This is a genomic window from Leptospira tipperaryensis (assembly GCF_001729245.1).
GTDB classification, from domain to species: domain Bacteria; phylum Spirochaetota; class Leptospiria; order Leptospirales; family Leptospiraceae; genus Leptospira; species Leptospira tipperaryensis.
Window position 1 is genome coordinate 482,843 of sequence record NZ_CP015217.1, and the last position, 57,671, is coordinate 540,513.

The window sequence follows — 57,671 nt, forward strand, 5'->3', positions numbered from 1 at the left end:
ACAGAGGTTTGAGCGGAGCCTTTCCGGAAAACACGATGATCGCGTTTAGAAAGGCGATCGAAGCGAAAGCCGATCTGATCGAACTGGATGTAACTCTTTCCGAAGATCGGGAAGTTGTAGTGATCCACGACGACGATCTGGATCGAACCACAAAACTCGTCGGAAACGTTCGAAATTTCGAAGTGGAAATATTAAACGAATTGGATGCGGGTTCTTGGTTTTCTAAAAAATTTAAGAAGGAAAGAATCCCTCTCTTGAAGGACATCTTACGTTTGATTCGAAAATCGAAGACGGATTTGAACATCGAAATCAAATCTACGGGTTTGGATTTTCCTATGAGAGAAGATTCCATTGAAAAAAAAGTTTTGGATCTGGTTCTGGAAAATCGCATCGAAGAAAGAATCGTCATTTCTTCTTTTTCCTGGGAATGTTTGGAAAGAATTCGAAATCTAAATTCGAAGATCAAACTCGGGGTTTTGGTCGGCGATGAAAGCGGGAGCGTTGAAGAGGCGATCGTTTTTGCCGAGAAAGTGAATGCTTGGAGTATTCATCCGTCGAGAGAGGACGCGAAGGAAGAAAATATAAAACGGATTCAGGAGAATAATTTTTTGTCCGTTGTCTATACGGTAAACGAAGTCGAGGAGATGAAACGTTTTTTGGATCGGGGGGCCGACGGTCTTTTTACGAATTTTGCTAAAGATATGAGAAGGCTGGTAAGAAAATCATATTAGAATTTTATGTTAAGCTTGAATTCCTTTTTTTAAGAAGGACGAGTTTTGAGAGGGTTGGGACGGAGCCGGAGAGCCCTTGAGATCCTCCTTTGGGACGGCTCTATTTGCCAGATAAAGCTGTAGACCTTGTGGTGAGTGGGTTGTCCCACCCAAAATCTCCTCAGCGAATCGCCGACTCCGGCGGATTCAAGGAACAAAAGAAAATTTAAAAGATAACAACGGGAAACGCCGTGAGCTTCGGCCAGGGTCCCTAAGAGCAGCCAATCTCCGGTTTTCATCCGCACGTTGATTCTCTTTAGTTTCCCAACATCCCTCTGATATTTTCTCTTCCCTGCTTTCGAATTCAACCTTCTCAGTGAAGAAACGTATTTCGAATATTTTCCAGCGAGAGATTTTATTTTTTGAGGAAGTATTCTTCTCTCTTCCTTTGTCAATTTTTTCAGATAATCTTCCGGAATTAGAATCGTCTCCACAGCGGATTGAAATTCTCCGATCTGAGAAATAATTTTCGGTTCGTCATGAAATATGAATTTCCTCATACTCAAAACGGTTCCTCTTTTGTGATTCGCGTGTTCGCATTTTAATAAAAAAAATTACGTTTTTGCATCAAATGGACACAAAAATCCTTCTAAGTAAGTATTGTAAGAATGCGGAAAGGCTCGATTCTCCCTTCAAAGTTGAATTGTAATCTCTTCGTAATTCGGATCCAACAGAGATCTGTCAAATTTTCAACTTAGGACCAAATAGCATTTATGAATCATTTTTTCTCCGCGCTTCGTTTCGCGCTCAATACAAAAAGCAATTCCACAAAAGGAATTCTCGAAGAAGAATTTAGTCTTTCGATTGGAAACGAGAAGGTGGGAATTCTAAAATTCTTTCCTGAAAAAAACAAGACCTTCAAAGGAACGATTCTTGCGATCAACGGAATGGCTTATCTTGGAAATCAAGATCCTCGTTTCAAAGCCGTCTGTCGCGGAATGGCTTCTTGTGGTTTTTTGGTTTTCTCTCCACAGATGCAGGAAATCAGCGAGTTTAAAATTCGTCTGGAGAGTATCGAAAAAATCAAAGGTCTGATTCTCAACCTCTCATCCAATCCAGAATATTGTCCCGATGGTAGAATCTCTTTGTTTGCACCTTCGTTTTCTGCGAGCATGGGTTTGATCGCGGCGGCGACTCCTCTGATCGAAGAAAGGGTCAAGTCCATCTGCACAATCGGAGCTTATGGAAACGTTCAGACAACTCTCGACTATCTCATGTCAGCCGAAGGATCGGACGAATATGGAAGAATGATTCTTCTCTGGAATTTTGTTCACTTTGGAATTGGCGAGAATGAAGAAGTGCGAAAGGCGCTCCACACGAGTATATTGGATGGAAGTTTTCTTCGTGAAACTCCGGAACTTCCAAAAGTGTTGGATAGTATTCAACCGGAAAATCGCGAAATCTTTCTGAAGCTCAAAGAAGATCGACACTATCGATCGGAGATCTGGAATCGAATCGTACAAAATGCGGGACCGTTTCGGTCCTTTCTGCAAGACCTTCAAGTGTATAATAAACTGGAGGATTTGAGAGCGCACGTTTCTCTCATTCACGGAGTGGAGGATAACGTAGTCCCTGCGTCCGAATCTTCTCTGATCTTGGAAAGATTATTGGAGAGGGACCTTCCTGCAAATCGCTCGAAGTTGGTTCTGACTCCTTTGATCTCTCACGGAGACATCGGAATCACTTTAAAAACTCTTCCTTCGATCTTTCAGCTCTTAAACGGCTTTGCGTTTTTCTTTAAACACGCGGCCGCGAAGGCGTAGAAGTTAGTTTCTTTCGACTGGATCGATGTCTGTGTTGATCCAGTACTCGTCGCCGTAGTCGAAGAACAATTCTTCGCCGGCTTTTACTTTGCGTATCGCTTCAAATCGTGCTGTTTTCCAACGAACTGATACGACTAACTTTACGTTCGGTTTTGTGCTATGATTCATAAAGCGGGTATAATTGCTTTCTTTGCCTTCCCCGTAAATCCAATGATCTTTGCAGATCCACAGCAGATATTTTGATTCACAATATTTGGAAGAATTGGCAATTCGATCCGTCAGGACCTTGCCGGTGTAGTATCCGATGGTATCGCCTTTATTGACGTTCTCTTTTGGAAACAATCCCATGCCGATTCCAGGGATCGAAGACGCTCTGATTTCAAAATCCTTTTCCTTAAAGATACGGGAACGTGTAGACTTCTTACGTAATTGCATTTTCGAGACTCAACTCCTAAAAAGTAAAGGATACCTTATGAGTATCATTCCCAAGGGAGTATAAAATTTGCAACTGAATTCTTAGAACTCCTTTCAAAACCCATCTTCTTCTTTCTAAACCTTTGAATCCCAAAGAAGAACTCGGATGGATTCTATTCTTAAGCGTGATCGCGACATCCATGATAGAACGAATCTTAGAATTCAAATCCTTCTCCTTTTATAATAGAATTCAATCGAAGGAGTGAAACTTCCTTTGGGCCGATCGGTCCCCATTCTTACGTATATAGGATTTTGCGGATTGTTAAGAATTCTTTTCAAACGGGTTTTTTCTCGTTTTAGGAATCAAATAAGGAACCGATTCGATTTTTAATGGAGAATCGGAAAGAGAGATATTCATAAATTGTAAAGTATTAAGAATTTTATCTGGGACTAAAGTCATTCACGTTCTTGTTTTCCATCTAAGAATGAGAAGAATCATAGAAATCGAAGTATTCTTCCTAAAACTCGGGTTCACGAACTCGCTCTGAGTTTCTCTAAAACTTCTTGTCATTTGAATGGTAAGGTTGGACCTTATTCGTATGGAAAAACCTTATAGAAAGAATGTCGGGATGGTAGTCTTCAATTCCCGAGGCGAGGTTTTGGTCGGCGAAAGACTCAACTTTCTCGGGTCCTGGCAATTTCCCCAGGGTGGAATCGACGAAGATGAGGATTCTGAAACGGCCGCGCTTCGTGAGCTTCACGAAGAAGTCGGGATCGATTCGGGAAAGATCGTTTCCGAATACCCGGATTGGATTCCCTATGATTTTCCGGCGAATCTTCCACTCAATCGTCATCTTCAGAAATACAGAGGTCAGCTTCAAAAATGGTATCTCATTTTTTGGAACGGGGAAGCCGCCGATTGCAACTTGGATATCCACGAAAGAGAATTCGAATCCGTCCGATTGATTCCCATCGAAAGCACGTTGGAAACCGTAGTTCCGTTTAAAAAAGATGTATATTATAAAATCGTAAAGGACTTCGGTCCTAAGATCCGGTCTTATTTGGAGAATTCAAAAACGAAATCATGATGGAAGAAAGATCGATTTATATCCCGCCCGGAGGACCTCCCGGTCCTGTTCCGGGTCTTCAGCTCGTTTACAACGCAGTCGGCGAGGCTTCTCTCAGAAAGCTTGTTTCCGACTTTTACGATCAGATTCCGCAGAGCCCGATCGCTTTTATGTTTCCGGAGAATGTGGAAGAGAGTAAGATTAAGTCCGCCGATTTTCTCATTCAGGTCACGGGCGGTCCTCCTTTCTATTCTCAAAACTACGGCCCTCCTCGTATGAGAGCGCGGCATCTTCCTTTTCCAATCGACGAGAAGGCAAGAAGAGTCTGGCTTTCTTGTTATCGTAAGGCGTTAGACGGTTGGGATGCGGATTCTTCGCAAAAGGAAATCCTCTGGAGTTTTCTGAAAGACTTTTCGGGATGGATGGTGAACTTGGAGAGCAAGACGGAGGAATCAAATGGGATCTAAGAATAACGTAAGAGCAAAAATTCTAGTTCGAGGAAAAGTACAAGGAGTGGGTTTTCGCTATTACATTCTCCAGCGAGCGCAAGAATGTAGACTCAGCGGTTTCACTCAAAACCTTCCCGGAGGAGAAGTGGAAACCGTTGTCGAAGGGGATAAGATGTTTATCGAAGATCTCTACAAAGCGATTCAGAGAGGACCCACCGGTTCCGAAGTAAAAGAAGCAGTGATAACTTGGGACGTCGCAAAGGGAACTTATCGAACTTTCGAAATCAAAAAATAGATTTTATCTTCCTTTTCGCGCCGTCGTCGGAGATCGTTCCTCGCCCGACTTTGCGGCGTTTTCATTTTTGACTTCAGTCACCGAAGGATCGGTCTCGGCTTCGATGAGCCATTCCGCGCGAATTTTGTCCAATAGTTTCTTTCGATTTTCCTTATATTCAATTTCACGAGTGAGTTGTTCGAATTGTGTGATCGATTCTTCATGTTCTAAAGAAGATTCTAAAAAACCGAAGGCGCCCAAGAAGCTGAGAAGTTTTGAAAACCAAGAAAGATTTTCCTTGTAACAAACGTATTTGAGTTTTATAAAAGCTTCTTTAAAATCGTTCTTCATATAAAAGTTGGCGAGTTCGTTTCTTTCCTTTTTCAAAAGAAACAAAAACTTTCTGAGAAGGTCTTTTTTAAACGAATACTTTTCAGTCATAGATTGCATCAGGTTGAGGATTGTGTCTTCTTTTCTTTGACAGATACAGGCGATCTTTTTTCCTTTTTCATACCAATCGCAGGAAATACAATCCGGGTCTCTCTTTAGATTGTCTACGATGGAATAGGAAAATTCCTTATCCTCGTCTAAGTTGATCATTACAAACTGGGAAAGAGCGTCGTTTTTCATCGACATCATCGTTTTTAACATCTTGATCGACTTTAATTCTTCCGCAGATGCTTTGAGATTTTTTAAATGATCGTGTTTGCACGTTATATAATTGGCGAGAATCAAAAAATCCTTAAATGTTTCAGGGATATGACCGCCCAAACTTTCGCCGATGATTTTTAGTTCTTCCGAAACAAACTTCTCTTCCAAACTGGAAATCGAACCTGAGTAGTTTCCATCGATTACGATTTCCTTTCTGTGTTCCGTGATCATATCCCAAGCGGTTTTATATTTTTCTTTGAGGCGTTTTGAGAATTGATTGAGATAATAACTTTTGAGAATCTCGAACGCCTTTCCTGAAAGTTCGTCCGTTACGTGAAAAAGGCCCGTCGTATTTGTCACAGCGATATATTCGTTTTCGTGAATGGTTTCAAAAATGATCTGAATCGAGTCTTTGATAACCTCATCCTTAAGAAGTTCGTTGAACGTAAAGGTATGAATCCATTTTTTTATATCGAAAGAATCTCTTACGAAAGAGGAGGCGGTTCCCGAAATGAGATATTCAAAAATAGAAATCAATTCGCTGATCTGAAAAGGTTCACATCCTAGAATGTAATTTTGAATCGCAAAAGAGGATTTGCTGAGACTGTTGAGATAAATTTCTTTTAGATTTTCCCGATTGGAAGGTTTGAATTGTTTTTCTGAAATCAGACAAATACAAATCGTGAGTTGGCTCGTTTCCGGAAGAAACTTGAACTCGGGAAATGCAAAGATCAGATTCATTTCCGAAAGTTTTTTAAGAGTGTTTACATAGATCGGTTTAGAGCCCTCGTCTTTCCAGATCTTCAAAATTTTTCCGGAAAAGAATCCTTCCAAGGTGGTATGATTTCGGATTTGGTAGAGAAGGTCGATTTCTTTCGGGTTTAAAAAAACCGCCTCTTGATCCGTAGCATCGGCTTCGTTTCTGAGATACAGATAGGAAGGCATGAGACTTTCGTATTTCTCACGATCGTATAGGGACTCTTTATCCAAACGTTCTTACCTCTCTCTACGAATTTCAAATGGAAAGTGAAGAGATTCTACACTACATACAAATCGAGAATAGCAAAAAAAAAATTACTTAGGAGAATTTATGTTTCATTGGAAGTTTTTTAATGCGGCATTTTTTTCCGTAAATACATTTCAAAACTCTCCAGGGTCGGAGATAGGAAAGGATTGAATATTCCTTTAGAATTCGATAAGAGTTGCTTTGACTCTGAAAAAGCGAATTCTTGGTTTTGTATACGGGGAGAGAATACTTGAAAAAAAGAAGATTGGGCAAATCAGGAATGGTGGTTTCCGAAATCTGCATGGGAACCATGACCTTCGGTTCCAGTTGCGACGAAAAGGAAGCTTTTCGAATTTTGGATCGCGCATACGACGCGGGAATCGACTTTTATGATACCGCTGAAATTTATCCGGTTCCGCCTGACGCAAGTTATGTGCACGAGACCGAGAAGATTTTCGGAAAATGGCTCAAAACAAAATCAAGGGATTCGATTCTAATTGCCACCAAGGTTTGTGGTCCTGGACACGGCTGGTTTGTTCCTCCCGTTAGAGATGGAAAGACGGCTCTGGATCGAAGAAACATCCGAGTTGCGATCGAAGGAAGTCTCAAACGTCTGGGCACCGATTTTGTGGATCTCTACCAAACTCACTGGCCCGATCACGACTTTGGATACGAGGAAACACTCGAAGTTCTAACCGAACTCGTCCAGGAAGGAAAGGTTCGATATATCGGGAACAGCAACGAAACAGCTTGGGGAATGATGAAAAGTTTGGCCGTCTCCGAAAGATACGGATTTTCACGTTATGAGTCCATTCAAAATAATTTCAGCATTCTCAATCGAAGATTTGAAGACGCGTTATCCGACATTTGTCGCAGGGAAGGCGTAAGTCTTCTTCCCTATTCTCCGATAGCGGGAGGAGTTCTTTCGGGAAAATACAATTCTCCGAATCCTCCTCAGAATGCTCGATTCAGTCGTTATATCAATTCCGGCGAAAGACAGAGAAAGATGGCGAGTCGTTTTTTAAACGATGGGACGCTCGCGGCAACCGAGAAGTTATTAAAGGTCGCAGAGGCTGCGGGAATGTCTTTGACAGTTCTTGCGGTAGCTTGGTCGAAACAACACGACTACGTCGCTTCTACGATCGTAGGAGCCAATACCGTGGAACAATTGGATGAAATTCTAAAATCTCAAAACGTGATCTTAACTGAAGATATTCTGAAAAAGATAGACGAGGTTTCAAAAGAGATTCCTTATCCTATGGGATAGACTCTTGTAAATTTTTTTATACTTTCCGAGGTTCCAAATAAAATGAGAGTTTCTTTCTCCTGGAAAACGGTTCCGGATTCGGGGAGAAAGATCGTTCCTTCTTGTTGATCACCGTCGTCAGCGTCCGCTTTTCGAACCGCTACGAGATTCAGATTATACTTTTCCCTAAGGCCCAAGTCTTTTAGTTTTTTTCCAAAGAGATGAGGCGAAATTTCCACTTCAAAAAGACTGTATTCTTCGCTTAACAAAGTCGCCTTCTTTACGCCTTGATAGCTGAGTTGTTCCGCCATCGACGCGGCCGCCCTTTCTTCCGGGTTGAACAGGTTTTCGATTCCGATCATCTGAAGAATTTTGCGATTGATCTCGGAATGATATCGTATATGCAGAGATTCTAATTTCATTTCCTTGAGATGATAGGCGGTCGTGATTAAGGATTCGAAGTTTTCAGCTAAGGCTACGACGATCTCGTCCATATCTTCCAGATCCAATTCTTCTAACGATTGTTTGTTGCTTGTATCCACACAAACCGCCAGAGCGCACTGGTCTTTGATTTCTTCGATCGCCTTTATGTCCTTATCGATTGCGGTAACTTCGTGACCATTTTCATTCAAGTAGATCACGAGTGATTTTCCGAATTCTCCCAAACCGATGACTGCGATTCTTTTTTTGATCGTTTTGTTTTTTCTTTTTACGGCCATAGTATCCTGCCCTTATCCGACGATGATCGATTCTTCCGGAAATCTTAAACCGGATTTTTTTTCTTTTGGAACCAACGCGATGAGAATGGTTAACATCCCGACTCTTCCTCCGAACATCATCAGACAAATCATCAATTTGCCGGCCGATGTCAGACTCGGAGTGATTCCTCTGGAAAGCCCCGCCGTTCCAAACGCGGAGACTACTTCATAACATATATCTAAGAATTCAAATTTTTCCGTACACGTTAAAACAAAAATTCCGAAGAAGATTAAAAATAAGGAAACTAATATTCCGGCGGAAGCTCTGGAAACGGATCCGGACGAGATTCTTCTTCCAAAAATTTCCAATTCTTCTTTTCCTCGGATATGATTGAGGAGGTGAAGACCGGAAACCGCGAGCGTTGTCGTTTTGATCCCTCCTCCGGTGGAATTGGGAGAAGCTCCCACCCACATAAGAAAGAGTGAAACAAAAACCATGGGCATTCCCATTTTAGAAATACTTAATGTATTGAATCCGGCAGTTCGCGTGCTGATCGAATAAAACAAAGAGTGAAAGAGTTTATCGGTTTCGTGTAATCCGGCTAAAGTGATTTTATATTCTAAGATATAATAAGAAAACCAACCGAGTAGAATTAAGGCTGTCGATACGGTAAGAATGAGTTTGGCCCCAAGTTCCATTCTTTGCTGTTGTTTGTCCGTTTTAAAAACCCAGTGGATCAAATGATTGACTGTGGGAAATCCGAGACCGCCTAACACGATTAAGATCATCACAACGGATAAAAATTTTCTCTGATCGAGCATCCAACTCGTTTCAAAACCTTGGGGAAAGACGGAGAACCCCGCGTTACAAAACGAACTCACGGCGTGAAAAAGAGAATTGAAGATTCTATCTTTCAAAGCGGTTTGTGAGACATCGGGATACCAGAAGAAAATAAACAAGGCGCCGAGTCCTTCTATCAGAAACGTTTGAATCGCGACTTGTTTTAAAATAAACGAAACCCTTCCCACGGTTTCTTGACTGAATAGATCCTTGATGAGAAGTTTATTGGTAACGCTGACCTGACCCGCCAAGAAGATCGCAAAAAAAACGGTGAGGGTCATGAGTCCCAATCCTCCGATCTGAATCAGAACCATAAGAATCGTTTGTCCGGTTCCGGTGAGTTGACTCGCGACGTTGATCGTACTCAAACCCGTAACACAGACCGCGCTTACTACCGTAAAAAAAACATCGATCGTAGGAATCGAAGCCGTCTGCGCTCTTGGAAGAGAAAGCGCCAGGGTTCCCAGAAGAATGAGAATTCCAAAACTTCCTGTGATCACTAGAGAAGGGCTGATCTGTCTGTAATTGAGAAGATCGGTCTTACGGATCAAACGAGAGAAGTTACTGAACAACAAAAAAATCTGACTCAAAGAAAGAAACGTCAAACTCGCGTCTTCTCCGCTCAGAGAATTAAAAGTTAAGAGGACATAGATTTCTTTACTGATCAGTTCCTGAAAAACGAGAAGAGAAATTACGATTACTTCCGTTTTGTGCGCAACGAGATATTCCGTAAAATTACCGAGAACAAAAAGAAAAGAAAGGGCTTCGTAGATTACTAGGAAAATCACGATTCCGTTTACGAGCAATCGGATCCAGTGAGTCCATTCGTGAGGATAATAAAAACCGTAGATGAGAATCAGAAGTCCGAGCGAAACGACGCCGCAGATTGAATAATAAATTCTTAATATAGGTTGAACGGATTCGTGATAAAAAACGGCGGCTTTATGACGAAAAGCTAAGAAAACTTTGAAAGTTTCCCGAATAGGTTTCATTAGAAACTAACGTTGAAAAGTGTGATATCGATTTTGTATTCTTTTCCCGGCGCGACGGAAGCGGAGGAACCGGAGATGGGAATCGGGACCGAGTTTCCAAAGCCGAGAGAATCAGGCGAAGTAGGTTCGACCGGCGGAGATGCGGGTTCGTTTTCTTTTTTACTCGCTTCCACGTCTCGCATATCGTGCCAAGCGTTTGCAAGCGCGAGACTTGTTCCAAACGTAAAGATAAAGATAGAACCGCCGAACGTTTTTTGGAACTTATGAACTCCGGGAAACTTTGCGGAGGAAGCGATCGCATAACCAAGGCCGAGTGTGATCGGAAGAGTCATAAAGAAGATAATCGAAAATCTTCTCATCGTGGTTTCCGTATATTTTTCTTCTTCAAAAACTTGGTTTTGTCTTTTTTTTCTATCGGATTGTTGAGCTCGTCTTTGAAGAATCGCTTCCACATTGATTTCGCCTGTGAAGGGATTGATTAGATTTTCTTGTCCTCGTTCCACGTTCGGATTTGTGGTTCTTCTCAAACCGCCGGTGCCGGTCGTTGAGAAGGGAGGTTCATAAGGAGCCTGCACATTTTTTGGAGAAACGAGAGCCGGTTTTTTAAAGGTGGGAGGAATCGTGTATTCTTGATAACCGTCTCGGTTGGGAGAATCTTTATAATTTCGGAGGTTGAAGTCGTACGGATCCGCGAAGTCGCTCTGGCTCTGGGAATACAATCCGGCGACGTTTACGACGGAAAGAATCAGAAGAATGGCCGTTATCTTACGGATTTCCTGGAATCTGGGCATGGCCTTTCCTCTACAATCTTGCGTGTGCAGGTCGAGGCAAGAATTTTTAGGGCCGTTTTAAGAGACGGATTTCCTGCCGCTCAGAATTTCAGAAGTATAAAGAAAAGAATTCTGTCTCACGGATTCCAAGATCTCCGGACTCAAACCGATTTTCTCGGCCTTAGAATATTCTTCTTCAATCGTCGTACCGAAAATTCCGGGATCGTCAGTCGAGATCGTAAACTTCATATCATTCTTAGCAAATCTAAGAATCGGATGAGTTTTCGGATCTCTCAACATTCCGATGTATTCGTTCGAACTAGGACAAGACTCGATCACTGCGTTTGTTTTTTTAATTCGATCAAAACAAAAATTTTGAAAGCCGATACATTCTTGAATGAAGGAAGGATCCATTTCCAGTTCGATCTTTTCCTTGTGTTTGAGAGAATCGATTTCGTTTCCGATTCTTTCTCTGGAAGGAGTTTCAAAGTAAGAATCCAATTCTTCTTTTTTTTCATAATAGAATTGGAGTTGATCCAGACGTTCCGTTTTGGATTCTGAAACCGTACCCTTAAGTCCGGAAGGATCGAGACCCAGCGCGATCGCGTGTCCTAGACGGTGCGCTCCGTATTCCGCGGATTCTAAAACCCAACGAGAAGCGGAAAGGATGGACTTGTCTTGAAAACTTTCACCCACGTGATAGAGAATCGAAAGCGCCGTATTTTTTTCGGCGACGTTGTCTTTGTTTACTTCTTCTAAGAATTTTTTTTTGTCCTTGGGAGGGAACCCTTCCTCTATATAACAAAAATCTAATCCTACTAAATAATCCCGGATTAAAGAATTTTTTTCCATCAATCGTTTGAGAAGGGCGTAGTATTGAAAGACGTCTCCGTCTCTGTGTAAGGAAACGACAAGTTTTCCTTTTGCAAGGCCTTTGGTTTTTTCCTCCCCTTTTGCAAGGCCTTCGCAGGCGGCGATCGTCTTTTCGTAAATTTCTTCCTCCGTTTCAACGGGAGAATACATGATTCTATATTCTCCAAACGTAACACCTTGTTTGAATTGATCTTCCACGATACGAGAGGAGACTAACGTGATTTCTTCCGGATTGAATTTGGAAAGGGCTATGATGAGATTGAACTTTGTCTGAAACTCCGAAAAAGGTCCGTAGTGATTGAATTGATAGAGACTTCGAAACGATTCCGGATTCTTATAATCCTCGAAGAATGTTTCTGTGGAAATTTTTTTGCCGTAATTCTGTTGATAGGATTTTGTAAAAATTTCCCAACGGGGGGAAGGATTGGACTTACCGAGTTCGAATAAAAACTCGGAAGTGATGGAACCATAGAGATGATTGTGAAGATCCGCGTATTGTTTCATAGTATTTAGTTCTCTTAGATCGATTCAGCTTTCGTTTTTTGTTTTTGAAAAAAGACTTTTAAGTCGCGCTGATTCGTTCCTAATACTTACTTCAAAAAAAGAATCCGGAGCGTGAAAGAAATTTTTATGAAAAGAAGTAGTTTTCTACTTCATCCTTATAATCCTGGAGGAACTTTGAAAACTCTACGTCATTTAGTTCATACTTTTTATAGAAACATACGGCCTAGTCTTTTGAATACGATGATTCTAAAGTTAGCGGTTCCCGTCGTCTTTGGAATGCTAAGTCAAACCGTTGTTTGGGTGACGGATACGATGATGGTCGGAAGGCTCGGTAAAAATTCGATCGCGGCGATCGGGATCGGAGGAATCGCACACTTTACGGTGCTCGCTTTTTTAATGGGATTTTCGATGGGGATTCAGGTCATCGTTTCGAGAAGATTCGGAGAAAAGAACGATTCTGAAATCGGAAAGGTCGGACTGACTACGTTATACCTTGCTTTGATCTTCGGCGGTCTTCTTTCGATCGGAGGAGCCGGAGCGAGCGGATGGTTGATGGAACTTCTCAATAAGGATGAGATCGTAAAAGGACTTTCGAGCGATTATCTTTACTTTCGTTTTTTAGGAACGATCTTTTTCTTTTTACTTTTTACAACTCGCGCCTTTACTGACGGACTCGGAATCACGACCGCTGGTCTTGCTTCCATGATCATAACATGTTTTGCGAATATATTCTTAAATTGGATTTTGATCTACGGACATTTCGGTTTTGAAGCGATGGGAGTAAAAGGTGCGGCGATTGCGTCTTCGCTTGCCGGAGGTTCGGGGCTTCTTGCGTTTCCGTATTTCTTTTACAAAAAGGATCTCGGGAAGTATTTCAAAGGAATTTCTTGGAAATTTAGTTTTTCTCACCTGGAAGAAATCTTAAAGGCGAGCACAGCACCAGCGTTAGCCGAACTACTAAACAATATCTCTTTTATGATCTTTATCGAGTTTGCGACCATTGTTGGAACCACCGCGGTGGCGGTTACGAATATGTTGTTTAGCACGTTGAGTCTTTCCTTTTTGCCGGGATACGCGTTCGGTGTCGCCGCGACGACGATCTTAGGACAGGCCTTAGGAGCGGGAAAGGCGAAGCTCGCGTATCACGGAGCGTTTCGCTCCGCATTCTTCTCCGCTTGTGGAATGGGAACGATGGGATTGATCTTCATTCTTTTTGGAAAAGAGATGTTATCGGTTTATACAAACGATCCCGAGTTGATTGAAGAAGGTTATGGACCGCTCGTGATCTTGGGAATCATCCAGGTCGCGGATGCGTATCACATGGTGATCGGGTCGGCGCTTCGGGGAGCGGGGTTGCAAGGTTTTGTATTTAAGGCATATACTCTTGCTTCTTATTTTGTATTCTTACCCGTTGCGTATTTCTTAGGGATCTATCTAAAACTCGGGTCGGTGGGGCTTTGGTCCGGGATCGTGGCTTGGGTTTTCGTCTTGGCTCTGGTCTTTCTCATACGATTCCGAAAAAGGGATTGGGCCCACAATAAAGTCTAAAATCGATCGGAAAGGCTCTGAGACTCGGTTCTATGGTAAGAAGGGGAAGTTAATCTTTCTTGCCAGATCCGGTTTTTAGGTTTTTCTGGTCTGAAGATGAAAAAAGCGCTCATAACTGGGATCACCGGACAGGACGGATCCTATCTAACAGAATTTCTTCTCGGAAAAGGATATCAAGTGCATGGGATCGTAAGAAGAGCCAGCATGTTCAACCGGGGAAGAATCGAGCATCTTCGCGGGAACTCCAATCTGGTCCTGCACTACGGAGATCTAACGGATTCGAGTAACCTCAACCGAATCCTGGAAAAAGTATCTCCGGACGAAATTTATAACCTCGCTGCACAATCCCACGTGGGAGTTTCCTTTGAAGTTCCCGAATACACCGCGGAAGCCGACGCAGTCGGAACTCTGAGAATCTTAGACGCGATCAAACAAATCGGAGTGAAGAGCCGTTTTTATCAGGCTTCCACATCCGAGCTTTACGGAAAGGTACAAGCGATTCCGCAGACGGAAACCACTCCATTCTATCCAAGATCACCTTACGCGGTGGCAAAACTCTACGCGTATTGGGCCGTGGTAAACTACAGAGAAGCGTTTGGAATCCATGCGTCTAACGGAATTTTATTCAATCACGAATCTCCGAGAAGGGGAGAAGGATTTGTAACGAGAAAGATCACGATCGGCGTTGCGAATCTCCTCGCAAAAAAAGGCGGACCGATTCATCTCGGAAACATGGACGCGAAGAGAGACTGGGGATACGCGCCGGATTACGTAGAGATGATGTGGATGATGTTGCAACAACCCGATCCAGACGACTACGTGGTCGCGACCAACGAAACACATACCGTAAGAGAATTCGTAGAAAAATCTTTTCGATTTGCCGGCGTGGAAGTTCGCTGGGAAGGAAAGGGAGACACGGAAAAGGGTTTTGACGCAAAAGACGGTCATCTCTTGGTGGAAGTGAATCCAAAATTCTACCGCCCGACCGAAGTTGATATTCTCATCGGAGATCCCGCGAAAGCGAAGAAAAAACTAGGCTGGGAACCAAAGGTGAAATTCGAAGAACTCGTAAAGATAATGACCAAAGCAGATTGTGAATTGGTCGGAATCAAACTCTAAAAAAGTATATTCTACTTTGTTAATCTTTGGGCGATTCGCTCGCGAGCCGATTCTTAAAAAAAGCTCGCGACCGCGCTTTCCACTTCAATCTCTCGCTGCGATTTTTCCCCATTCCACTTTTCTAATATTCAGATTTTCTTTCTTTTTTCTAAATACAAATTCAAAAACGGCGCACGGTTTTATCGTTTAGGACGCTCGAGATTTCCGCTACAATCGCTATCGCAGGGAGCGTGGTGAATGAAAAGCCAGGGAAACGTCTGAAGTTTTGAATCCGATGATTCAATTTTATTTCCGATTCGAATCCAAATGTAAAGGATAGAAGTTCGAGGTTGTCGGAACAACGACGATTCTCTGTGAAAGTCGCGGCCCCCACCCAGATAGGGTGGAGGAGGAGGGCTCGTGGGAAATTTGCACGGGTTTTCCTATATCAGAAAAACTCGAATAAAGCAATTCAATTTCTTTTGTCGATTTTGTAGGAACTCCAACTAAGCGAGTTCTCTATGAAAGAGTTTTTCCGAAATTCCTAACCCCAACCCTCACCGCCGTCCACGTCGGCCCAGAGATACCAGGAAAGAATGGTTCGATAAGGAGAGAAGGACTTTAAGAATTCTTGAATCTCTTTTTTATTGTCTTTCGAAATCCCATAGTGTTTTTCCACGGACTTTCGAAGAATCAAATCGTTGATCGAAAAATGATCCCAGCGATCGAGCGCAAAGATCAAAACCATCTCCGCGGTCCAAGGCCCCACACCTTTCAGGGAACAAAGTAGTTCCAACACATTCAAATCTTCTAATTTATGAAGTTTAGAATCTGAGATCGTTCTATTTTGATAGGCTTCTGCGATTCTTTTGATCGTTTCGGTTTTCGCCTGAGAAACTCCGATATTTCTGAGATCGCCGTTCGGGATCCGGAGAATTTTTTCCGGAGGAGGAATCTTTTTTGTTTCCGCGAGAGCGATCAATCTTCTTTCAAAGGTAAGCGCGACCTTGGTCGAGAGTTGTTGTCCTAACACCGATTTGATGAGAACCTGATACGGAGAACCGATCGTCTGCAAATTGCACGGACCGACGGAATCGATCAGAGCTTTTGTGATGGAGTCTTGTTTACGAAGCCAGTTTGTCGCTTTTTTGATTCGAGAATCTCTGTCTTCTATGTTCTTGGAAAAGGTTTTTCCGGAACTCGAAGACTTTGATGATTTTTTTGGGGAAGCCATTCCAATCTAGGAAAGACGCGTTATGCTCTTTTCTTGAGTTTGTTTTCCATCTGAGATTTTTTTCTATAGATATGAACTAATTTTTCCAGTTCCACTAAATCGGTACAGCTGAGTTTTCCCTGATCCAGTTTGATCCACTTATTCTTAGTAAGAAGATCGAGAACCAAATTCTCATCTTTTGGATACGAAAGACCGACCATCTTGATTAAGTCTTTTGTACCGATTTCAAAGTTATACGAAACCTTAGGAGTGATTTTGATTCGATTCTTCTCAACCAAAGTTAGAAGAGTATCCGCGATTCTTCCCTGAGGATCGTTGATCATCAAGTTCGCCAACTGTTTATACGCGGTCCAAATTCTTTCCGAAAGAAGTGTGATCAGACGAGTTGCCAATTGAGGCTGAGCCTTCACCATTCCTTCGAAGTTCGCCTTGTTGATGGCGAGAAGTTGAACCTGACCCCATGCGATCGCGGAAGCGGATCTGGGTTTGTTATCCAAAAGAGCCATTTCCCCAAAGATATCTCCATTTTGAAGAACCGCGAGCAACACTTCGTTTTTATCTACGATCTTGGTGATCTTCACCTTACCGTTTTGAATGATATACAATTCTCTTCCCGGTTCGTGCTCGCAGAAAATCATCTCATTGTCCGCGTACATACGATTGAACTTTGTGAGATCGATCGGAGCCGATTGCATCGGCTGATTCATCGTCTGCAGTTTTAGTTTTGCCTGAGTGGCGAAAGGACCGTTTGGAAGGTATTGAAGATATTTCTGAAACGCGTAGGCAGCGTGTGGGTTGTTCTTCTGATTGAAGTAGTTTTCCCCAATGTTATAAAGCTCGTTCGGATCTTCTTCCACAGCGGAGCGAAAGGTCAGACGAGTGATCGTCTGGTCGAACTGGCGGAGTTTCATCGAAAAGTAGCGGATGATTTTCATCGCTACGGGAGTATTTCTTTGAATGAGGGTTCCGAACTGATCGTAGCTAACTTCGATCACGGAAACATCGGTGAGCGCCACTGCAGATTCGATCTGAGCGTGTTGGCTCATGGCCGCAACCACTCCGAAAAAGTCACCGGGACCTTGTACGGAATTCGGATCTTCTCCGACTACTGGGTTTTCACGTCCTATTTTTACCTTACCTTCACGGATAATAAAGAAGCTAGGGGAATCTTTCTTTCCCTCTACAATAATGTAGGAGCCCTTTTGGAAGTTTACGATTTGGAAGATGCCTGTGGACATGCTGTTCGGTTAGTATTTTTTTTGAAAATCAGAGTTCAACTGTTTTCATTATCGGATTTCAGGAAACCAATCTCCAAAAAAAGAACTACTTTTCTCCACATTCTGACATTTCCGCCTTGGAGCCGCTCAAAATCTCCCATTCTGAGAGTTCTAAAGAGGCTTTTTCAGCTAGTTCTCGGGAAAAAGACTGGGTGCAGATCGATTTGAAAACCTCTTTCGCCTTATTTTCTTCTCCGATCTCAAGATAGAGTTTTCCTGCTTCGAAAAAAGCATTCAGACCTTGAGCGGAAGTTGGTTCTTCCGAATATTGGTGGAGGTTGATCTCGAGGATCTTTTCGGGGCGTCCCAGTCGGGAATAGTTGTTTTTTAAGACTTGATAAGCCTTGGTTTTGAATTTGCTCGAAGGGTAAAGAATTAAGAAACTTTTAATTTCCTCGATCGATTTATGAAACTTACGATCCTTATACGCTTCTTCCGCGATTCTAAGAAGGTTTTGCGCCTGGGTTTCTTGGAGCGCGCTCGCCTCGGAACGAAGAGAGCTTGAAAGCGAAAACCAAGCGAAAATAAGAATGAGTATGAAAACGTAAGAACCTTTGGCCTGCAAGATAATCTCCGGAGGAAGAATTCCCCTATTAAAGATTATCTGCAGAATTGCCGAAAAGGTTGATTACTTTTTCTTGTCGATCGTCTTCCGGTGGTGTTCGCAGAGTCTATAAAGTTTGCCGGAAGAGGGGTTCTTCTTGGCAACTTTTGTTCCGCAAACAATACAAAGGCCGTTGTTTCTTCTTCTTTGATACAAGAGTTGGACTCTTTCCGCTCCGGAAAGATTATACTTACTCACCTGTATTCTGAATCCCTTATATAGATAATTCCCCACTGCATTAATGGATTGAGATTTTACTCCTGTTACCAGGGACTCAAGATCGTCGTTCGAGATTTTTTTTGGTTTCATACAGTTACTTGAGACGAAATCACCTAATTAAAATTACAGAAAAAAATGCACGTTAGATATTTTTTTAAAAATCAACGCAAAAAAAAATGAAACAACTATTATGAAACCCTAGAACGAAAGCCCGCAATTTGAAATAATTTGTTTCCAAATCTGAAAAGATTTTGATAAAGAAATCACTGCAATGAGCGATTTTTTAAGTTGAAAACTCGGCGGATCCGGTATGGATCCCTTGATTTCGAATTAAATCAATCCGATCTAAACATTAACAAACTTGTGTTTGGTGGTCAAGAAACGGCCAAAACCAGCTAAAAGCTTGCAAAAATCGGGTGGATCCAATAAAATTAAAGAGTCCATTTCACAAAAAGAAACAAGGAGGTTTTTCCATGAAGAATGAACGTTTGTATCACCATGATAAAATTGAGAAAGGCTTCGGAAATCAAAATCACCTTTCCCAACGGATTCATTCTGTATATAGGGTGTTTCACCCTATTCTTATTTTGTGCGTCCTGTTTTCGTTTATAGCGTGTAAGCCGAGTCCGAAAGACCAAGTGCAAAGGATATTATCCGACAAACAAATTCCGGTAGAAGAAAAAATTCGTCAGGCTTCTTTCCTACTTTTAGGAGATCGATTGAAAGAGATCGAAATCGCTCCCGGTGATACGTCCGGAGCGGGAATGGTAAGGGTTACTTTAGCAGTGGGTGGAAATTCTGCGCTGACCTTTTTAGGACAAAAAGAATATAAAGAAAGAATGAAATTAGAAATTGCACTTCTTTCCTTTCGTCTTTTGCAAACTCTGAAGAATCTTCCGATTGAAAGTATTCGAGTCAGCATCATAAAACCGTATTATGTTAAGAATTCTCCGACGGAATCCATAGAAGAATTCGAAGTTTTTCGCGCGAGAATGGAAAAGACTTCTGTCAGTGCGATCCAAGGTTTTGAAACCGTGGATTCATTTGCAGCCGATTCGTATGATTCGCCGGATCCTGCCGTTCTGGATGTGATGGTGCAGATCGTACGATCTTGGAAAGTGGAATTGGATGAGTTGAACCGAGTAGAAGTAAACTAAAAGAACACCATCTAACGAACTAAAAGAATACGGAAACTTTCACTTTCTGAAAGGAATGGAACCGGATTCTAAGATAACGTTCTAATCGGATCAACGTTTGACTCTAATTTTAAAACAAGTCATGCCTTGGTTATAAATTACGCGTTTAAAATTGAAACGTACATAGAAAATGGAATTTCATTTTCTATCATTCATAAAATGAAATTCTACTTCTCAATCTTTTCCGCAAGGTGAATTGTTTCTTAGAAAAAGAATGATTTAAACTTTTTCCGACAAACGAAATGATTTCGTTAAAATGCTTGAAAACGGGCTTTAAGTCCGTCTGAAATAAACTTACGAAGAATTATAATTTTCAGCATCGAAAAAACCTTCCAGATCTCATCATTAAAATTATCAATTATCCCGAATCGGAATAATTTATAATTATTGAATATTCAAATTTTATATTATACTTTAAGTATAAAATTTTATTTATTTTACATTTTTATTTTTTGTTTGTAATATTATTTACGGTTCTGGCAAATGTTTCCGAATTTAAAAAGGAGGTTTATTGCTAATGACTATGGAAAAAGAAAATTTGGAAAATCTGGAATCAGGAAAAACTCTGAGCAATTCTGAAATCGAACGTCTTAGAGAAGCGTGTAGAAGCAACCCAACTCACTATACTTGGATACGAATTTTATTCTCTCTTGGATTGAGGCCGGAGGAATTGATTTCAATTCGGGTAAAAGATGTCGATGTCGACAATGGAATATTAAGAATTCGTGGTTTAAACGGAGTAGAGGATCGTCTTTTGGTAATCCCAGGATGTTTGTTAAAAGACTTTTACGGAGCTCTCAAAACAAAAATGCCCGAAGAATTCTTATTTTCAGGAAGAAAAGGAAAACTACATCGAAGGACGATACAAAAACTTCTCCAAAAGATAGAAATCAAAACGGGAATTAAAATCACCTTTCCGATCATTCGGAGAACGATCGCCGTAAGGATGCACAGACACGGCATCTCAATCGCATACATTTCCTTCTATCTTGGATATAAGACTCGAAGGGCGACCTATAAATTGATTGGGAAAAACGGAAAGCCCGAGCACGTAAAAATATTTTCCATAGAAGAAATTATAGACATTGGAGCTTAAAAATGAGTTGTAAACGCGTTCTGAAAGCTTAATTTAGTCCTAATTCTCCAAAAGGAAGCCATCTTTGGAAATCAAGACGAAAAAGATCGGTAAGCATACTCTAGTTGCGCTCAATGGAAGGCTGGATATCGGACATTCAGACGAAGTCGAAGCAAAATTACTGGATGATGTTCAGTCCGGCCAGGGTGATATTTTAATAAACCTGGAAAATATTTCATACATCTCCTCCTCCGGGATTCGTATCTTTGTAGGTATGGTCCGCGAGTTGGAAAAGCAAGGAAGGAAGTTGAAACTTTGTTGTATCACTCCACCTGTAAAAAAAGTATTCGACGTGGTCGAACTGCTGGATCTGTTTGAAGTCTACGAAACAGAAAGCGCGGCTCTCGATTCGCTAACCTAAAGTCCGGGAATTTTTCCCGGATTTCCCACGGGTCCTATGTCCCGAAAATTTCTTTCCAACCTCATTTCGCCTAACGCAGTACCTTTGGCGCTGCTGTTTCTCTTAGCGTTTGTTTTTGTCTGGGTTCCTCAGAACGATCGAATGGAATTTCCTCCGGTTTGGCCGGATGAGGTTCTATTTTATTCTCCCTCTCAGGATTTTGCCAGCTTTGGAACTCTAAGAACGAACGTATTGGAGGGTTTGATTCCGGGAATGGAAGAAATCACGCTCTGGATGCCTCCGCTTTATTTTCTTACTGGCGGATTCTGGATGCAACATATCATGCCCGGTCTCGAAGGATTGCGTCTTTTTACTTCGGTCACCGCCGCGTTTTCCATTCTCATCTTATATGGAATTTTAAAAAGAATCGGTTTCTCCTCTTTTTCAGCGCTCTTCTCTTGCCTTTTGCTCGCGACCGATCTCCTTTTTTTGAGAGTAGGAATGATGGCGAGAATGGAAGCCCTCTGTCTATTCTTCGCTTTAGGAAGTCTGTTCTTTCTTGTTCGAAGCGCTTTAGAAGAATCAACCGAAAAAGTAAGTTGGGTCGAGGGCGCGGCCGCCGGAGTTTTGCTTGGACTGTCTTTTCTTTCTCATCCTTTCGGCGCGGTCTTTGGAATTCCATCTCTCTATCTTCTCTGGAGAAGGACATCTCTGCTCCAACCTTGGTTTTGGCTGGGAGGAGCGTTGCCTCTGATCCTATGGATCCTTTGGTTTTTTCCAAAGTTGGACCTATTCTTATTTCAATTCGGATTACAATTCGGAAGAAAGAAAGAACTCTTCTCCGTGTTTTCAATGATCACGAAGATCAAAATTCTCATCGGGGGATATGAAAATCCGGGAGTTAGAATTCTCTTTTATATTTTTCTTTTGGCGGGAATCGGAATCAATCGAAGACTTTTGAAGGAAAAGAAAGAACGTTTTCTCTTTCTTTTTGTTTGGATTTTAGGGACGCTCGCTTTTCTTTTTCTTTCAACTGAATTTTATTATGTGGTGTATCTTACGATTCCGATTTCTGCGTTAGGCGGAATTCTCTTGGAAGATTCGGATCGAAAGAGGGTTGTCTACACGGGTTCCGGACTTCTGTTTTGCAACCTGATCGTTCTCTTTCTCGCGTATCGAAAAGTGGGATTTGTGAATCCTGAATTTGATCTTGGAAAAAAGTTTTCGGAAGAAGTCGCGACGGAACTGAAGTATTCTAAGAAGGTTTATCTACAAGCGATTCCCGATCCGTATTTTTATCTCAGAGAAAAATACCCGAATCAACAAATCTTAGAATTCATTCCGGGAGAATTGCCCGTGCCGCCGGAAATGTTTTTGGGAACCTTGGATTCCATCGATACCTTTGTATTCAGTGAAGGAACAAAACGAAACGAAACCGTCGACTTGTATTTGAAGGAGAATTCATCTTCATTTTACAAAAAGAATGTTTCAGTTTCTCCCTCTACAACTCGAAAGTTAGTCCGCGCTCAGGCTGAGATCTATCTTCGGAAAAAGAAATGAATTCTTCCCGGATTCAAAAAATTCTTTTTGAAACGATTGCTTTTATTTTTTTCTTTCAATCCTGCGTGGGAAAGGAATCGGATCAACAAGGTCTTTCCGCTCTTTTACCCCTTGTGGGTCCGCTCTTGAAAGTAGGAATCATCGGAGATTCTCTTTCTCAGAGATCGGATGGTTTCGGTTTGAGAGAAAAGTTGGGAACAAGATTTACGGTAACTGATTATTCAGTTTCGGGAAGATCGGTTCCCGGTTGGAACGACGTGATCGGAACGGCTCTTACAGAACAACAAAATCTTTTGATCTTAGAATTGGGGACCAACGACGTTTCCAGTTATCCGCTTGATCAGTTTCCCGGAAACTACGAGATTCTTCTAAATTCCATTCAAAAGGCGAGTAACGCGGCGATTCTTGTGACCGTTTTACCTCCTACGATTCAGCCCGGATATCGAGCCAATATTCTCCAGATCAATCCTTACTTGAGAAGTCTCGGTTCTCGTTATCTGATCGCAGATATGGAAACCGTCTTTCTCGAAACGGAAAAGACGATTCCCTTGTATCCCCAGATCGATCCGATTCATCCGAATCCTACCGGTTACGATTTGATGGGAACCGTCTACGCAGACACGATTCGAAAAATCTATTTTAAATAGAATTCAATTGTTATTATATTCACAATTGAGAATGAATGGATTGAATACCTGAGCCACGTAAAGTCTTCCTTCAAATGGAATCGCGGTGCTTCCGGCTGAGATCAAATCCCCTTGCGTTGCAAAAACTTCCTGAAAACTTCCGTCTTCGGAAATTCTAAATACTTGGGTCGGAGCGTGATAGTCCGCGTTCAACATGTGTCTTACGAATTGATAAGTGGATCCGTGTCCGACCACAAAAATTCTTCCCTTAGAATCGAGTTCCAAGTTGTCAGTTCCAGAATCTAAAAAGATTTTTTCCGCGGGACCAAGAACCGGTTTGCCGTCGGTTCTCTCGATCGGATAACGATAGACGCTTCGATCCGCGAAGCCTGCTCTATAGAGCATTTCTTTTCCTTGAGAATTCTTCGTATAAAGAATTCCGTTTCCGTAAAAGAGAGGAGTATTCAAGTTGGACCAAGTCTTTCCGTCGTAATACGCGATGTCCGCGCGTTTGAATCTGAAAAGATCGTCCCAAAAAAGATAACGAAAGAATCCGCCGGAGCCGTGATCATTGGAAACGTAAATTTCGTTTTCTGAAACCGCGTGAAGATCGTTCGGACTCGTGATCGAAGGATCGGAGAGAGTTCCTACATGCGACCATTCCTTTCCCTTCCGTTCAAAAATTTCTATGGTATGTGTTTTATAAAGAGCAGGGTGGGAGATCACGTAAAGACGGTAGACGTCCTTTGTTTTGAGGATGCTCATCCCGTGAGGTCGGAACTCCGGAGGAAATTGTACGGGAAGTTCTTTCGGCACCGAAGAGTTTTTGAGATCGATCCAAAAGATCTTTCCAGTCTGATTAGAAGTTCTTCTTTCGTGGCTGGAGACATAAAGAATCTTTTCTTCCGCGTCTAAGGCCAGGTCTTCCGGACCAGGAAGTCCTTCAATCCGAGTGCACGCCGCCCCGGACGGGCCGACGGACTTGATGTCGACCCCACAATTGAGAAGGGTAAGAATCAAAAGGAGCATCACTGTATTTCGGAAACCGAGGGAGTTCCCACATTTTAGGGTTTGTTTGGTCATTTGGAGCTGTTTCCTATCGTTTTACGGCTCCGACCTTCCCGGAAACTTTGAGGGCAGGCAAGGAAAAAACTTAAAAAAGTGTTTGCTATTTTTATGCACTGCACAAAAATAGCAATAGAGATCCTCTAAAACGAATTGAGAGGTTGCTGTATGGAAAAAAACAAATTAAACGACATAATCAACGCAGGGATCGGCGCAGTCCAAACCTCACGCGAGATTTTCGACAAACTAGTAGATGATTTAAACGATGGAAAGGAAAAGATCGAAGAAAGATTCGATCAGCTCAAAGCTCAGGGTGAAAAGGACATGAGCGAGAACGCCCTCAAATTGAAAGTAAATCTTGCTTGGGGATTGGTTCGGTTCGAAGAGATCCGAGACAACATTCTGAATCATTTCATTAAGAAATAAGTTTCTTTGCGCTGGAGCAAAATTCTATTTCTTACTCTCTGGTCTTTAGTTTCCGCCGGAGAGATTCATTCCAAGGAAATTACACTATTCTCACACTTCATTGATTCCTCTCCCTCCATCACAGGGGAGGGGATTCTTCTCAAGCAAAACTTCACACCTGCCTCCACTTTTAAATACTGGATCGCTCTTTTTCTAATCGAAAAGAATTTGGTTTATCCTAGTTTTCAAAAAGTAAGTTCCGAAAAACACATTCCTCATACTCCCCGCGCTCTGAATCTCCGAGAAGCGATGTTGTATTCTTCCAATTCTTTTTTTCTTTCGTTCTTGGAAGAAGATTCGAAACGTTATGAAGAATTTCAGGATTTTCTAATACGAATCGGATTTGTTACGGAAGTTTATAAAAGTCCGTTTTTGAATCGGAAGAATCTTTATCTTTCTCCTTCGATCCAAAAATCTCCGGAAGCACAACATAACTTTTTTGTTTCATTCTTAAAAGACGAAGGTCGTTCGAGAGGTATTTCTTCAAAGACGTTTCAGTTTTGGAAGGAATCCGCTTATTGGTCCGAATGCGATTCTCAAAATTCGAAAGTATTCGGAAAGACCGGATCTCTCGGTGGAGCGTTTTGGTTTTTGGGTTTTTTAGAAAAGAAACAAAGTGTTTGGGAACGTTGGACGAAAGATCTTCCAAAAGAATATTCAGTGATTACCGTTTTGCAAACCGGAGAAGGATCTTCGAGAGAAGGGGCGATTCGTTCTTTTTATCGGACCGCGGGTTGTGAGAACGAAATCGAAAACGTTTTGAAAAGAATCTCGGAGTGACTGGATTCGAACCAGCGACCCCTTCCCCCCCAGAGAAGTGCGCTACCACTGCGCTACACCCCGATTCTTAAATATTACTGTAAGAATTTTGGAAAAGGCTCTTCTGTAAACTGAAAAAAGTGAAGGCCTTTAACAGAGAAAATCGGGACAAAGAAACCAGATGATTTGTCCGTCCAGAAATTTCTCTCTCGGTACGTTCACTGCCAACGCGGAACCCGGAGAAAAAAGAAAACTTTTACCAACGCCGCTGATGCCTAAAAGTTTTTCGGCAAAGATGGAAACGTCGGGACTATGACCAACGATCAAAATCGTATCCGAATTGGAAAGACCTTTGATCAACGGACAAACTCGAGACATATCTTGTCCCGCTTCTAAATAGTCTAAAGATTCCGTTTCTTGTTCCGGATGAAGAATGTCCGTATAAATTTTTGCGGTGTCCGTTGTTCTGAGATAAGGACTGTGATAAATTTTTGTAACTTTAAATCCGACCTGAAAGAAACGCGCCATCTTTTGAACGTCGGCGATTCCCTTCTTTGTAAGAGGTCTAGATCGGTCTGTGCCGTCAGGAGAATTCGGTTCCGCTTCTCCGTGTCTTGCGATAATTATCTTCATGTTTTCAGAGATGGATCGGGAACGAATTCCCTAAAATCATCGGACCTTCTCCCGCTGGAACCTTCGTTTGCAAAAAAGGTCCAATCGTTCTATATTCTTTAACACTGGCTCCTAACGGGATTCTTTTAGAGAACTTAAAGGTTCTGGACCCCGTAGACAGGTTTGTTAGAAAAGGCTCTGATTCCAAGGAAAAGTGCATGTCCGAATTTGCAATTGAAATCGATTCGATACAAAAAAAATACAAAGAACAAAACGCTCTCAAAGGAATTTCCTTCCGAGTACCTAAGGGATCCGTCTTCGGACTTTTGGGTCCGAACGGCGCCGGTAAAACCAGCTTGGTCCGAATCCTCATGGGATTTTCCAAACAAACCGCAGGAAGCTTTCATCTATTTGGACTTCCTTTTTCACCGGTCCTTCGTAAAAGAATCGGATATCTCCCCGAAAAAGTTTCGATTCCCGGCTTTTTGACAGGCGAAGAATTTCTAACGTTCAATGGAAAGTTAGCCGGAATCCGGAGCTCCGAGATTCAAAAAAAGTCTAAGGCCCTTTTGGAAAAAACGGGAATCGCCGACGCGGGATCCAAAAAGATCGCTGGTTATTCCAAAGGAATGTTACAAAGGCTCGGACTCGCATCCGCTCTGATCGGCGATCCTGAACTTTTGATTTTGGACGAACCGGGTTCCGGACTGGATCCGAAAGGTTATATCGATTTCAGGGAAACCCTCGTGGAGGAAAACAAAACAAAGGGAACTACCGTATTACTAAATTCTCATAGACTTTTGGAAGTGGAAAAAGTCTGTCATGAGATCGGAATTCTCAATCTCGGAACTCTCGCCGCGATCGGTCCGCTCGAATCCTTGAAAGAGGGAAAGAATCGAATTCTTGTAAAAGTGGAATCCGTTTCATCGGAGTTGGATTCTTATATCCGTAAAATTTCTTCGGAACAAAAAATTACGGAGAATCAGATCGAATTCCTTCCTACGAACGAAATCGATCTCAGAAAAATTCCGGCGGAACTCGTAGCGCTTGGAGCCAACATCCTAAAGTATGAAAGAATCACGGAATCCTTGGAAGAAGTTTTCCTAAGAGTGACCGGAGGAAATCATGAGTAATCTTTCTTGGATCCAAGATCAAATTCCGAAAGTATTTTCAGTCGCGTTTTTAACTCTGAGAGAAACTCTTCGGAAAAGAATCGTATATTTCATTTTTATAATATCCGCGCTTTTTTTATTTTTTAATTTCAGCTGCGATATTCAAGTCGGCGGAGAAGACCAATCCGGGAATCCTACTTTTCAGATCTATATAGTGTTTCTCTTTTTCGCTTTTTGGAATACGGTCCTCGCTTTGTTTCTTCCAGTTTCTCTTTTGGGAGAAGAATTGGAAAACAAAACATATCTCCCGATTCTTTCCAGACCGGTTTCTTCGCTCACGTATCTCGTTGGAAAATCCTTCGGGGTCTTTTTCCTCATTTTGGCGAACGCTGTGTTTTTGATAGGAACCTATCTCGTAAAACAGCAATTATCCGGCGGAGCTTTTTCCTGGGATCTTTTGAAAGCTTGTATCACGATGTTCCCCGTTTTTTACTTTCTGATCGTCTTTGGATTCTTACTCGTTTTGAGTTTTGGAAAGAATGCGGCTTTTTTTGGAGGATTGGCTTTGTTGGTTTTCTCCACCTTCCTGGATCTTTTTATCTATGAACAGGCGGCGGCGAGTTTGGTACAAACTACGGACCTGAAAAAACAAATCCTGGAAGTGATCTATTGGATTTTGCCTCAGGAAGGAACGATCTTCTTCTTTTCAAGCTCTCTTCTCGCAAAGAGCCTTTCTCAGGTTCATTATTACGGGGAATATTCCTTGGCGCAGGTTGGGGTTTGGATTTTTCTCTCTTTGGGTTTTGGAAAAGTTGTTCTGGACAGGAAAGAACTTTGAACGAAAAGTACCGATTGACAAATCTCTAAAGAGTCATAATTCTACCTTGGGTTGACGTTTCGCCGGCCCGATTGGATTTTGGAAATCGGTAAATGAAGATTCAATGGTATCACTACGAAAAGGAAGGTTATTACCTTTCCGTCAAGAATCTCAACGTTCCCATTGAGTCCCTCAACCCTCTCTATCTTAGAATCACTCATCTCAATCGTAACATCGATAAGATCATCAGTTTTCTCCTGGATCGTTATCTTCAATATCTGGATATCACTTCTCTTCGAGAATGTATCTTTTCCATCTTAAGAGAAACGATCATGAACGCCGTAAAGGCAAATCAGAAAAGGGTGATTTTTCAGGAAGCCGGCCTGGATATCACGGATCCGAAACAATACATTATCGGAATGGAAAAATTCAAATCCGAACTGATTTCTAAAAAAGATCTTTATACGGATCTTCTGGAAGAAAAGGGCCTTCACGTTTTGATTACGTTCGGTTTTAATCAAAATAGTTTTTTACTAAAGGTTGCGAATAACGTAGGCATTCTTCCGGAAGAAGACCAAAGGGTTCAGGAAAGAATTTCCAAAGCCCATACTTACAACGATCTTTCCGAAGTTTTTGAAAACCACGGAGACGAATCCGAGGGAGCGGGGCTCGGACTTGCGATGTCTTTGTTGATGTTAAAAAACGAAGGGATTGAAGGGGATTCTTATCGGATCAAATCGGAAGATGGGGTCACTTCGGCTTATATCAAAATTCCTTTTGGATTCAAAAAACGGAATATTAATCTTCAAAAAACTGGAGATATTCTTTCCGAGGTCGATACACTTCCGACCTTTCCCGATAATATCAATCAGATCATGAGCCTGATCAACAAGCCGGATTCTTCGATTCAAAGTATTACCGAACTCGTAGGAAGGGACGTTTCTCTTTCCACAAATATTCTCAAGTTGGCAAATTCCGCGTCTTTTAGTCAAAGGACAAGGGTTGAAAATTTGGACGACGCGATCAAGGTGATCGGTTTGTCCGAGTTGAACAACATTCTTCTGAGTTTAGGAACCAAAAAGATATTAGAAGAACGTTATAAAGAATTTGAAGCGATCTGGGAACGTTCCAGCCTTTCCGCGTTTATCTGCAGAAGGTTGGGAGAAAGAATGGAATGGAAAAAACAAACCGTCACCGTTTTGGTTTGTGCGGCCCTTTTGCACGACGTAGGCCGAGTGATTCTTCTTTCCTTGGAACCCGAGATCTCAGCCAAAATTTCCGATTTGCTCGGGAACCGTTCCTTTCCGTCCCCTTTGACTTTGGAAGAAGCTGCATTAGGAATTTCTCATACAACTTTAGGCGGAATGATTTGTGAAAAGTGGAATTTCTCGGATACGATTCGAGTCTCCGCAGAAATGCATCACCGACCTCTTCTTGTAAAAAAAGAATTCCAGGACGCCGTGTTTACGATTTATCTTTCGGATATGATCATCGATATTTCTCAGGGTTTAGCTGACTATTCTCTCATTCAGACTTCCGTGTTGCAGCATTTCGGATTTAAGAAAGAAGAAGAATACTTGGAATTTACAAAAAAAGTTTTAAAAGAATATCAGGACTTTAATAAGAAATCTTAAGAATTCTTTTCCAGAATCACTTTTACAAATTTTGAAAGTGATTTTGCCGCTTCGTGAAAGTCCTTCGGTTTTAATTCTTCCGGTCTTTTATCCGCGTCGATCTTTGCGTTTTCTAAAGCCTTGAAACATTCGGCGCGAAACGATTCTTCCAAAAAATTCTTAGATGTATGCACTTCGAGAGGAAGGGAAGTAATCGGCGCGTCCCGAAACGAAGAAGTCAACTTTTTACGTTTTCCCCAGAACGCCATTCTACAAAGACATTCCAGAGCGATAAAACCGAACTCATCGTCAAACGCGGGTTTGGCTCTATATTCTAAGATGGAAGAATCCACATTGGGTCTTGGATAAAAGGCGCCGGCCTTGATATTTTTTTTGAGTTTCCAGTTTCCGTAAGCGGATAAATAGAATTGAATCGAAGAGGCTTCCTTTGAGATTCTTTTTGCAAATTCTTTCTGAACCAAGAAGGTTGCTCCCACAAGTCCCTTCAGATTTTTTACGGCGCTCAAAGTAAGTTCGGAAGAAATGTAATAGGGAAGATTTCCAAAAAGATAAACCTTTTGATTTTCATATTCCGAAAGAAAGCCCAGAGCGTCGCCTTCTCTGAGTTCGAATTCGGGAAGGTATTCCCGCAACCAAGTCGCATAAACCGGATCGATTTCAAAGAGAGTTACCGGCTTGTGAAAATCCAAAAGCCCGTGAGAGATCGCGCCGAGTCCGGGGCCGATCTCCAAGATTCGATCGATGGAAGGAAGAAGATCGGAACTCAAACCGGAAAGGATGATTTGAATCGCATTCGGATCGATGAGGAAATTTTGTCCCCATCTTTTGAGAGGAGCCGAAGACTTGGATTCCAGAAATTTCCGAATCTCAGAAACTTTTCGAAAGGGGTATTCTCTGGAGCTCATCTTTCTCCAGAAACATCCAACTCTCCGAAAGCCCAAGCAGTTTTCGATTTCGATTCCAGACTTCCGCACGATCCTTGCTCCCAAAAGGAGTTTCCAGAAGAATCCAACCCTCGCCCGATTTTGTCTTTTGAGCAAGCTGAGACAGAGAATCTTTTTTTGTATGGAAGAAAAGAATCTTAGAATCGCCCGGAAGCGGAATCTCACGGATCGGATTCGATTTTTTTAGTGAAACGCGGCTAACAAGATTCCAAAGATCGGCGTCTCGACCGGAGTAAAGTAATTCCGTTTTTGGAGATTCTTGAGCGCAGAGAAAAGCCCAAGTTAGACAAGACTCGTCGTCAACGTGGATTTTTTTTAAGAATTGTCCTTCCAAAGAATCACAGTAAAGACGTTTTGAAGTTCGAAACGCATTCGCGATCTTTTTGTTCGCATACTTACATTTTCCGGAGAAGAAGAGGGAATCTCCGTTTCTAAGAAGAAAAAAGAATCGGTTGTTTACGATCCTATTCTGTTGAGGAAATTGACCCGGCGCCTTGTAGAGAAAAAAGTGGATTCCAAAAATTCCTAAGAAGAAAAGGATACAAAAATAAGAATAGGATTTTTTTGAGAACATTCGTCTTGCCGGATTATAATTATATTCTTTATTTTGAATATTATGAAATGGATCCTTAGATTCTTTGTTTCTAAGAAAGTTTTTTTCGATAAAGACCGCAAAGAAAATTACGGAGAAAGAAAGGATGACCCAGCCAGCGATTCCGAGCCAGAGAGCGTCTCCCATTTCTTTATAAAATCCGAGAGGTTTGGAAAGAGTATTGGAAAGATAAAAAAGAATTTGGATTAAGAATTCAGTTACGGACCAAGAGGATTCCAAAAGAAAACGAATTCCTGTCTCGTGAAGGATCAGAGAAAGATAAAGAATCGGAAGTAATATTCCGGCTAACGGAACGACAAGGAGGTTGAGAAGAATCGATCCAAAACTGAATGCGCCGAAAGAAAAAAGAAGAACGGGCATGGTTCCCAAGCCGGCGGAAAAAGAAACGGTTAGGTTTTCTTTGAAAAAGGAAAGAATCGAATTCTCATTAGAAAGAAAGCCGAGCGAAACTTGGATCGGATAGGAAAAGAAAAAAATTCCGGTCACGGCTCCGAAAGAAAGGCAAAAAGATACCGAGTAGAAACGAGGAGGATCCCAGATCCAGAGAATCCACGCGGAACAGAGGAGGAGATCAACCGGGCGAAGTTTTCGAAAGAAAAGCCCTTGGACCAAAAGTATTCCCGCAAAGATCCAAGCTCTCGTGAGAGAAACCGGATAACCCAAAGCTGATAGATAGAGAAAGCCGGTGAGGAGTGGAACAATTCTCGGCGCTGCATATCCAAGAATCGGAAAGAAATTGAGAAGTCGAAATTGAACCCCCATAAGAATTCCTAAATGAAGACCGGAGGCCGCGAAAAGATGTAAGATTCCTCCTTCTTTTGCTTTTTGTTTAAAGTCCTTTGAGAGTTGTTTTGCCTCTCCGAAAATGAGTCCTAATGCGATCCGATTTGTATTCTTTTCCAGATTCGCTTCTCCGAGGTGTTGTAAAATTCTTTCTCGAAATCGATCTTGAAAGAAGGTTTCCGTTTTTCCAAAAAGATTTTTTCTGGAAAAGGAGAATGTCTGATTCCCCGTTTCTCTTTGAAAACGTTCTGGACAAAGAGTTGTCGCCAAAAGAAGAAAGAATATTCCAAAAATAATATATTCTGAAATTTGAAATCGTTTTCTAAAGAAAAGGCTTCCCGAAAAGACGGAGAGGAGAATTCCGATCCATAACAAGGAAGTTTCCGGGAAGATCAGCTGGATACAAATCCCGATCAAGGTTCCAAAGGAGAATTTAGAAAAAGAAGAACAAGGCTGCCAGTTGCGAATGTGTTTTCCCATACTCCAAACGGTTCCGAGGGGAGTTCGCGCGGAGGCCGTTTTGCCGATAATAAATTTTTTAGGATTGGAAATCTGTCGAAACGGATGGGATTTTTATACTTTTGGGGTTACAACGAGAACGGACCTGAATCGTTCAGCCCACAAAAATATTGAATTGTAAGAAGAATCTGTCGTAGGACCGACGTCTTCCGTAAAAGTCGCGCGCCCCACCCTGAATTTGGGCGGTGGAGGCGGGTCCGTGGGAAAACTCGGGAAACTTTTCTCTATCAGAAAAATCTAATATTTTCAAGTAAAAAATTTACTCCCAATTTTTGTAGGAACTCCTACAAAAATTCCGATTGGAATCTTGTTGATCGTAGATAGGTTTCCAACTTTGCGGCTAAGGTTAAACATATTTTAGGCGATAGAGGCGGGTCCGTGGGAAAACTCGGGAAACTTTTCTCTATCAGAAAAGCCTTATATTTGCAAATAAAAAGTTGGACCTCTCTCGTTGTGGGAATTCCTCTAAACTTTTCCCTTGGCGATCGTTCTCATCTTCTTGAATATGTGTAAGGAGATTTTGTCCTCTGAGCGAATTCATCATTCCCCTCAGGGCGAATTGTTGAAAGACGACCGGGTCCGATTCTGCGAATCAAAAGGGAATTGAGCGCTCCTTAAAAACGATACATTCCCAATTCTTTTCGAACTCGATCTAAAACTTCCGTGATCGTTTTCTGCGCTTTTTCTTTTCCTTTTTTGAGGGCGCTTTCGACAAAGCTCTGATCGGCTCCGATCTTTTCCCTTTCCTTTCTGTAAGGAGCAAAGTAATCCAGAGTGTCTTGTAGGAGTTGTTTTTTGAGATCTCCGTAACCGGTTCCAGGGGTCAAAAATTTATTTCTTAATTCTTCCTTTCCTTTTGTATCTAAGAATAAAGAATGAATCGCGAAGATATGACTTTTATCCGGATCCTTGGCCTCGTCCACGCCCGCAGAGTCCGTCATAATAGACATTATAGATTTCTTAAGTTCTTTTTCGGAATCAAAAAAGTTGATCGTGTTTCCGTAAGACTTCGACATTTTTTGTCCGTCGGTTCCCGGTACGAGCGCGGTAGCTTCGTCGATCTCCGGTTCCGGAATTTTGAATACGTTTCCGACTTCTCTGTTAAAATTGGATGCGATGTCTCTCGCATATTCTAAGTGTTGTTTCTGATCCTTTCCTACCGGAACCCGATCGCTATCGAACCCGAGTATATCCGCAGCCATCAGAACCGGGTAAAAGAAAAGTCCGCCGCCAGGGCTGAATCCTTTTGCCACCTTGTCTTTGTAAGAATGCGCTAAGTTCAATTGGTTTACGGTGATCGAATGACTCAGATACCAAGTGAGTTCCGTCACTTCCGGCACGGAGGATTGAAGCCAGAATGTGCTTTTTTCGGGATCGATTCCAAGCGCGAGAAAATCGCAAACTGCGTTATAGGTATTTTCTCTTTGTTTATCTTTGGATGAGAATGTGGTTAAGGAATGTAAGTCCGCGACAAAACAGTAGAGATCGGTCGTATCTTGGTATTCTTTGAGTTTTCGAATGACGGAGAAAAAATTTCCTAAGTGAAGTTTTCCGGAGGGCTGGACTCCTGTGAGAATCCTCATGCTTCCTCCATTCTTGTTGTCTCGTATTCTTTTCCGGCGAGTCTTTCGTATTCTTTCATCAGAGCTGTGAGTTCCGTATCGATTTTTTTATGTAAGGTAAGTTTTGTGATCGTAGGTTTGTCTTTGTAGATGACGGCGTAGTTGTAGAGAAGTTTCGCCATTTCCAAAAAGACGAAGTCCAAGGTTTTCCCGTTAAGACGATTTCCGGAGACTACAGTGGAATCGTAATATGGAATAAATCTATGAAGAATTTTAATTTCGTCGATTACCTTTTCTTTGGAGACCAAGACTCTATCGTTCAACTTTCCCGCGGTTTCGTATTGTCTTGCTAAAAGATGATTTTCAACGAGGATATTGAGTTTTTCGGCGAACTTTCCCATAAACCCGGCTGCGTCTCCGAGAAGTTTCAAAAGATTCTGCGTGATCTGATCTTCAACGCCGGCGCTTGAAGTCGTATGTTCGTTGTAAGTCGCAAAACTATACTGAAAACTCGGATACTTTTTGTTAAACGCATCCAGAAGTCGGAGTAGGTTATTGATCTGTTCTATATCACCTTTGAAAAGTCCGGGAAGCATAATGATTACGTCCCGGCTCTGATTCTTGCTGCCGATCTTTACGGTTCCTTCCAAAACCGGAGCGTAAGAAGCCTGAAAGTCTCGGAGGAGAAGATACATCAGCTTATGAGGAGTTCCCTTAAAAGCCGATTTGATCGAAGCGGATTGCATGTTTTCCGGAACGTGATTTTCGAAGTAGTCGTCGACGATCTGATTTAGAAAGTCGAAATTCATTCTTCCTTTATCGTCGATTCTAAAATATCTTTCTCTTAGGTTCTGAAGTTCTTCTTTTCGATTGAGACGAGTTTGAATATCGTCCGCCAATCGGATCAGAGTTGTTTCCACCTCTTTGATGATATCGGAAGAGCCTTGGAATTTTGTTTCGTTGATCGGAGGAACGTTGAGTTGTTGAACGATTTCTTCCCAAGAGATCATTCTCTTGGTCGCAACGATATGAAAGGCTCGAATTGCATCGGTCATTCTCGGTCTTCCGTTTTCGAGGTTGAGACCGTAAGTAAGACCTGCCATGATCTGAGGCATTCTCGGGATGAGTTTTTCATCCTTTTTGATGAGTTCCGGAACCTGAGTCATGATGATATCTTTCGAATCTTCCCGGCTCAAATGTCGCGCATAATAAAGTTCTAATTTAGTTGCCCGATTGAGAAAAATCTCGGGTGAGATCTGATCGATGAATAAACTGTCCAAAGATATGATGCTGTTTAGAAGTTTATTGAAGTTTAATACAACGTTATAAACGAGAGGCTTCCAGTATCTCCAGCCTTGTTGTTCACAAAATCGGAGCGCCTGGATTGTCGCGATGATCTGATCTTCTTTTAAAAATTTGAAAAGATTCTGAACGCCGGGCGCGATTTGTAATTTTCTTCCGAGAAAACCGACGTCGATTGTGCCGGTATCCTTTGCGAATTTATTGATGGCGGCATTTCCTCCGAAGAGGTTTGCGAGAAAACCGATTCCCGCTGCGGAAGCCGCTGCGTCGTTTTTCCTTTGTGGACTTTGTTTCGGAGCAGTTTTTGCGGATGTGGACGCTCTTTCCGAACTTCTCTTGGACTTGTCCTCTTCGTCCGTCTTCTTATTGTCCTCTTGTTTTTTTTTCTCAAAGTCCTCGTCGACCTTCTTCATCAAATCGATGCGAATAAAGATATCGTTCGACTTTTGAATGACTTCGTCGATTTGCTCCTGATGTTCGGGGCTCCTCTGTTTACGATAGAGATCCGCGAATATCTTGTGAGCGTCGGTCCTTGAGTTTAGAGACAAAAGACTATTCCTTTTCGTTTAACGGGTTTTCAACGATCTGCGCACTGGAAGGAGCGCTGAAGTTAAAAAGAGAAGCCGATAAACCTACGTTAGTCTGCACACCGGAAAAACTGATCGAAGTATATTCGCCGGTTCCTCTGTGTTTCATTCTTAACGACTTAGGAGTATTATCGGGATTCATTGTTACAACAATTTCTTCGTATGTTTTTGTCGGCGATTTGAGTCGGATCGATCCGCCAATTTGGGTCACTTCTTCGTAACCGCCTAACAATCCAAAGACGCCGCCCGTACTTCCGCGGAGGTCTTGTTTGCCTACGATCGCTCTTGCTGGAGAATAGAACCAAAGAAATCTTCCGTTGGAAGATACAACTCTGCCGTCAGAGAATTTGACGTGTAAATAGTTCGGTTTCTTAAAAGAAAGTGTTCCGGAAATTTCGTTATTGATAGTTACGCTGGCTCGAAGACTGGAAATTTCTCCCATTCTTCCTAAGAGTGCGTTGAGTCTGTCGCGTCCAGGATCCCCTGAAACAGAAATGCCGCAGACTAGGATCAGTCCTGCGGCACCCGGGAGTAGTCTCCTGATTTTCAAAAATGCCATAGTTTCAAACTATGCGCGAAGGTTGATTATCCAAGTACTTTTTTTGAATAAAAACTCATGCTCAACTCCCTACGGGTCGTTTCGCAGGTTGATTATCCAAGTACTTTTTTGAACTCTGCAGTAACCGCAGGAACAACTTCAAAAAGGTCTCCAACGATTCCGTAAGTCGCAACTTTGAAGATCGGAGCGTCTCCGTCTTTGTTGATTGCTACGATATACTTAGAAGATCCCATTCCCGCTAAGTGCTGAATCGCGCCGGAAATTCCGCATGCGATGTAGCAATTTGGAGAAACGGTTTTTCCAGTTTGTCCAACTTGGTGAGAGTGAGAAATCCAACCAGCATCCACTGCCGCGCGAGAAGCTCCGAGAGCCGCACCGAGAGTGTCAGCGAGTTCTTGAAGAATCGGCCAGTTTTCTGGTCCTTTGATTCCGCGACCGCCGGAAACGATGATCGAAGCTTCAGTCAACTGAACTTTCGAACCGCCGCTCAGGTCGGTAGAAACGATTTTTACTTTCGCATCACCAGCCGCTGGAGAAGCCGCTTCTACAGCTCCCGCTCCCGCTTTTTGAGTGATCTCTTGAGAGTTTGGACGAACGGTAAAAATTTGGATCGCGCTTGTTACTTTAAAATTTGCGTAAGCTTTTCCGGAGTAGATCGGTTTTTTTGCTACAACCTTTCCACCATCAACGGAGAATCCAACAACGTCCGCTACGATTCCAGCTCCTACTTTTACAGCAACACGAGGAGAATAATCTTTTCCTTGTGAAGTGTGAGGAAGTAGAACTACCGCCGGGCCTTGTGCCTTGATTACTTCCGCAACCAGATTGGAATACGTTTCAGCGTTGTATTCTCCAGAGTTTACGGTGATGATCGTATCAGCTCCGACTGCCGCTAATTCAGGAGCGTGTTTTTCAACTCCGCTTCCGATCAAAAGAGCTACAACTTTACCGCCGATAGAATCAGCGATCTTTCTTCCTGCGGAAGTGATTTCTCTGGAGATTTTTTTAAGTTCTCCGTCTTTCAATTCGCCAACAATTAATACGTTGCTCACGGGTGTTCTCCTTAAATAACCTTAGCTTCTTCTCTGAGAGCTTTTACGAGTTGAGCTGCAAAAGCGTTTGCATCTGCGGCTTCCAGTTTTCTTCCAGGAATACGTGGTGGAGGAGGTTCGAGTCCAACAACTTCGATTTTGCTCGCAGGGCTACCAAGATCCGCGGCGGATTTTGTTTCCACGGGTTTCTTCTTAGCGGTCATAATTCCTTTGAGAGAAGGATAACGAGGTTCGTTCAATCCTTTTTGAGCCGTAAGAGCTACTGGAGTAGTAGTCTCGATGGTTTGAGTTCCACCTTCTACTTCTTTCGTCGCTTTTACTGCAGTTCCGTTGATTTCAAGGCTCACAGCAAAAGCTACGTGAGGAATTCCGAGAAGTTCCGCAACTTGAACTACAACTTGAGAAGAATCAGTATCGATCGATTGTCTTCCTCCGATGATTACGTCTGCGTTTTCGGCTTTCGCGAAATTAGCGATCAGTTCCGCAGTGTTGTTCGTATCAAAAGGAACGTAGTTATCAACTTTGACATGAACCGCGCGATCGGCGCCCATAGCGTAAGCGGTTCTAAGAGCTTCTACAACTCTGTCTGGTCCAAGGGAAACAGCGATTACTTCGCCACCGTGTTTTTCACGCAGTCTGATTCCTTCCTCGATAGCAAATTCATCATAGGGAGAAATAATCCACTTGATTCCGGCTTCGTTGATGGATTTATCCCCTACTTTAATACTGGTTTCGGTGTCAGGTACCTGTTTCACTAATACGATGATTTTCATTAAATGGGTACTCCAAAAAAAATTAGTGCTGTTAACACAAAAATCTTGTGTCTATGTAGTGCAAACCACTTTTTTAAGCAAGTCTAAGCGATCTCATCGGTTGAGAATAGATATTTCAACCAGTAGTACGTCCAGACCATAAATCCGATTACGATCAGAACATTCGCATCCGTCTTTAAGAAAAAGGCAAGCCCCCAAAAAAGCGGAAGAAGCATCCAAGTGCAAAGAGACAGAAGTAGGAAAAGAGAATTCTTTTGGAATGGAGAATTGAGGGCGTTCTGAAACCCGATCCTAAGTGAAGAAAGGCTTTTCGGAGTTCCTTCTCCCTTGTAAGATAGGAAGAAAAAAAGTCCACAAAGGATTGTCAAAATGAGAGCATAGATCATAAGATAGTTTTTGGAAAAGAAAGATTCTCTGTCGAGCTGTTTTAGTCGCAGGGAAGAAGGATATTAGAGAAGAGGACAACATGAGAGCATTACTAGAAAAACCGAATGATTTATACAACCCGACCGAGAATCACTTAGCGCTTCGGGAGAACGTGGCTAAATTCGCAAAAGAGAATATGGACTCTCAGGCGAAGGACAACGACGAACACGAAACCTTCAATCTTCCGCTCTTTCGAAGAATCGGTTCCGAGCTGGGTCTATTTGGAGTAACCGTTCCGGAAGAAGACGGTGGAATGGGAATGGATGCAGTAGCGGCCGTGATCATTCACGAGGAAATGTCGGCTTACGATCCCGGATTCATGCTTTCGTATCTCGCACACGAAGTATTGTTCGTAAACAATTTCTATCATAGTTCGAATCCCGCGCAAAGAGCGAAGTATCTTTCGAAAGTGATTTCGGGAGAATGGATCGGCGGAATGGGGATGACCGAGCCCGGAGCCGGAACCGACGTTCTTGGACTCAGAACGATCGCGACCAAAAAAGGCGACAAATACATATTAAACGGTTCTAAACAATATATAACCAACGGAAGTACGGGAAGCGTATTTTTGATCTACGCAAAATTGGATAAGAATTCCAAGAAGATGACTTCGTTTATCGTAGAAAGTTCTTATCCGGGATTCAGCGTCGGAAAAAAAGAAGAGAAGATGGGAATGCGTTCGTCCCCGACGACTCAACTTATATTCGAAGATTGTGAAGTTCCTGCGGAGAATTTGGTAGGTCAGGAAGACGGCGCTCTCGTTCACATGATGCGAAATCTCGAGATCGAAAGAATCACTCTCGCGGCTCAGTCTTTAGGGATCGCAAAACGTTGTGTGGACATCATGGCCGACTACACGATTCGTCATAGAGAGGCGTTTGGTAAAAAACTCGCCGAGTTTGGACAAATCCAAAGACTATTAGCAGAATCTTATGCGGATTTCCAAGCGGCCCGCGCGCTTGTTTACAACGTAGCTTCTCAAATTCATCCGGAAAATCGAAATTCTTTAGGGGCTGCGTCCGCAAAATTAGTGGCGACTCAGATGGCAGAACGAGTGTCTCGGAACGCGATTCAAGCGCTCGGAGGATACGGATATTGCAGAGAATATCCGGTCGAAAGACTTCACAGAGATTCCATTCTTCTTTCCATCGGAGGAGGAACCAACGAAGCGATGCAGAAAAACATCGTAGCCGATTTGAAAAAAATCTACGAGGGTACTCCTTGAGTCGAAAGAACATTCAACTGACTGAAAAACTGGAAGAGTATATCTTCCAGTTTTCCGTTAACGAACCTTCCTCCTTTCAAAAACTCAGAGAAGAAACGGCGAAGTTGGCGCAAGCCAATATGCAGATAAGCCCGGAAGAAGGGCAGTTCTTAAACATTCTTACCAAAATCAGCGGAGCCAAAAGGATCATAGAGATCGGGACGTTTACCGGTTATTCTTCCCTTTGTTTTGCTTCCGCGTTGCCGGAGGATGGAAAACTTCTTTGCTGCGATATCAGCGAAGAATGGACAAAGATAGCAAAGAGATATTGGAAGGAATCCGGACTGGAGAAGCAGATCCATTTGAAGATCGGATCTGCATTAGAAACTCTGCAAGTGATTTCGGATTCAAAGACTTCGCCGAGCTGGGCGCCAAACTTCGGCTACGGACCGTCCTCGGTCGACTTAGTTTTTCTCGACGCTGATAAAGAGAATTATCCCAACTACTATCCTCTCATTCTTAAATTACTCAAACCGGGCGGACTTTTGATTGCGGATAACGTTCTTTGGGACGGAAGCGTCGCGGACGATTCTCACCAGGAACCTTCCACGATCGGGATTCGAAAGTTTAACGAACTCGTGCACAAGGACCCGAACGTCGATATCAGTATGATCCCGATTGCGGACGGGGTTTCGTTGGTGCGAAAGAAGTAGATCTATCGAACTGGAACGAGTTTTCCTTTTTTCAGAACATATTCAAAAGTTTTAATTTTCTCTTTTGATTCTTTAGAACAGTTTTTTGAGTTCAGAGAAATGTTCGAGCTATTGTAAGTAATATGTCCACATTCTCCATTGAATCCGGAAAAAGTAAGTAAAGAATCAAAGCCTGATCCGTTGAATCTGTATAAAGCTTGGCTGATATCTCCGGATCTCCCGGAAGTTTCGGTAACCATTACTTCGTCGATTCCGTCTCTGTCCAAATCCTCAAACTGAATATCACCGATCCCGATTTGCAGATTCGTGTATGATTTTCCTTCTTTGAGGATCAGCAGATTTCTTTTATACGGAAAGTCATCATTGATATACCTGCTCTTCGACTGAACTTCCACATGATACACTTTCTTTTTACCAAAGGAATGTTCCGTTTCCATTACCGTACTCAAATCGGTCTCACCGTCGAATGCCTTGTCGATTGTTTCCAAAAGCGCTCTGTTTGAATTTAGTGAGTTGTCGAAATACAATTTAGAATATGTTGGATAGTTTTTTAGGTTGTCGGCCGGAAGATAACCTGAATAAACAATTCTACTTTGTTCCTCTTCGTCGGATTCGTAATTGGGCCGTTTTTCACCTAGTATGTAAAAGTAAACTTTCCCCTGAGGAGTTATGAGTTTCTGAGTGAAGTAGAGTTCTGCACCTTTGGTAAATTCATATGGAACCTCGGAGTTAGGTATCAATTTTCCATTCGTATAATTGAATACTTTTGACGGGGTTTTTGTAAGCAAAGCCCATCCCGTCTGACTCAATTCGATCGTATCCGTTTTCGCTAAAACTTCCGGACTGATTCCTCTCATTAGATAAGCGGTAAATACAAATCCGGTCTTGCCGTCTTTTGTTTTGATTTTTGCCCAAGTACCTTGCATTCCATCGATGTTTATCTTTTTTGTATGTTCCTCGATGAGTTCGACGATGTTTCTCGTCGCCAATCTTCCCAAAATTTTTCCCCCTGTGCTTGGCGTTTCTCTCAATAATAATTGAGTCGCAGTCACTAAACCGAATTTATCTCCGGTTACGGGAAGAAAGTTTAAAACGTTGTTTTTGAGAATTTCCTCTTCTTTGGAGATAAATCCCACCTTGTCCTTTTGACGAATTTTAAACCAAAGGAGTTTACTGACCGAATCCTTGTCCGGAAGATCCGCGGCCAGAACGTCATACGGCGATGATTGGTCCAAGGAGAATGCGATTTCACTTTTTAAGGTAGGTTTAGAATATACTTTAATATCCTTTTGAAGAACGACTCCGAAACCGATCGGCACGCTGGCACAGGAATATAGAAAAAGTAAAAAAGCTATATAGATTGATAAGCGAACGAAAGAAGAGAATTTATTTTTGTGCATATTTTATCGGATCCGAAAGTTGATTCTATAAAAATGATGTTTGCCGTAAAATGGGTCAACCTAAAATGTATTTTCTCATTCGGAGATTTTAATTCTTAGAACCTAATCGATGAAATTCAATTTATATGTTATATTCTGTTTTTTAATGATCGGATGTTTTCTGGTCACCTATATCGATTCAGAATCAGGAAAAGGAAATATAACACTTTTTGAATTCTTGAAATTCGACAAAGGGGTTCATCCGGTTTCCTTTCATCCCGACTTGGATCCGATCCGAGATCGAAATTCCGGGAAACTGTTGGATGCGGCCGCGGATTGCAAACCTTGTCACAAAGCGGTTTATGAGAATTGGAACCGTTCTCGTCATAGAGTCGCTCATACAAATGAAATCTATAGAAGTAGTTTTTCCCAAGAGCCGATGCAGTGGTGTGAAAATTGTCATTCTCCCTTACGTTCTAGCTTGGATCAAACTCCGTTTAAACCAGAGGAAGGGATTTCGTGTAACGTTTGTCATGTTCGGGAAGGAAAAATTCTTGCCGCCGAAAATCCAAAATCATCTCCAAAAAAATACCACGAATATATCGTGATCGATTCGTTCGGAACTGAAGAGCTTTGTGGTTCTTGTCATCAATTTAACTTTCCGACTTGGACCTCTCTTGCGAATCGAAATTCTCCATTTGAATATTCCAATTTAAATATGCAAGGAACCGTGAGCGAATGGAGTCATTCCGGATTTGCGAACGAATCGAATTGTATCGATTGTCATCTTGCGCCCTCGACTAAAAATACACATTCCTTCCGCGGAGGACATTTTCTCCCGGACTTGAAAAAAAGTCTCGAACTCGAAGCGGAATACGTCGGACCTAGAACGATAGCGGTTCGAATCGTGTCCAACGGGATCGGTCATTCGTATCCTACCGGAGATCTTTTTCGTGCGCTCCGACTCAAAGTATATTCGGAATCCGGAAAGTTTCGGGAAGAATTTATACTTAGAAAGTTATATAGAAATGCGACCAAGGAAGAGAAAGAAAAATCTTACGAACCTAGGGTTTTAGAATCCGATACAAGAATTCCGCCTCCTTTCGAAAATAAAAACTCGGCTTATAAAGAATTCTTCTTGGAAGTTCCCGATCGCCCTCGAAAACTCAAGCTGGAATTGTGGATCGATTATCTAAACGACATCGAAAAAATATTCTCACATTTAAAACGTACGGAAACTTTAAAGAAAATCTCAAGTGAATGGATTCGAATTCAAGGGAGGGAGAATTTCACCGATAAGGACGCAGGTTAAAAAGTGAATGCGGAAATTCTAATGTGATATCCGAGTAGATTGAAGATCCGGGGTTGGTAAAAAAAGAAGGGGAATTTAACTCTACAAAATTCCCCGATTCTTATTCTTTAATCAAACGTTCTATGGTTTTTTCGGAAAGTTGTTTCATCTGAACGCCTTTTCCGGTAATGGCTTCTAAGGATTTGGAGAAATTCTCCTGACCTTTCAACATTCCCACTGAAAAAATGTTCTCTGATTCTACTTCCAAGTTACGGATCGAATCCGTAAGTTTATTCTTTTTATCTTGAATCTGCTCTTTTAGAACGGCCTGATCCATATCCGGATTTTCCGATAACTCTCTGAACAAAGGTGTCTCTCCGAAAAGAATGTTGATGAGTTCGCTGTTAGGCGTGCTCCCTTCATTCAAAATTCCGAGTTTCATCTGTTCTTTGGAGAATTCTCCCTGCAGGCTGGAAAGGGTTTCCTGGATTTTCAAGTATCGGGAAGTGAGTCCCGAAGAAAATTCTGTTTTGTCCAGACTTCCTTGTCCTTCTTGTGCAGACGCAGTTCTCCCGCTAACGGAAGACCGTTTGTCGCGGATGAGTTTTTCAGCCGAGCTGATCAGATTTGTGAGTGGAACTTCCATGTTCTTTCCTCCCTTCAGAATGATAAATCCGGAAAGAACACCAACTGTTGTTGTGAACTTTAGAAGGGACTTCTTTCCTTAAGTGCTCTATGTCGCATCAAAGATTTTAATTCTGTAGACAATCTATACTAGATATCGGACGGTACTCGGGAAATAAATGAATTTTTTTTCGGAAATTGTAAAAAAAAATATAAATTGACTTAAGATTTCAAAGATTCATGCGACGAAACATCCAAAAACATAAGCCCAAAAACATTCCCGGAGTTATCCAAACTCCCAAGAACGCTGGAATGACTCCGTTTTCGCCTAAGGATTTGCCCGCAGAATTGAAGATATAGTAGATCAAAACGACTCCGATCGTAATTCCTAAAGAGGCGACTCCCGCAGTCTTTTTTGTAAAATAACCCGCGATCGTTCCGATCAACGTTACGATAATCGTCATCATCGGAAGTGCAAAGACCGAATGTTTTTCGGTAAGAACGTCTCCGTAAGGAAGTCCTTTCTGAATTCTTCTTTTTTGTTCTTCTCCCAATTGGATCAAATTCATTTCTTCAACGGAGCCCGCGGGAACCTTGAAGTAGGTCGGGTCTTCGGGTAACTCGTATTCTTTTTCGTCGAAGGATTCTTGAGAAGATAGATTGAGGTCGTTGTCAAAATGCCATTCTTCAACCCGTTTCATTTTCCAGAGTCTGGTCTCGTAATTGTATTTTGCTTTTAAGGAAGATATCACCGTTTCGGGAGATCCGTCCGGCCGGAGTCGGATATAATTAAATCCTCCGTTGATCTCGTCCTTGTCCGGATCGTAAAAATATAAATAATAGAATCCTTCTTTTCCCTTTACGTGAAACTGATAGACGCTGTTGGCTAACGTTCCCATTCCTTCGGTAAGAGTATCGTGTTCTATCTTCGCGAGTTTGTTGACCGGCCTTACGATAAGCTCCGTTCCTAAGAGCATGATGACCCACATAATAATTCCAAAAAGAATCAGAGGTGTTACGATTCTAAAAAAAGAAACTCCCGCCGCCATCATGGAGACGAGTTCCTTGTTCACTGAAAACTGTCCCACGGTAAAGCAGATCGAAAACATCAAAGACATCGATACAACGGTTGTGGAAATGATCTTGGGAAGACTGTAGAGCAGAAAAAGGGCCACGTGAAAACGAGGCGCTTTCGTTGTCGTAAAGTTTCTCATGTTATCGTTTACCAGGGAGAGTAACATGATTCCGGTCAGAAGAATTACGGTTCCGATAAAGATTTTGAAAAATTCTCCGAATAAATATTTATCTAAAATTTTGAGAGGGAAGAATTCTTTCTTCCAGTATTGAAAGAAGGATTTAATCGGATCGAGTTTGAGAGGGAGTGCGGACATATCTCTGTGATTTTTCGGAACTTCGAACCATTCTTACGAAACTCTGAGAAATGACAATCACAAGAGGATCGAAAAAACGACGGGTTTCCGGTCTATATTTTTGTTCGACACAAGGGAATTCAAAATTTTAGGCCCTTTTTTGAATCCTGGCATACCCTTACCTGCAATTGTGAACTGAATTTTCCCATACTTTGTCGTAACAAAGACAAATCCTCCGTGAAAAGAAAGCCCCACCCTGATTTTGGGTGGCGGGGCGGGCGGTGGAAGGCTCCGGGAAAATTTGCTTTATCAGAAAATCAGTGTTTTTCAAGTAAAAAGTTTCGAATGTAGGAACTCCTATAAAATTCTTATTGGAATCGTGTTGATTCCTAAATCATCCGCGGGTAGGGATTGATCGGCTGGGATTTGGATTCGTTTCCGCGAAGTTTTTTTCGGAAAAGATCAAACTGCAATGAAATTCGCAAATCTTTTTCTTCCAAATTTTATACCTTTGCAAAAGCAAAAGCTCAGAAAGTAGAGAATCCGGATTCTCCAATTCCCCGGACTCGTTTTGCAAACCTAACGAAAGACCGCGAAACTCGTCAGATACAAGGCCCCGCTCAAAATTCCGGTAGCCACGGCGAATCGCATAAGTCCGGGAACGAACCCGTCTGCGGTTTGGAATCGGTCCCAAAGATCCAGACGCTTCTGCAATTTACGTTCTTTTCCCGGGGTTAAGGTCGGATATTCCGATACGACTTTCGAAGGCTCGGGCGCCGGTTCCAATTTTGATTTTGGGTTACGGATCTTTTCAGCCACTTTCGATTCCGCGATCAAAAGTCTTTCCAGACTTGCGTGTTTGAGAGCAAAGAGCGCGCCGAGGGCTTCGTCGATCCACGAGTCCACGACCTCCAGCCATTTTTGCATATTGGCTTCCGTGGCTCGCGTAAATTCAAATTTGCTAAAAGCGGAAGACCAGTCTTTCAACTCCAAATCTTTTAGAAGTTCGGAATCCAATATTATATTTTCCTTATGTTTGTGAACCTCTGAGATGGCTTCGTAAACTTGATTTCCCGCGGCCACAAGACGAACCAATTCTCCACTGCTTACGTGACGATCGGCCGTTACTACAGAGTAGACATTGTTCAACAACGCTCTGCTGTCTTCGATATTGGCTCTGGAATGATCGGCGTAGTGAAGGACTTCCAAAAGGCCTTCTAAATATTCGGGCCAACCCGAGCCGATTTCTTCCGCGGCTTTCCGATGGACCGAACGACATCTTTTATCGTGATCGAAGATGAGGGCTTGAATCGTTTTACAATCTTCTTCCAGACTTTTGATAGCGCTCGGAAGTTCCTTCTTTTTTAATTCGGTTCCCCGAAATCGAATGATCCCGTCGGCCGGAGTATAAAAGCCGTCCTGCAAACCGGTCAGCAAGTTTTTCTCCTTTTCCAAGGAACGAAGTTTTTCCAATTGTTCGGATAAACTCTGAGGATAAAGATTATCCAATTCTTCTTTTGGAGAATCGATCTTATAGTTATAGAATTCTTTCGGAGAAGACGCATAACGCACAAAGGATCTTCCTAAGTAAGTCCCTTTGTAATCGCTGTTGAGATATTCCTTTTTGTAAAACTCATCCACTGCGGTTAGAATCTCCGGATCGTGACTGAATTCCGTTTTGAAGTTGGAGAGAATTTTCTCCGTAAATTTTTCTCGTAGAGATTCCGCGTCGTCGAATATCAGCCAACCGCTTCGATCGTCCAGGGATCTCGGAACGTATCTTTTTTTTGCGTTCGTTTCTCTTTCGTGATTGTAAGGATGAGTCGCCCACATACGCGGAGGCTGCGCGATTTCGGATGTAAAGACACGGTGGTTTTCCGGATTTTGGGACGGCAATTCGGGAACCTTTCCATAATGAGGATTGTTCCAAATTTTTCGAGAGTGATCTATGATCTTAGAATGGATCGGAAAGATATCCTTCGCACCTTTCCCCATTCTTATATGATCCATGATAAATCCTTGTGTTGTTTCCCAGGCTTCGTCCGCTGCTTGCAATTTATGTAATGCATGAATCAAGGCGTCGCTTCCAGTCACGGAGACCGCCACAAGATCGGCTTGGAATTCCATTTCTCTGGAAAGGGCCCTTTGTGCGAGAACCACCAAATTAAAAAAAGATTCCATTGCCGCTCGTAACGACCAGATCACAAGACGGAGGATCCAACCGATCCACGCGACTCGAATGTCAAAACGAGAAACGGAACGTAGAAAATCATCCAGAGCGTCCCTTCTCGCAATCAAGTGAGCCGCGATTTGTTGGGCGATATAAACCCAATTTCCTACGGCCATACTCTTTTGGGCAAAGTGTCCGAACTCGTGAGCCAGGACCGCTTTCAATTCGCTGATACTCAAAACGTTTACGAGAGCGAGTCCGATCTCCAGATTCTTCTTAGAAGGAAAGAAAAAATTGAGCATCGATAGATCATAAAAGACGCAGGCGTTGACTTGTGGGGAAAGAAACACTCGATGTGGTCTCGGAGCTCCGGTTTCGTCCGCCAACTGATAGAGAAACTGAAAGAGTTGCGGTTGGTCTTTTGCGGTGATTTCGTATTCGTCCCCCAGACTTCCCTTTTTTACAAAAAACAAGGCCTTGATCATAAACAAGGAGATCAAACCGGAACCGATGCCCGCGATCCAAGAATAGAGACCCGCGCCCGTTCCAGTTAAACCCTGAAGGATAAAAGAATAAGAAGCCCATGCAAACCATCCGCTCAAGGCGAGATAGACGAGGACAAAGAAGATAAGTCCGATGACGGTCAGCCAAAGATTCCGTTTGTGCGCCTGATTCAATCCTACGAGTTCGGAGGGATTATAACTAGGAGATAAGTGATCCATAACAACGTCCTTATTGATGATTCGGGAATCTTTTAAATTTCGATTTTAAATAGTATAGCCGTAAATGGGAGATATCTGGACAAAAATTCGAAAGAAAATTCTGGAAAAGAAATTTTCCGATTCTTATCATCTCGTTTTTAGAAGAGTTTCTTGGTCGGAACTCCGAAAGGGTTGTAAGAATTGCCTTTCCAAAACGAAGTTTTTGTTAGAACGCGAGAATGAGTTTTCCAGGAAACCCGATCCACAGAAGCGAGCCGTAAGAAGTTCTCGCTTCCTCGGACTTCATCGTATTTTAACTTGTAAGTTAAGAAAGGGGGTGAGGAGAGAAATCTCTTTAAGGAGGGATTTTTGCGGGAGCCCCTACAAAAGGAAATTTTTCTTGGAAAACAAGGATTTTAAGCGCCTTCCTTTCACGTTTTGGTAAATCCATCTTCCTTCGCTAATTTCTCGATCCGAAAGGAAGGTCAATTTTCGATTGACGATTCCGTTTCCGGAAGCGATTCTTCCGAGGGAAAGGAGTCCTTCATGAAATTTCGTTCTCTTCTAATTCTTGCCCTCGTTGTTTCCTTCACTTCCGGAGCCCTTCTCGCGGAAAAATCGACCGACGAACATATCAAAACTCTTTCTTCCGGCTCTGACAGTGAAAAATACGAATCCGCAGTCGCTCTCGGAAAGGGAAAAGAAAAATCCGCAATTCCGGAACTTATCAATCTTCTCAATAGAAACAACGAACCTAAGATTGCAACTGCAGCGGCGATCGCACTCGGTAAAATCGCAGAGTCCGGAGACGCGACGATCGCGTTAAAAAATAAAATTATCTCTTCTGAAAACGGGGACATCGTCTACGCTTCGTTAGCTTCTCTTTTGAACATTACTACGAAGAATGAAAAGCTCGAAGATCCCACAAAAGAAGCGTTTGAATTCGCGGATAAGAATCGCAGAGGAGACGAATACGTTTCCGACTTCTTGGATCTTATCAAAAAGAAATTAAAACTCTAATCTTTCCCTAAGCCCTTGCTGACTCCGCCGGAAATTAGCCGTTATTCACGGAACATTCTTCTGGATGAAGTCAAACGCAAGGGACAAGAAACTCTCAAGTCCTCTCGTGTTGTTGTAATCGGCGCCGGAGGATTGGGTTCTCCCGTCCTCTACTATCTCGCCGCGGCCGGAGTCGGAAAGATTCGAATCTTAGATTCCGATATCATCGATACTACCAATCTTCAAAGACAAATTCTTTTTAAACATTCCGAGATCGGTTCTTCCAAATCGGAAACCGCAAAACAAAGAATTCAAGAGTTGAATCCTTTTATCGAAATCGAATCTTTTCCTGTGCGTATCAACGAAGAGAATGCGGAGAATCTTTTAAAGGACAACGATCTGATTTTAGAAGGCTCCGATAACTTCGAAACCAAGTTTTTGATCAACGATCTCGCATGTAAGCTGAACATTCCTCTCATCATCGCGGGCATTCTTCGTTTTGACGGAATGGTTTTGGGAATTCGTCCCGGAATCGATCCCTGCTATCGTTGTATCTATGAAACGCTTCCGCCTTCCAATGCGATTCCGAGTTGTTCCGAGGCGGGAGTCATCGGAAGTATGGCGGGAATCATCGGAAGTATCCAAGCGACGGAGGCCGTTAAATTCTTATTAGGATTGGTAAACGAAGAATCTCCCGGAGTGTTCGGTTCCATTCTTCAATTGGAAGCCAAGTCGATGAACTTCCACAAGGTTTCTCTTTTAAAACGATCGGATTGTAAGGCGTGTTCTCATATATGAGCAAAAAAGAATATTCAAAATCCAATGTGGAATATATGGAGCAATCCGATATTCTCAAGGAATTTCAGACGCTTCCCGGAGTGGGAAAGTCGATCGCGATGGATTATTGGAATCTCGGATTCCGGAGTTTGGATGAAATCAAATCAAAAGATCCTGAAAAACTGTACGTTCAAATTTGCGAATATCACGGAGGACACGTCGATCGTTGTATGCTCTATGTTTTCCGCTGCGTCCACTACGCTCTCAACACGAAACAACCGAATTCAGAAAAACTAAAATGGTGGAACTGGAAAGATTCAATCAAATCTCAAAAGTTCAAACGATAGTTCGCTCCGACCTGAACGTAAGTCAGAACCGTTTTTGAATCTAATAAAATCGGAATTAAGATTTGAGGCGCAAAAACCTTGAGCACCAATTGAGACGGATCCGAATTTCCTCCGCCTTCATTTTCCGTAATATAACCGGATTGTAATTTGTTTTTGAGAGTAAGATTGCTCGCTTCCACGAATAAACTCAAATCACCTTTTACCTTCGCTGAAAACTTGAGATTAACTTCGGTTCCCGTGGATTTCCACTGATAGTCTAAACCGAATTGCGAGAATTTAAAAGGAGGGGACTCCATCCGAAATTCATTGCTTCGAAACGAGGACGGGCCTTGCATATCCAATCTAAGAATCTGTCCTTGAAAGGTGAATCTTTCTAAAAACTTCCATTCAAACCCGATTCCAAAACTATAACCTTTGAACGGAGAATTCGTTTCACGATAACTCACACGAGTTGGATTGATTCCCGTCGCTGTGATATTTCCGACACTATCCACTTCTTCTATCGTCTTGGTCCAGATTCTTTCGATCCCTCCCAGAATTTGAAGATCCAAAATCGGATGCGGATATGGTGTGAAACCGACTCTGGAAGAAACCTTCTGAAACTTCGTGGTTCCGTTTCCGAGAATGATATTTGCGGCCTTTTCCGAAGTCGAGGACGAACCTCCACTGCCGCCTCCAAATGAGAGAGTTTGCAATCCGCTGACGTCTAAATTTCCTTTGGCCTCTGTTCCTCGGATCTCGAATGTAAAACGGTTCCAGGCGTAGAATAGACGCGTTGTAGAGCTATGGTTTTTACTTTTGTATGGAGTGAATTGAAGTTCGGCCTGACCGCCGCTGCTAAAAAGAAGCGCCGCGTATTGAACGGTCTGAAAGAAAGGACGAAGCTCCGATTGACTTTCCCCGCTTCCGACCCCGAAGGAACCTTCAAAATAATGTCGCTTCGCCTTTGAGAGTTCTTCCTCTCTTTTTTTGAGTTTGTCTTCTTTGGATTTGAGTTTCTCTGCGTCCTGTTTTTGTTTTTCCGCGAGTTCCTTTTCCTCTTTGATTTTCTTTTCCTGATCGGAAACCTGAGATTCTTTTTTTATGGAAGGAGATTCGACGATCTTTCCAAAAGAAATTTTTCGAATCACAGACTTCGAAAAAACCTTTGTGGTTCCGTCTGCGAGTTTGAAAGTTACGGATTCTTTATCTTGAGCTACGATCGCACCTTCTAACTTGTCTCCGGATTTGAGGAGAATCGTTTCGCTACCGAGAGATAAATTTGCAAAAAGAAACACTGTTAAGGCTAAGGAAATAATTTTTTTCATAATATAGGCCGGTTTGAAACTCAGTCTCGGGGAATCTTAGCATATCGCTTAAATCCTGCAATTCGATTTAAAGTTTTAAGGATCGATTTAGAAAGAAAAAATCTTTCCTAAGCGGCTTGAGTTATTCTTAAAATTAAGATCACGTTTGTAATAAAAACAAATATCTATAACTTGAAAACGAATCGATGTTCTTTATTAAAAAACGCAAAGGATTGGAATCGAGACGTGAGAATCAGAAAGAATTCTTTTTTATAGAAAGAATCTTAGACGATTTGATTCTTAAGGGATGAGATGAGTTTGTCTTCTTTGTCCAGCTTACTTTCTAAGATAAGAATTTTTAGATTCTCCGGAGGTTCCGAAATTTTTACCAAATCTTTTTCAGTGCAGATAACGAAGTCATAGGCTTTCGAAATCGACATGAGTTCGTTTTCGTCTTCCATCGTATAAGAATGATGATCGCGAAAAGATCGTGTTAACAATTCAACCGGATGAAAGCTGCGAATCATAGAAAAGAAAACTTCCGGATTCCCAATCGCGGTGAACGCATACACTCTTTTGCCGTATAAAAGTTTTGTGGAATCCAATTTCAAATTCGGAGATAGGAGTTTGTCCGGTTCCAAGGAAAATCGCAGGATTCCTTTTGAGAATTTTTTTTGCACGTTCTGCACGACTCTTTCCACGGAAGGTTCGTATTTTGAAAACACGATCCAGTCCGCTCTGGAAAGCGCCGAGAACGGTTCCCGCAGATTTCCCGCGGGGATTAAAAATCGTTCGGTGTGAATCTTGCTCGAATCCAAAAGCACGATGTCCATATCTCTTTCCAAAACGTGATGTTGAAAGCCGTCGTCCAAGATCACAATCGTTTCTTCTTGTATTCCCAATTCTTCTCTAAAACGAAGATAAGAAGAATAACGATCGCTTCCGATCCAGACCTCGGCGAAAGGAAGATGTTTTTTTAAGAGTAGTGGTTCGTCTCCCGCTTCTCTCGGGCTGGATTGTTGCGTGACTCGAAGTCCGTCTTTGGTTCCCGTAGAACCGTAACCTCTGGAAAGAAGAATGATTTTCTTATCAGGAAATTCTCTGTGAATCGTTTTAGCGAGAAATATGGAGAATGGGGTTTTGCCGGTTCCTCCCATCGAAAGGTTTCCGACGCTGATCACAAAGGCACCGGGAAGTTTTTTCTTCGGAGTTAATTTTTGATCGAGAAGAAAAATTCCACGATAAAGAAATGAAAACGCGTAGAGGATCGGAAATAGAAGGACTTGGATTAGGGAAAAAACGGTAAAAGACTTCATGAGTAAATTAGAATTTTCTAAATCTAAACGCTTTCCGCCGTTTCGGCGAATTGGATGTCGTAGAGTTTTTTGTATTTTCCGTCCAATTGCATCAATTCGGAATGGGTTCCGGATTCTACGATTCTTCCGTCTTCCATCGCAAAGATTCGATTTGCGATCTGCACCGTCGAAAGTCGGTGGGCGATGATAATCACCGTCCGATTTTTATAAAGGGATTCTAAGGCTTGTTGGACGAGTCTTTCCGATTCCGTATCGAGGGCCGAAGTCGCTTCGTCCAAGATGAGAATTTCAGGATTGAGAAGCAACGCCCTTGCGATCGCGATTCTTTGTCTCTGACCGCCGGAAAGCATAACGCCCCTTTCTCCCACGATCGTTTCAAAACCTTCCTCAAACGAAAGAATGAATTCCATCGCAAAGGCTTGTTCGCAGGCCGCATAGAGTTGTTCGTCAGTTACACCTTGATTTCCGTAACAGATGTTTTCTCGGATCGTTCCGTTAAAAAGAAAAACCTGTTGTGCAACGATTCCGATTCTTTTTCTAAGATTGCTCAGATCCAATTCTCGAATGTCGATATCGTCCAGATAAATTTGGCCTTCTTGCGGATCGATGAGTCTAGGAACAAGATCGACTAACGTGGATTTCCCGGCACCCGAAGCTCCTACAAGAGCGATGGTTTCTCCTTTCGGAATATCAAGATTGATTTCTTGGATCGCAAGATTTTTAGAACCCGGATAACTGAAGGTTACGTTGTTAAACCGGATTCCTTTTATCATCTTCTTTAAGAATTTCGGATTTTGCGGATTTTTAATATCGGTTTCTTGATCCAGAAGTTCAAACACTCTTTCGCCCGCGGAGATCGCGCTCTGGATCGAGTTCGAAAGCATGCTCATCTGTTTGAAAGGTCTCATGAGAAAAATCAACGTTAGGAAGAACGCCATAAACATCCCTCTGGAAAACGTTCCGTCTTCCATAAGATAGGCGCCAAAGCTCAAAAAAATCACCGCTACGATCGAGCTGAATAATTCCGTTAGAGAAGGGCCGATCTGATGATAAAAATGTCCTTGGAAGGTTTTATCCGAAAGATCCTGATTGAGTTCCCGAAATCGATCGGCTTCGACTTTTTCCATCGAGAAAGCTCGAATCACGCGAATACCGGAGATCACTTCCTGCAAATGTCCGTTTAACGAGGACAGACGTTCTTGTTGATTTCTGGTGGCTCTTCGAATTTTATCCGCGAACGCAGAAACCGGACCCATTACAAGGGGAACGATGATAAAAACTGCCAGAAACATTTTCCAACTCAAATAGAGAAGAAGAAGGAGGTGCGTGATGATATAAAAAAAATCGATGATCGCGTCTTTGAGATCGGCGCTGATCAGTTTACCGAGAACTTCCACGTCGTTGATGATTCTACTCATCAAGATTCCGGTTTTTTCCTGCACAAAATGATTGAGAGGAAGCGTTTGAGCTTTTGCGTATAGCTCCGCCCTTAGATCTCGAATTGCGAGATAACCCGCCGAGTTGATGCAGTAGACGGCCGCGCCTAAAAAGATCAACTTGAGAAGATAAACGGGAAAAACGATAAAACAAAAAAGCAAAACGAGTTCGTCATGACTCATCGTTTTAAGAGAAGAATTGAGTTTAATCTTCCACTGAGCGAGTTTGAGCTCGATGGATTCAACACTCGCAAAAGAATCTTTTTCTTCGTAACGTTGGATGAGGGCTTTGTCTTTTTTTGTGAGAGAAATTTCAAAACTTGTCTTTTCTCCGGTTCCTAGGGAATCGAAGATCGGAATCAAAGAGGTGAGGGAAGCCCCGTTTAAGACAGAAACGAGAAAAGAAAGTACGACCCCGGAAATCAGTCTATATTTGTACTTGAAGGAATACTTTAGGAGCCGTTTATAGATGTTCATTGGACAGGTTTAGTCTTTTGAATACTTCTCTACCCTTTTTTGCAGGAATCCTTGTTTTGTCCCTTCTTTTTTCCGGTTGTAATCGGAGAGAAGAAGATCCGGAAGAATTGATTCTTTCCATTCCTTCGGATCCTATCAGCTTGGATCCGTTATTTTCCACGGATTTGTCTTCGAGAACGCTCGGCAAATTCTTATATCCTTTTTTATTTCAAAAAACTTCGGACGGAAATCCGGGTTATCAACTCGTGGAATCCTTTCAGTTGAAAGGTTCCGGAGAAGTTCGTTCGCTACAACTCAAACTCGGATCACATCTTCTCACAAACGGAGAAGAATTAAGAGCACAACAAGTCAAAGAATCTTTAGATCGACTTGTAAACACGCCAGGTCCGAGGAAAAATCAATATTCTTTTTTGAAAGAGACAAATGTGATCGGAGAAAAAGAAATCGAGCTGAAGATCAGCGGCGGACTCAGACAAGCGGTCGATGCTCTATCCTTACCTCCATCCGCGATCGTATGTTGTAAACAAAACGAATCCGATTCTCTCGAGGCAGAATCCTTTGAAACATTAGAAAAAAATAATACTTCCTCCGTTCCAAAAGCGGGTCGGTATGTTTTGAAAGAATGGAAAAAGAACAACTATGTTCTTTTGGAAAAAAATCCTTACGACAAAGGAGATCTTCCCAAAAAGATTCGTCTGAGAATTTTGGCCTCGGCGTCGACCGGTGTGTTTTTATTTTCCAAGGGAAGAATGGACCTGATGCGTCTTCCCAATTTTCTACTCAAAAATCCGAATCTAAAAAAAGAGAATTTATATTTTAGAAAAGGATCGGGGGTCCAATACATCGCGATTCAATCCAAGGAACCGTGTTTTGATCTCAATTTTAGAAAGGCGATCAATGTAGTGATCGATCCGAATCTTGTGATTCAAAAATTGCTCGAAGGAAATGCGGATCCAACCTTCGGTTCCGTTCCTCCGGGAAGCATTTCCGATACGATGAAACAGGAAATTCTAAATAAGAATCCGGAGATCGTTTCGATTTCGGGTCATACAAAAAAAATCGCGATCGAGTATCTCAAAAAATCATCTTGTTATCCGCAAATTTTAGAAAGAGAAATCGATTTTAGAATGCGGGGCGACGAGGAGAACAGCGCAAACGGATTGGCCTTGGTTGGATTTTTAAAAGAGATCGGGTTGAAGGTTAAAATTCGTCCGATGGAAAAAGCGATTCTTTATAAGGAGAACGCGGAGGGCAAAGGGGACCTAACGTTGCTTTTTTGGTACGCCGATCTTCCGGGAGCTTGGAACTTTATAGATCCTTTATTTTCCGGAAAAGACAAGGGCAACGGTGGCAATCGCGCTCACTATGAAAATTCCGAGCTGGAGACGTTATTTGCCAGAGCGAGGAAATCCGATTCTTTGAATTTAGAATCGGAAACCTCGAAGGCGTTGCAGATTCTTCTGAAAGAATATCCTTGGGTTTATCTCTGGTCTCCCTATGAAACCTTTCTGCTTTCCGAAAAAGCAAAACGATATTCTAATTTGGCGGAATTTCTTTAACTTCCGGAAGTTCGAGTTCCACGGAATCTTCGTCACCTTCTTCCGCTTGTGGAGGAGGAGTTTTTCTTTCGCCGATAACGGGACTGCCTTCTTGTATTGTCGTTTCCGGAGTGACGTTAGTCGCACCCGAAGGAGGTCCGGGTTGTTCTCCGATGTAATAGTATTGTCCGTAAAGAGGGTGAGCACAAGGAACGGAAGAATGAAGAAGCGAGCCCGTATCTCCGCATACATCGACTTTCACAAAATCACCGTTAAACGGTTTGATCAACGTGTCGGAAAATCCGATATTGCTCGCGATATAATTCACGTAACGAAACCAAATATTTCCGCTGATCGCGGAACCCGAGCCTTCAAAAGGTGCACCTACGTCGTTTCCGATCCAGACCGTGGTGACTAAGTCCGGATTGACTCCCGCGAACCAAGCGTCCCTAACTCCTTTGCGCGATCCCCATTTTTTACGCGCTTCCTTCGGAGATTGAACCGTTCCCGTTTTTCCCCCCATCGGAAAAGAATTTTCTTCTTTGAGCCTGAGCTTCATTGTTCCTTGTTCGCTTAAGACCGCTTCTAAAAGATTCATCGTTTCGGCACAAGCGACCGGATCTAAAATCTGAATCGCGTCTTCAGGTCCTTTGAGAGGAGTAGAAAACATTTCACTTCCTTCAAAGTCCGTGATTCTTAAAATTTGAATCGGTGTTACCTTTTTACCGCTGTTGGCAATGGTCGCGTAGATGAGTGCGAGTTCCATCGGAGACAATTCTCCCGAACCGAGAGCGAGAGAAAGATTCGGCTGAAATCTTTTTTCCAAAGTCGCCTTATCGATATCGAGAATCATGGAGATCTTTTCTAAAAAGTCTCCCACTCCGAATTCGTTTAACAATTTAACCGCTACCGTATTGATGGACTGTGCGAAAGCGACCCTCGCGGTGATCTCGCCCTTATAACCTTTATACCAGTTTTTAGGAGAATATCCTCGGATGTTGATCTCTTCGTCCATAACCTTGGACGAAGGAGTGATGATTCGATTTTCAAACGCGATCGTATATACAAGCGCTTTTATCGTAGAACCCGGTTGCCTGAGCGTCGAGACCGCGCGGTTGAGTCTGAATATATTAGAAATCTTGTAACTACCTACCATGGCTTCGATGTAACCGTTGCTCGGATTGATTGAGATGAGAGAGCCGTTCATGTTATCTATGATGGATTGTTGGGTTCTCGCTTCTTCCGAGTTATCCTTTTTTTGATAGGCGGCTTTGATTTCGGTTAACTTCTTACGAACGGATTCG

General features: G+C 42.4%; 55 protein-coding genes, 1 tRNA gene and 1 pseudogene (2 of these 57 running past the window's edge). 25 read left to right on the plus strand and 32 right to left on the minus strand.

What is annotated here, in order from left to right; genetic code table 11:
- Positions 1-731, plus strand: partial view of a glycerophosphodiester phosphodiesterase gene (locus A0128_RS02365; RefSeq protein ID WP_069606061.1) — the 3' portion only. The gene continues 55 nt to the left of window position 1, outside the view; 731 of the gene's 786 nt are visible here — the last part of the coding sequence; its start codon lies beyond the left edge, outside the window; the stop codon is at positions 729-731.
- Between the two features lie 29 nt (positions 732-760).
- Here A0128_RS02365 and A0128_RS02370 read toward each other — a convergent pair whose 3' ends face one another.
- A complete protein-coding gene (locus tag A0128_RS02370) occupies positions 761-1,270 on the minus strand; it encodes a DUF1564 domain-containing protein (RefSeq protein WP_069606062.1) in 510 nt (169 codons plus the stop codon).
- 213 nt (positions 1,271-1,483) lie between these two features.
- Between A0128_RS02370 and A0128_RS02375 the strand changes: the two genes are divergently transcribed.
- Complete coding sequence (locus A0128_RS02375) at positions 1,484-2,533, plus strand: alpha/beta hydrolase (RefSeq protein WP_069606063.1); 1,050 nt, start codon at positions 1,484-1,486, stop codon at positions 2,531-2,533.
- A 3-nt stretch (positions 2,534-2,536) separates the two neighbouring features.
- Here the strand turns inward: A0128_RS02375 and A0128_RS02380 are convergent, their stop codons facing one another.
- Together A0128_RS02380 and A0128_RS02385 are read right to left on the minus strand one after the other, a co-directional pair.
- Positions 2,537-2,968 carry an SET domain-containing protein gene (locus A0128_RS02380; protein WP_069606064.1) on the minus strand — a complete coding sequence of 144 codons (432 nt, stop codon included), beginning with the start codon at positions 2,966-2,968 and terminating at the stop codon, positions 2,537-2,539.
- Positions 2,969-2,984: 16 nt separating this feature from the next.
- Positions 2,985-3,173, minus strand: coding sequence for a hypothetical protein (locus A0128_RS02385; protein WP_069606065.1), 189 nt, complete (start codon positions 3,171-3,173; stop codon positions 2,985-2,987).
- A 373-nt stretch (positions 3,174-3,546) separates the two neighbouring features.
- Here A0128_RS02385 and A0128_RS02390 point away from each other — a divergent pair, with 373 nt between their 5' ends.
- Genes A0128_RS02390 through A0128_RS02400 form a run of 3 tightly spaced genes read left to right on the plus strand, consistent with a single transcriptional unit; the run spans position 3,547 to position 4,758 of the window.
- A complete protein-coding gene (locus A0128_RS02390; protein ID WP_069606066.1) occupies positions 3,547-4,035 on the plus strand; it encodes an RNA pyrophosphohydrolase in 489 nt (162 codons plus the stop codon).
- Entirely contained in the window at positions 4,032-4,481 is a 450-nt protein-coding gene (locus A0128_RS02395; RefSeq protein ID WP_069606067.1) for a globin domain-containing protein, read from the plus strand. Before A0128_RS02390 ends, A0128_RS02395 begins: the two co-directional genes overlap by 4 nt.
- Positions 4,471-4,758, plus strand: coding sequence for an acylphosphatase (locus A0128_RS02400; protein WP_069606068.1), 288 nt, complete (start codon positions 4,471-4,473; stop codon positions 4,756-4,758). The genes A0128_RS02395 and A0128_RS02400 overlap by 11 nt, the downstream gene beginning before the upstream one ends.
- A 3-nt stretch (positions 4,759-4,761) precedes the next feature.
- Here the strand turns inward: A0128_RS02400 and A0128_RS02405 are convergent, their stop codons facing one another.
- Positions 4,762-6,378 carry an exonuclease gene (locus A0128_RS02405; RefSeq protein WP_069606069.1) on the minus strand — a complete coding sequence of 539 codons (1,617 nt, stop codon included), beginning with the start codon at positions 6,376-6,378 and terminating at the stop codon, positions 4,762-4,764.
- 266 nt (positions 6,379-6,644) lie between these two features.
- Here A0128_RS02405 and A0128_RS02410 point away from each other — a divergent pair, with 266 nt between their 5' ends.
- Positions 6,645-7,661 (plus strand): aldo/keto reductase, encoded by a 1,017-nt coding sequence (locus A0128_RS02410; protein WP_069609054.1) that lies wholly within the window; start codon positions 6,645-6,647, stop codon positions 7,659-7,661.
- On the opposite strand, the gene A0128_RS02415 is transcribed toward A0128_RS02410, so the two are convergent.
- From A0128_RS02415 to A0128_RS02430, 4 genes are read right to left on the minus strand one after another with little or no spacing between them, the layout of a single operon-like run.
- Positions 7,646-8,359, minus strand: coding sequence for a potassium channel family protein (locus A0128_RS02415; protein ID WP_069606070.1), 714 nt, complete (start codon positions 8,357-8,359; stop codon positions 7,646-7,648). The genes A0128_RS02410 and A0128_RS02415 overlap by 16 nt on opposite strands.
- 12 nt (positions 8,360-8,371) lie before the next feature.
- Entirely contained in the window at positions 8,372-10,171 is a 1,800-nt protein-coding gene (locus tag A0128_RS02420; protein ID WP_069606071.1) for a TrkH family potassium uptake protein, read from the minus strand.
- Positions 10,171-10,962: a hypothetical protein gene (locus tag A0128_RS02425; RefSeq protein ID WP_069606072.1), complete on the minus strand. Its 792-nt coding sequence runs from the start codon at positions 10,960-10,962 to the stop codon at positions 10,171-10,173. Before A0128_RS02425 ends, A0128_RS02420 begins: the two co-directional genes overlap by 1 nt.
- A 57-nt stretch (positions 10,963-11,019) precedes the next feature.
- Complete coding sequence (locus tag A0128_RS02430) at positions 11,020-12,318, minus strand: amidohydrolase family protein (RefSeq protein WP_069606073.1); 1,299 nt, start codon at positions 12,316-12,318, stop codon at positions 11,020-11,022.
- 126 nt (positions 12,319-12,444) lie between these two features.
- Between A0128_RS02430 and A0128_RS02435 the strand changes: the two genes are divergently transcribed.
- Together A0128_RS02435 and gmd are read left to right on the plus strand one after the other, a co-directional pair.
- Entirely contained in the window at positions 12,445-13,866 is a 1,422-nt protein-coding gene (locus A0128_RS02435; protein ID WP_156781753.1) for an MATE family efflux transporter, read from the plus strand.
- Between the two features lie 96 nt (positions 13,867-13,962).
- The gene (gene gmd, locus A0128_RS02440) at positions 13,963-14,985 is read left to right on the plus strand and encodes a GDP-mannose 4,6-dehydratase (RefSeq protein WP_069606074.1); all 1,023 of its coding nucleotides are present in this window, start codon (positions 13,963-13,965) and stop codon (positions 14,983-14,985) included.
- Between the two features lie 523 nt (positions 14,986-15,508).
- On the opposite strand, the gene A0128_RS02445 is transcribed toward gmd, so the two are convergent.
- The 5 genes and pseudogenes from A0128_RS02445 to A0128_RS22420 form a co-directional block, all read right to left on the minus strand.
- Positions 15,509-16,198 (minus strand): DNA-3-methyladenine glycosylase family protein, encoded by a 690-nt coding sequence (locus A0128_RS02445; RefSeq protein ID WP_069606075.1) that lies wholly within the window; start codon positions 16,196-16,198, stop codon positions 15,509-15,511.
- Between the two features lie 20 nt (positions 16,199-16,218).
- Entirely contained in the window at positions 16,219-17,436 is a 1,218-nt protein-coding gene (locus A0128_RS02450) for a cyclic nucleotide-binding domain-containing protein (protein ID WP_069606076.1), read from the minus strand.
- A gap of 48 nt (positions 17,437-17,484) precedes the next feature.
- A pseudogene (locus A0128_RS02455) lies at positions 17,485-17,983 on the minus strand (tetratricopeptide repeat protein); the annotation flags it as partial.
- Positions 17,984-18,103: 120 nt separating this feature from the next.
- On the minus strand, positions 18,104-18,388 hold the full coding sequence (locus A0128_RS02460) for an LIC10235 family protein (protein WP_069606078.1): 285 nt from the start codon (positions 18,386-18,388) through the stop codon (positions 18,104-18,106).
- Positions 18,389-18,729: 341 nt separating this feature from the next.
- On the minus strand, positions 18,730-18,852 hold the full coding sequence (locus A0128_RS22420) for a hypothetical protein (RefSeq protein ID WP_282433227.1): 123 nt from the start codon (positions 18,850-18,852) through the stop codon (positions 18,730-18,732).
- Positions 18,853-18,864: 12 nt separating this feature from the next.
- Between A0128_RS22420 and A0128_RS02465 the strand changes: the two genes are divergently transcribed.
- From A0128_RS02465 to A0128_RS02485, 5 genes are all read left to right on the plus strand, one after another.
- A complete protein-coding gene (locus A0128_RS02465; protein ID WP_245667224.1) occupies positions 18,865-19,455 on the plus strand; it encodes a hypothetical protein in 591 nt (196 codons plus the stop codon).
- A 556-nt stretch (positions 19,456-20,011) separates the two neighbouring features.
- The gene (locus A0128_RS02470) at positions 20,012-20,590 is read left to right on the plus strand and encodes a tyrosine-type recombinase/integrase (RefSeq protein WP_069606079.1); all 579 of its coding nucleotides are present in this window, start codon (positions 20,012-20,014) and stop codon (positions 20,588-20,590) included.
- 64 nt (positions 20,591-20,654) lie between these two features.
- The gene (locus tag A0128_RS02475) at positions 20,655-20,990 is read left to right on the plus strand and encodes an STAS domain-containing protein (protein WP_069606080.1); all 336 of its coding nucleotides are present in this window, start codon (positions 20,655-20,657) and stop codon (positions 20,988-20,990) included.
- Positions 20,991-21,131: 141 nt separating this feature from the next.
- On the plus strand, positions 21,132-22,529 hold the full coding sequence (locus tag A0128_RS02480; protein WP_245667225.1) for a glycosyltransferase family 39 protein: 1,398 nt from the start codon (positions 21,132-21,134) through the stop codon (positions 22,527-22,529).
- On the plus strand, positions 22,526-23,176 hold the full coding sequence (locus A0128_RS02485; RefSeq protein WP_069606082.1) for an SGNH/GDSL hydrolase family protein: 651 nt from the start codon (positions 22,526-22,528) through the stop codon (positions 23,174-23,176). Before A0128_RS02480 ends, A0128_RS02485 begins: the two co-directional genes overlap by 4 nt.
- Positions 23,177-23,179: 3 nt before the next feature.
- On the opposite strand, the gene A0128_RS02490 is transcribed toward A0128_RS02485, so the two are convergent.
- Positions 23,180-24,238 (minus strand): arylesterase, encoded by a 1,059-nt coding sequence (locus A0128_RS02490; protein ID WP_069606083.1) that lies wholly within the window; start codon positions 24,236-24,238, stop codon positions 23,180-23,182.
- Between the two features lie 150 nt (positions 24,239-24,388).
- Between A0128_RS02490 and A0128_RS02495 the strand changes: the two genes are divergently transcribed.
- Together A0128_RS02495 and A0128_RS02500 are read left to right on the plus strand one after the other, a co-directional pair.
- A complete protein-coding gene (locus A0128_RS02495; protein ID WP_069606084.1) occupies positions 24,389-24,646 on the plus strand; it encodes an LIMLP_16025 family protein in 258 nt (85 codons plus the stop codon).
- Positions 24,647-24,652: 6 nt separating this feature from the next.
- Positions 24,653-25,465: a penicillin-binding transpeptidase domain-containing protein gene (locus A0128_RS02500; protein ID WP_069606085.1), complete on the plus strand. Its 813-nt coding sequence runs from the start codon at positions 24,653-24,655 to the stop codon at positions 25,463-25,465.
- Here the strand turns inward: A0128_RS02500 and A0128_RS02505 are convergent.
- Together A0128_RS02505 and sixA are read right to left on the minus strand one after the other, a co-directional pair.
- A tRNA-Pro gene (locus A0128_RS02505) sits at positions 25,457-25,528 on the minus strand. The two genes, A0128_RS02500 and A0128_RS02505, sit on opposite strands and share 9 nt — an antisense overlap.
- Before the next feature lie 66 nt (positions 25,529-25,594).
- Entirely contained in the window at positions 25,595-26,077 is a 483-nt protein-coding gene (gene sixA, locus A0128_RS02510) for a phosphohistidine phosphatase SixA (RefSeq protein WP_069606086.1), read from the minus strand.
- A gap of 197 nt (positions 26,078-26,274) precedes the next feature.
- Between sixA and A0128_RS02520 the strand changes: the two genes are divergently transcribed.
- The 3 genes from A0128_RS02520 to A0128_RS02530 all read left to right on the plus strand — a co-directional run bounded on the left by A0128_RS02520 (position 26,275) and on the right by A0128_RS02530 (position 29,619).
- Positions 26,275-27,189, plus strand: a complete 915-nt coding sequence (locus tag A0128_RS02520; protein ID WP_069606088.1) for an ABC transporter ATP-binding protein — start codon at positions 26,275-26,277, stop codon at positions 27,187-27,189.
- Complete coding sequence (locus A0128_RS02525) at positions 27,182-28,006, plus strand: ABC transporter permease (RefSeq protein ID WP_069606089.1); 825 nt, start codon at positions 27,182-27,184, stop codon at positions 28,004-28,006. The genes A0128_RS02520 and A0128_RS02525 overlap by 8 nt, the downstream gene beginning before the upstream one ends.
- A gap of 92 nt (positions 28,007-28,098) precedes the next feature.
- Positions 28,099-29,619, plus strand: coding sequence for an HDOD domain-containing protein (locus A0128_RS02530; protein ID WP_069606090.1), 1,521 nt, complete (start codon positions 28,099-28,101; stop codon positions 29,617-29,619).
- Here the strand turns inward: A0128_RS02530 and rsmA are convergent.
- From rsmA to A0128_RS02570, 8 genes are all read right to left on the minus strand, one after another.
- Positions 29,616-30,524 carry a 16S rRNA (adenine(1518)-N(6)/adenine(1519)-N(6))-dimethyltransferase RsmA gene (gene rsmA, locus A0128_RS02535; protein WP_069606091.1) on the minus strand — a complete coding sequence of 303 codons (909 nt, stop codon included), beginning with the start codon at positions 30,522-30,524 and terminating at the stop codon, positions 29,616-29,618. The genes A0128_RS02530 and rsmA overlap by 4 nt on opposite strands.
- Complete coding sequence (locus tag A0128_RS02540; RefSeq protein WP_069606092.1) at positions 30,487-32,439, minus strand: ComEC/Rec2 family competence protein; 1,953 nt, start codon at positions 32,437-32,439, stop codon at positions 30,487-30,489. Before A0128_RS02540 ends, rsmA begins: the two co-directional genes overlap by 38 nt.
- A gap of 653 nt (positions 32,440-33,092) precedes the next feature.
- Positions 33,093-34,061: a tryptophan--tRNA ligase gene (trpS, locus tag A0128_RS02545; RefSeq protein ID WP_069606093.1), complete on the minus strand. Its 969-nt coding sequence runs from the start codon at positions 34,059-34,061 to the stop codon at positions 33,093-33,095.
- Positions 34,058-35,890, minus strand: coding sequence for a hypothetical protein (locus A0128_RS02550; protein ID WP_069606094.1), 1,833 nt, complete (start codon positions 35,888-35,890; stop codon positions 34,058-34,060). The genes trpS and A0128_RS02550 overlap by 4 nt, the downstream gene beginning before the upstream one ends.
- Positions 35,891-35,894: 4 nt before the next feature.
- Positions 35,895-36,488 carry a LolA family protein gene (locus A0128_RS02555; RefSeq protein ID WP_069606095.1) on the minus strand — a complete coding sequence of 198 codons (594 nt, stop codon included), beginning with the start codon at positions 36,486-36,488 and terminating at the stop codon, positions 35,895-35,897.
- 92 nt (positions 36,489-36,580) lie between these two features.
- On the minus strand, positions 36,581-37,540 hold the full coding sequence (locus A0128_RS02560; protein WP_069606096.1) for an electron transfer flavoprotein subunit alpha/FixB family protein: 960 nt from the start codon (positions 37,538-37,540) through the stop codon (positions 36,581-36,583).
- An 11-nt stretch (positions 37,541-37,551) separates the two neighbouring features.
- Positions 37,552-38,313, minus strand: coding sequence for an electron transfer flavoprotein subunit beta/FixA family protein (locus A0128_RS02565; protein ID WP_069606097.1), 762 nt, complete (start codon positions 38,311-38,313; stop codon positions 37,552-37,554).
- 83 nt (positions 38,314-38,396) lie between these two features.
- Entirely contained in the window at positions 38,397-38,699 is a 303-nt protein-coding gene (locus A0128_RS02570; protein WP_069606098.1) for an LIC10362 family protein, read from the minus strand.
- Positions 38,700-38,779: 80 nt separating this feature from the next.
- Here A0128_RS02570 and A0128_RS02575 point away from each other — a divergent pair, with 80 nt between their 5' ends.
- Complete coding sequence (locus A0128_RS02575) at positions 38,780-39,964, plus strand: acyl-CoA dehydrogenase family protein (RefSeq protein WP_069606099.1); 1,185 nt, start codon at positions 38,780-38,782, stop codon at positions 39,962-39,964.
- Positions 39,961-40,656 carry an O-methyltransferase gene (locus A0128_RS02580; RefSeq protein ID WP_069606100.1) on the plus strand — a complete coding sequence of 232 codons (696 nt, stop codon included), beginning with the start codon at positions 39,961-39,963 and terminating at the stop codon, positions 40,654-40,656. The genes A0128_RS02575 and A0128_RS02580 overlap by 4 nt, the downstream gene beginning before the upstream one ends.
- Positions 40,657-40,658: 2 nt before the next feature.
- On the opposite strand, the gene A0128_RS02585 is transcribed toward A0128_RS02580, so the two are convergent.
- Complete coding sequence (locus tag A0128_RS02585) at positions 40,659-42,056, minus strand: SH3 domain-containing protein (protein ID WP_069606101.1); 1,398 nt, start codon at positions 42,054-42,056, stop codon at positions 40,659-40,661.
- A 109-nt stretch (positions 42,057-42,165) separates the two neighbouring features.
- Between A0128_RS02585 and A0128_RS02590 the strand changes: the two genes are divergently transcribed.
- Complete coding sequence (locus A0128_RS02590) at positions 42,166-43,347, plus strand: multiheme c-type cytochrome (protein WP_069606102.1); 1,182 nt, start codon at positions 42,166-42,168, stop codon at positions 43,345-43,347.
- 100 nt (positions 43,348-43,447) lie between these two features.
- Here A0128_RS02590 and A0128_RS02595 read toward each other — a convergent pair whose 3' ends face one another.
- From A0128_RS02595 to A0128_RS02610, 3 genes are all read right to left on the minus strand, one after another.
- Positions 43,448-43,972 (minus strand): LIC10415 family protein, encoded by a 525-nt coding sequence (locus A0128_RS02595; protein WP_069606103.1) that lies wholly within the window; start codon positions 43,970-43,972, stop codon positions 43,448-43,450.
- A 208-nt stretch (positions 43,973-44,180) separates the two neighbouring features.
- Positions 44,181-45,341 (minus strand): LptF/LptG family permease, encoded by a 1,161-nt coding sequence (locus A0128_RS02600; RefSeq protein WP_069606104.1) that lies wholly within the window; start codon positions 45,339-45,341, stop codon positions 44,181-44,183.
- A gap of 558 nt (positions 45,342-45,899) precedes the next feature.
- Complete coding sequence (locus A0128_RS02610) at positions 45,900-48,212, minus strand: M48 family metallopeptidase (RefSeq protein ID WP_069606106.1); 2,313 nt, start codon at positions 48,210-48,212, stop codon at positions 45,900-45,902.
- A 525-nt stretch (positions 48,213-48,737) separates the two neighbouring features.
- Between A0128_RS02610 and A0128_RS02620 the strand changes: the two genes are divergently transcribed.
- The 3 genes from A0128_RS02620 to A0128_RS02630 are packed head-to-tail and all read left to right on the plus strand — an operon-like array spanning position 48,738 to position 50,314.
- Entirely contained in the window at positions 48,738-49,211 is a 474-nt protein-coding gene (locus A0128_RS02620) for a HEAT repeat domain-containing protein (RefSeq protein ID WP_069609057.1), read from the plus strand.
- A gap of 15 nt (positions 49,212-49,226) precedes the next feature.
- Positions 49,227-49,988, plus strand: a complete 762-nt coding sequence (locus A0128_RS02625; protein WP_069606108.1) for a HesA/MoeB/ThiF family protein — start codon at positions 49,227-49,229, stop codon at positions 49,986-49,988.
- The gene (locus A0128_RS02630) at positions 49,985-50,314 is read left to right on the plus strand and encodes a helix-hairpin-helix domain-containing protein (RefSeq protein WP_069606109.1); all 330 of its coding nucleotides are present in this window, start codon (positions 49,985-49,987) and stop codon (positions 50,312-50,314) included. The genes A0128_RS02625 and A0128_RS02630 overlap by 4 nt, the downstream gene beginning before the upstream one ends.
- On the opposite strand, the gene A0128_RS02635 is transcribed toward A0128_RS02630, so the two are convergent.
- The 3 genes from A0128_RS02635 to A0128_RS02645 form a co-directional block, all read right to left on the minus strand.
- Positions 50,296-51,621, minus strand: a complete 1,326-nt coding sequence (locus A0128_RS02635) for an LA_0442/LA_0875 N-terminal domain-containing protein (RefSeq protein WP_069606110.1) — start codon at positions 51,619-51,621, stop codon at positions 50,296-50,298. The genes A0128_RS02630 and A0128_RS02635 overlap by 19 nt on opposite strands.
- Before the next feature lie 263 nt (positions 51,622-51,884).
- Positions 51,885-52,916, minus strand: a complete 1,032-nt coding sequence (gene lpxK, locus A0128_RS02640) for a tetraacyldisaccharide 4'-kinase (RefSeq protein WP_069606111.1) — start codon at positions 52,914-52,916, stop codon at positions 51,885-51,887.
- A gap of 23 nt (positions 52,917-52,939) precedes the next feature.
- On the minus strand, positions 52,940-54,829 hold the full coding sequence (locus A0128_RS02645) for an ABC transporter ATP-binding protein (protein WP_069606112.1): 1,890 nt from the start codon (positions 54,827-54,829) through the stop codon (positions 52,940-52,942).
- Between A0128_RS02645 and A0128_RS02650 the strand changes: the two genes are divergently transcribed.
- The gene (locus A0128_RS02650) at positions 54,829-56,388 is read left to right on the plus strand and encodes an ABC transporter substrate-binding protein (protein ID WP_156781754.1); all 1,560 of its coding nucleotides are present in this window, start codon (positions 54,829-54,831) and stop codon (positions 56,386-56,388) included. The genes A0128_RS02645 and A0128_RS02650 overlap by 1 nt on opposite strands.
- Here the strand turns inward: A0128_RS02650 and A0128_RS02655 are convergent.
- Positions 56,366-57,671 carry the 3' portion of a transglycosylase domain-containing protein gene (locus A0128_RS02655; protein ID WP_069606113.1) on the minus strand. The gene runs 1,133 nt beyond the window's last position, so the window shows 1,306 of its 2,439 coding nt (coding positions 1,134-2,439); its start codon lies beyond the right edge, outside the window — the gene reads right to left on this strand; its stop codon occupies positions 56,366-56,368. The two genes, A0128_RS02650 and A0128_RS02655, sit on opposite strands and share 23 nt — an antisense overlap.

Bases quoted from the DNA above. Each gene is read 5' to 3' on its own strand.
- A0128_RS02370 (WP_069606062.1), bottom strand. From the start codon at position 1,270: ATGAGGAAATTCATATTTCATGACGAACCGAAAATTATTTCTCAGATC.
- A0128_RS02375 (WP_069606063.1), top strand. From the start codon at position 1,484: ATGAATCATTTTTTCTCCGCGCTTCGTTTCGCGCTCAATACAAAAAGC.
- A0128_RS02380 (WP_069606064.1), bottom strand. From the start codon at position 2,968: ATGCAATTACGTAAGAAGTCTACACGTTCCCGTATCTTTAAGGAAAAG.
- A0128_RS02390 (WP_069606066.1), top strand. From the start codon at position 3,547: ATGGAAAAACCTTATAGAAAGAATGTCGGGATGGTAGTCTTCAATTCC.
- A0128_RS02395 (WP_069606067.1), top strand. From the start codon at position 4,032: ATGATGGAAGAAAGATCGATTTATATCCCGCCCGGAGGACCTCCCGGT.
- A0128_RS02400 (WP_069606068.1), top strand. From the start codon at position 4,471: ATGGGATCTAAGAATAACGTAAGAGCAAAAATTCTAGTTCGAGGAAAA.
- A0128_RS02415 (WP_069606070.1), bottom strand. From the start codon at position 8,359: ATGGCCGTAAAAAGAAAAAACAAAACGATCAAAAAAAGAATCGCAGTC.
- A0128_RS02420 (WP_069606071.1), bottom strand. From the start codon at position 10,171: ATGAAACCTATTCGGGAAACTTTCAAAGTTTTCTTAGCTTTTCGTCAT.
- A0128_RS02425 (WP_069606072.1), bottom strand. From the start codon at position 10,962: ATGCCCAGATTCCAGGAAATCCGTAAGATAACGGCCATTCTTCTGATT.
- A0128_RS02430 (WP_069606073.1), bottom strand. From the start codon at position 12,318: ATGAAACAATACGCGGATCTTCACAATCATCTCTATGGTTCCATCACT.
- A0128_RS02435 (WP_156781753.1), top strand. From the start codon at position 12,445: ATGAAAAGAAGTAGTTTTCTACTTCATCCTTATAATCCTGGAGGAACT.
- gmd (WP_069606074.1), top strand. From the start codon at position 13,963: ATGAAAAAAGCGCTCATAACTGGGATCACCGGACAGGACGGATCCTAT.
- A0128_RS02445 (WP_069606075.1), bottom strand. From the start codon at position 16,198: ATGGCTTCCCCAAAAAAATCATCAAAGTCTTCGAGTTCCGGAAAAACC.
- A0128_RS02450 (WP_069606076.1), bottom strand. From the start codon at position 17,436: ATGTCCACAGGCATCTTCCAAATCGTAAACTTCCAAAAGGGCTCCTAC.
- A0128_RS02460 (WP_069606078.1), bottom strand. From the start codon at position 18,388: ATGAAACCAAAAAAAATCTCGAACGACGATCTTGAGTCCCTGGTAACA.
- A0128_RS22420 (WP_282433227.1), bottom strand. From the start codon at position 18,852: ATGAATCCGTTGGGAAAGGTGATTTTGATTTCCGAAGCCTTTCTCAAT.
- A0128_RS02470 (WP_069606079.1), top strand. From the start codon at position 20,012: ATGACTATGGAAAAAGAAAATTTGGAAAATCTGGAATCAGGAAAAACT.
- A0128_RS02480 (WP_245667225.1), top strand. From the start codon at position 21,132: ATGGAATTTCCTCCGGTTTGGCCGGATGAGGTTCTATTTTATTCTCCC.
- A0128_RS02485 (WP_069606082.1), top strand. From the start codon at position 22,526: ATGAATTCTTCCCGGATTCAAAAAATTCTTTTTGAAACGATTGCTTTT.
- A0128_RS02490 (WP_069606083.1), bottom strand. From the start codon at position 24,238: ATGACCAAACAAACCCTAAAATGTGGGAACTCCCTCGGTTTCCGAAAT.
- A0128_RS02495 (WP_069606084.1), top strand. From the start codon at position 24,389: ATGGAAAAAAACAAATTAAACGACATAATCAACGCAGGGATCGGCGCA.
- sixA (WP_069606086.1), bottom strand. From the start codon at position 26,077: ATGAAGATAATTATCGCAAGACACGGAGAAGCGGAACCGAATTCTCCT.
- A0128_RS02520 (WP_069606088.1), top strand. From the start codon at position 26,275: ATGTCCGAATTTGCAATTGAAATCGATTCGATACAAAAAAAATACAAA.
- A0128_RS02525 (WP_069606089.1), top strand. From the start codon at position 27,182: ATGAGTAATCTTTCTTGGATCCAAGATCAAATTCCGAAAGTATTTTCA.
- A0128_RS02530 (WP_069606090.1), top strand. From the start codon at position 28,099: ATGAAGATTCAATGGTATCACTACGAAAAGGAAGGTTATTACCTTTCC.
- rsmA (WP_069606091.1), bottom strand. From the start codon at position 30,524: ATGAGCTCCAGAGAATACCCCTTTCGAAAAGTTTCTGAGATTCGGAAA.
- A0128_RS02540 (WP_069606092.1), bottom strand. From the start codon at position 32,439: ATGGGAAAACACATTCGCAACTGGCAGCCTTGTTCTTCTTTTTCTAAA.
- trpS (WP_069606093.1), bottom strand. From the start codon at position 34,061: ATGAGGATTCTCACAGGAGTCCAGCCCTCCGGAAAACTTCACTTAGGA.
- A0128_RS02555 (WP_069606095.1), bottom strand. From the start codon at position 36,488: ATGGCATTTTTGAAAATCAGGAGACTACTCCCGGGTGCCGCAGGACTG.
- A0128_RS02565 (WP_069606097.1), bottom strand. From the start codon at position 38,313: ATGAAAATCATCGTATTAGTGAAACAGGTACCTGACACCGAAACCAGT.
- A0128_RS02570 (WP_069606098.1), bottom strand. From the start codon at position 38,699: ATGATCTATGCTCTCATTTTGACAATCCTTTGTGGACTTTTTTTCTTC.
- A0128_RS02575 (WP_069606099.1), top strand. From the start codon at position 38,780: ATGAGAGCATTACTAGAAAAACCGAATGATTTATACAACCCGACCGAG.
- A0128_RS02585 (WP_069606101.1), bottom strand. From the start codon at position 42,056: ATGCACAAAAATAAATTCTCTTCTTTCGTTCGCTTATCAATCTATATA.
- A0128_RS02590 (WP_069606102.1), top strand. From the start codon at position 42,166: ATGAAATTCAATTTATATGTTATATTCTGTTTTTTAATGATCGGATGT.
- A0128_RS02595 (WP_069606103.1), bottom strand. From the start codon at position 43,972: ATGGAAGTTCCACTCACAAATCTGATCAGCTCGGCTGAAAAACTCATC.
- A0128_RS02600 (WP_069606104.1), bottom strand. From the start codon at position 45,341: ATGTCCGCACTCCCTCTCAAACTCGATCCGATTAAATCCTTCTTTCAA.
- A0128_RS02610 (WP_069606106.1), bottom strand. From the start codon at position 48,212: ATGGATCACTTATCTCCTAGTTATAATCCCTCCGAACTCGTAGGATTG.
- A0128_RS02620 (WP_069609057.1), top strand. From the start codon at position 48,738: ATGAAATTTCGTTCTCTTCTAATTCTTGCCCTCGTTGTTTCCTTCACT.
- A0128_RS02630 (WP_069606109.1), top strand. From the start codon at position 49,985: ATGAGCAAAAAAGAATATTCAAAATCCAATGTGGAATATATGGAGCAA.
- A0128_RS02635 (WP_069606110.1), bottom strand. From the start codon at position 51,621: ATGAAAAAAATTATTTCCTTAGCCTTAACAGTGTTTCTTTTTGCAAAT.
- lpxK (WP_069606111.1), bottom strand. From the start codon at position 52,916: ATGAAGTCTTTTACCGTTTTTTCCCTAATCCAAGTCCTTCTATTTCCG.
- A0128_RS02645 (WP_069606112.1), bottom strand. From the start codon at position 54,829: ATGAACATCTATAAACGGCTCCTAAAGTATTCCTTCAAGTACAAATAT.